Origin of the sequence: Zestomonas carbonaria (genome assembly GCF_904061905.1) — a bacterium.
GTDB classification, from domain to species: domain Bacteria; phylum Pseudomonadota; class Gammaproteobacteria; order Pseudomonadales; family Pseudomonadaceae; genus Aquipseudomonas; species Aquipseudomonas carbonaria.
Map to the genome: position 1 here is coordinate 54,359 of NZ_CAJFCI010000017.1, position 55,247 is coordinate 109,605.

At 65.5% G+C, this 55,247-nt stretch carries 53 protein-coding genes and 1 pseudogene (2 of these 54 running past the window's edge); 34 read left to right on the forward strand and 20 right to left on the reverse strand.

From position 1 onward, the window contains the following. Together PSEWESI4_RS02885 and PSEWESI4_RS02890 are read left to right on the forward strand one after the other, a co-directional pair. Window positions 1-1,252: the 3' portion of an aldehyde dehydrogenase gene (locus PSEWESI4_RS02885; RefSeq protein ID WP_187669671.1), read on the forward strand. Its footprint begins 242 nt before the window's first position; the window shows 1,252 of its 1,494 coding nt (coding positions 243-1,494); its start codon lies beyond the left edge, outside the window; the stop codon is at window positions 1,250-1,252. 100 nt (window positions 1,253-1,352) lie between these two features. Further along, window positions 1,353-2,504, forward strand: coding sequence for an MFS transporter (locus PSEWESI4_RS02890; protein WP_187669672.1), 1,152 nt, complete (start codon window positions 1,353-1,355; stop codon window positions 2,502-2,504). A gap of 26 nt (window positions 2,505-2,530) precedes the next feature. Here PSEWESI4_RS02890 and PSEWESI4_RS02895 read toward each other — a convergent pair whose 3' ends face one another. Both PSEWESI4_RS02895 and PSEWESI4_RS02900 read right to left on the reverse strand, forming a co-directional pair. Next, entirely contained in the window at window positions 2,531-3,862 is a 1,332-nt protein-coding gene (locus PSEWESI4_RS02895; protein WP_187669673.1) for an NAD(P)/FAD-dependent oxidoreductase, read from the reverse strand. 152 nt (window positions 3,863-4,014) lie between these two features. Then, window positions 4,015-4,503: an Lrp/AsnC ligand binding domain-containing protein gene (locus PSEWESI4_RS02900; RefSeq protein ID WP_187669674.1), complete on the reverse strand. Its 489-nt coding sequence runs from the start codon at window positions 4,501-4,503 to the stop codon at window positions 4,015-4,017. A 156-nt stretch (window positions 4,504-4,659) separates the two neighbouring features. Between PSEWESI4_RS02900 and dadA the strand changes: the two genes are divergently transcribed. The 5 genes from dadA (at window position 4,660) to PSEWESI4_RS02925 (ending at window position 8,900) form a co-directional block, all read left to right on the forward strand. Then, complete coding sequence (gene dadA / locus PSEWESI4_RS02905; protein ID WP_187669675.1) at window positions 4,660-5,958, forward strand: D-amino acid dehydrogenase; 1,299 nt, start codon at window positions 4,660-4,662, stop codon at window positions 5,956-5,958. Further along, window positions 5,933-6,286 (forward strand): RidA family protein, encoded by a 354-nt coding sequence (locus tag PSEWESI4_RS02910; RefSeq protein WP_187669676.1) that lies wholly within the window; start codon window positions 5,933-5,935, stop codon window positions 6,284-6,286. The genes dadA and PSEWESI4_RS02910 overlap by 26 nt, the downstream gene beginning before the upstream one ends. Before the next feature lie 168 nt (window positions 6,287-6,454). Further along, window positions 6,455-7,522, forward strand: coding sequence for an alanine racemase (gene alr, locus PSEWESI4_RS02915; RefSeq protein ID WP_187669677.1), 1,068 nt, complete (start codon window positions 6,455-6,457; stop codon window positions 7,520-7,522). A 214-nt stretch (window positions 7,523-7,736) separates the two neighbouring features. Next, on the forward strand, window positions 7,737-8,285 hold the full coding sequence (locus PSEWESI4_RS02920; RefSeq protein WP_187669678.1) for a cupin domain-containing protein: 549 nt from the start codon (window positions 7,737-7,739) through the stop codon (window positions 8,283-8,285). Window positions 8,286-8,477: 192 nt separating this feature from the next. Beyond that, window positions 8,478-8,900, forward strand: coding sequence for a c-type cytochrome (locus PSEWESI4_RS02925; protein WP_328821747.1), 423 nt, complete (start codon window positions 8,478-8,480; stop codon window positions 8,898-8,900). Between the two features lie 151 nt (window positions 8,901-9,051). On the opposite strand, the gene PSEWESI4_RS02930 is transcribed toward PSEWESI4_RS02925, so the two are convergent. Together PSEWESI4_RS02930 and rep are read right to left on the reverse strand one after the other, a co-directional pair. Next, window positions 9,052-9,624, reverse strand: a complete 573-nt coding sequence (locus tag PSEWESI4_RS02930; RefSeq protein WP_187669679.1) for a xanthine phosphoribosyltransferase — start codon at window positions 9,622-9,624, stop codon at window positions 9,052-9,054. A 207-nt stretch (window positions 9,625-9,831) separates the two neighbouring features. Further along, complete coding sequence (gene rep / locus PSEWESI4_RS02935) at window positions 9,832-11,853, reverse strand: DNA helicase Rep (RefSeq protein ID WP_187669680.1); 2,022 nt, start codon at window positions 11,851-11,853, stop codon at window positions 9,832-9,834. Between the two features lie 265 nt (window positions 11,854-12,118). Between rep and PSEWESI4_RS02940 the strand changes: the two genes are divergently transcribed. Next, on the forward strand, window positions 12,119-13,789 hold the full coding sequence (locus tag PSEWESI4_RS02940; RefSeq protein ID WP_187669681.1) for a putative bifunctional diguanylate cyclase/phosphodiesterase: 1,671 nt from the start codon (window positions 12,119-12,121) through the stop codon (window positions 13,787-13,789). Window positions 13,790-13,873: 84 nt separating this feature from the next. Here PSEWESI4_RS02940 and PSEWESI4_RS02945 read toward each other — a convergent pair whose 3' ends face one another. Beyond that, the gene (locus PSEWESI4_RS02945) at window positions 13,874-15,259 is read right to left on the reverse strand and encodes a NorM family multidrug efflux MATE transporter (RefSeq protein WP_187669682.1); all 1,386 of its coding nucleotides are present in this window, start codon (window positions 15,257-15,259) and stop codon (window positions 13,874-13,876) included. A gap of 119 nt (window positions 15,260-15,378) precedes the next feature. On the opposite strand from PSEWESI4_RS02945, the gene PSEWESI4_RS02950 reads away from it, so the two are divergent. The 6 genes from PSEWESI4_RS02950 (at window position 15,379) to PSEWESI4_RS02975 (ending at window position 22,583) form a co-directional block, all read left to right on the forward strand. Then, window positions 15,379-16,296, forward strand: coding sequence for a LysR substrate-binding domain-containing protein (locus PSEWESI4_RS02950; protein ID WP_187669683.1), 918 nt, complete (start codon window positions 15,379-15,381; stop codon window positions 16,294-16,296). A 192-nt stretch (window positions 16,297-16,488) separates the two neighbouring features. Further along, entirely contained in the window at window positions 16,489-20,367 is a 3,879-nt protein-coding gene (locus tag PSEWESI4_RS02955) for an RHS repeat protein (protein ID WP_235978868.1), read from the forward strand. Between the two features lie 11 nt (window positions 20,368-20,378). Continuing rightward, window positions 20,379-21,308, forward strand: coding sequence for an RHS repeat domain-containing protein (locus PSEWESI4_RS02960; protein ID WP_187669685.1), 930 nt, complete (start codon window positions 20,379-20,381; stop codon window positions 21,306-21,308). 3 nt (window positions 21,309-21,311) lie between these two features. Further along, the gene (locus PSEWESI4_RS02965) at window positions 21,312-21,668 is read left to right on the forward strand and encodes an immunity 8 family protein (protein ID WP_187669686.1); all 357 of its coding nucleotides are present in this window, start codon (window positions 21,312-21,314) and stop codon (window positions 21,666-21,668) included. A gap of 212 nt (window positions 21,669-21,880) precedes the next feature. Continuing rightward, the gene (locus PSEWESI4_RS02970; protein WP_187669687.1) at window positions 21,881-22,216 is read left to right on the forward strand and encodes a hypothetical protein; all 336 of its coding nucleotides are present in this window, start codon (window positions 21,881-21,883) and stop codon (window positions 22,214-22,216) included. Window positions 22,217-22,226: 10 nt separating this feature from the next. Beyond that, window positions 22,227-22,583 (forward strand): hypothetical protein, encoded by a 357-nt coding sequence (locus PSEWESI4_RS02975; RefSeq protein WP_187669688.1) that lies wholly within the window; start codon window positions 22,227-22,229, stop codon window positions 22,581-22,583. A gap of 512 nt (window positions 22,584-23,095) precedes the next feature. Here the strand turns inward: PSEWESI4_RS02975 and PSEWESI4_RS02980 are convergent. Next, window positions 23,096-24,078, reverse strand: a pseudogene (locus tag PSEWESI4_RS02980) (IS5 family transposase). A 90-nt stretch (window positions 24,079-24,168) separates the two neighbouring features. Continuing rightward, window positions 24,169-26,136, reverse strand: coding sequence for a BCCT family transporter (locus PSEWESI4_RS02985; RefSeq protein WP_187669689.1), 1,968 nt, complete (start codon window positions 26,134-26,136; stop codon window positions 24,169-24,171). 201 nt (window positions 26,137-26,337) lie between these two features. Between PSEWESI4_RS02985 and PSEWESI4_RS02990 the strand changes: the two genes are divergently transcribed. From PSEWESI4_RS02990 to PSEWESI4_RS03010, 5 genes are all read left to right on the forward strand, one after another. After that, window positions 26,338-27,564: an RNA polymerase sigma factor gene (locus PSEWESI4_RS02990; RefSeq protein WP_187669690.1), complete on the forward strand. Its 1,227-nt coding sequence runs from the start codon at window positions 26,338-26,340 to the stop codon at window positions 27,562-27,564. Window positions 27,565-27,831: 267 nt separating this feature from the next. Next, entirely contained in the window at window positions 27,832-28,176 is a 345-nt protein-coding gene (locus PSEWESI4_RS02995) for a YciI family protein (RefSeq protein ID WP_187669691.1), read from the forward strand. Between the two features lie 10 nt (window positions 28,177-28,186). Continuing rightward, entirely contained in the window at window positions 28,187-28,330 is a 144-nt protein-coding gene (locus PSEWESI4_RS03000) for a hypothetical protein (protein WP_187669692.1), read from the forward strand. Then, a complete protein-coding gene (locus PSEWESI4_RS03005; protein WP_187669693.1) occupies window positions 28,317-29,105 on the forward strand; it encodes a DUF899 domain-containing protein in 789 nt (262 codons plus the stop codon). The genes PSEWESI4_RS03000 and PSEWESI4_RS03005 overlap by 14 nt, the downstream gene beginning before the upstream one ends. 16 nt (window positions 29,106-29,121) lie before the next feature. After that, a complete protein-coding gene (locus tag PSEWESI4_RS03010; RefSeq protein ID WP_187669694.1) occupies window positions 29,122-29,556 on the forward strand; it encodes a YybH family protein in 435 nt (144 codons plus the stop codon). A 210-nt stretch (window positions 29,557-29,766) separates the two neighbouring features. Here the strand turns inward: PSEWESI4_RS03010 and PSEWESI4_RS03015 are convergent, their stop codons facing one another. Both PSEWESI4_RS03015 and PSEWESI4_RS03020 read right to left on the reverse strand, forming a co-directional pair. Then, a complete protein-coding gene (locus PSEWESI4_RS03015; RefSeq protein WP_187669695.1) occupies window positions 29,767-31,266 on the reverse strand; it encodes a YifB family Mg chelatase-like AAA ATPase in 1,500 nt (499 codons plus the stop codon). Window positions 31,267-31,301: 35 nt separating this feature from the next. Continuing rightward, a complete protein-coding gene (locus PSEWESI4_RS03020; RefSeq protein WP_187669696.1) occupies window positions 31,302-31,562 on the reverse strand; it encodes an accessory factor UbiK family protein in 261 nt (86 codons plus the stop codon). Window positions 31,563-31,956: 394 nt separating this feature from the next. Here PSEWESI4_RS03020 and glnK point away from each other — a divergent pair, with 394 nt between their 5' ends. The 4 genes from glnK (at window position 31,957) to sutA (ending at window position 34,637) form a co-directional block, all read left to right on the forward strand. Next, window positions 31,957-32,295 carry a P-II family nitrogen regulator gene (glnK, locus tag PSEWESI4_RS03025; RefSeq protein WP_003457590.1) on the forward strand — a complete coding sequence of 113 codons (339 nt, stop codon included), beginning with the start codon at window positions 31,957-31,959 and terminating at the stop codon, window positions 32,293-32,295. A gap of 36 nt (window positions 32,296-32,331) precedes the next feature. Continuing rightward, window positions 32,332-33,651 (forward strand): ammonium transporter, encoded by a 1,320-nt coding sequence (locus PSEWESI4_RS03030; RefSeq protein ID WP_187669697.1) that lies wholly within the window; start codon window positions 32,332-32,334, stop codon window positions 33,649-33,651. Window positions 33,652-33,811: 160 nt separating this feature from the next. Then, the gene (locus tag PSEWESI4_RS03035) at window positions 33,812-34,237 is read left to right on the forward strand and encodes a secondary thiamine-phosphate synthase enzyme YjbQ (RefSeq protein ID WP_187669698.1); all 426 of its coding nucleotides are present in this window, start codon (window positions 33,812-33,814) and stop codon (window positions 34,235-34,237) included. A 76-nt stretch (window positions 34,238-34,313) separates the two neighbouring features. Next, window positions 34,314-34,637 (forward strand): transcriptional regulator SutA, encoded by a 324-nt coding sequence (sutA, locus tag PSEWESI4_RS03040; RefSeq protein WP_187669699.1) that lies wholly within the window; start codon window positions 34,314-34,316, stop codon window positions 34,635-34,637. Window positions 34,638-34,865: 228 nt separating this feature from the next. Here the strand turns inward: sutA and PSEWESI4_RS03045 are convergent, their stop codons facing one another. The 6 genes from PSEWESI4_RS03045 to lptM all read right to left on the reverse strand — a co-directional run bounded on the left by PSEWESI4_RS03045 (window position 34,866) and on the right by lptM (window position 39,453). Continuing rightward, window positions 34,866-35,564: an HAD family hydrolase gene (locus PSEWESI4_RS03045; RefSeq protein ID WP_187669700.1), complete on the reverse strand. Its 699-nt coding sequence runs from the start codon at window positions 35,562-35,564 to the stop codon at window positions 34,866-34,868. Further along, window positions 35,561-36,466 carry a tyrosine recombinase XerC gene (xerC, locus tag PSEWESI4_RS03050; protein ID WP_187669701.1) on the reverse strand — a complete coding sequence of 302 codons (906 nt, stop codon included), beginning with the start codon at window positions 36,464-36,466 and terminating at the stop codon, window positions 35,561-35,563. Before xerC ends, PSEWESI4_RS03045 begins: the two co-directional genes overlap by 4 nt. A gap of 62 nt (window positions 36,467-36,528) precedes the next feature. Beyond that, complete coding sequence (locus PSEWESI4_RS03055) at window positions 36,529-37,221, reverse strand: DUF484 family protein (RefSeq protein ID WP_187669702.1); 693 nt, start codon at window positions 37,219-37,221, stop codon at window positions 36,529-36,531. Continuing rightward, complete coding sequence (gene dapF / locus PSEWESI4_RS03060; RefSeq protein WP_187669703.1) at window positions 37,218-38,048, reverse strand: diaminopimelate epimerase; 831 nt, start codon at window positions 38,046-38,048, stop codon at window positions 37,218-37,220. Before dapF ends, PSEWESI4_RS03055 begins: the two co-directional genes overlap by 4 nt. Before the next feature lie 4 nt (window positions 38,049-38,052). Then, window positions 38,053-39,300 (reverse strand): diaminopimelate decarboxylase, encoded by a 1,248-nt coding sequence (gene lysA, locus PSEWESI4_RS03065; RefSeq protein ID WP_187669704.1) that lies wholly within the window; start codon window positions 39,298-39,300, stop codon window positions 38,053-38,055. A gap of 12 nt (window positions 39,301-39,312) precedes the next feature. Further along, window positions 39,313-39,453, reverse strand: coding sequence for an LPS translocon maturation chaperone LptM (gene lptM / locus PSEWESI4_RS03070; protein WP_187669705.1), 141 nt, complete (start codon window positions 39,451-39,453; stop codon window positions 39,313-39,315). 396 nt (window positions 39,454-39,849) lie between these two features. On the opposite strand from lptM, the gene PSEWESI4_RS03075 reads away from it, so the two are divergent. From PSEWESI4_RS03075 to rnk, 3 genes are all read left to right on the forward strand, one after another. Next, a complete protein-coding gene (locus PSEWESI4_RS03075; protein ID WP_187669706.1) occupies window positions 39,850-40,887 on the forward strand; it encodes an AraC family transcriptional regulator in 1,038 nt (345 codons plus the stop codon). A gap of 25 nt (window positions 40,888-40,912) precedes the next feature. Then, window positions 40,913-41,245: an iron donor protein CyaY gene (gene cyaY, locus PSEWESI4_RS03080; RefSeq protein ID WP_187669707.1), complete on the forward strand. Its 333-nt coding sequence runs from the start codon at window positions 40,913-40,915 to the stop codon at window positions 41,243-41,245. Window positions 41,246-41,442: 197 nt separating this feature from the next. After that, complete coding sequence (gene rnk, locus PSEWESI4_RS03085) at window positions 41,443-41,850, forward strand: nucleoside diphosphate kinase regulator (protein WP_187669708.1); 408 nt, start codon at window positions 41,443-41,445, stop codon at window positions 41,848-41,850. 80 nt (window positions 41,851-41,930) lie between these two features. Here the strand turns inward: rnk and PSEWESI4_RS03090 are convergent, their stop codons facing one another. The 5 genes from PSEWESI4_RS03090 to argH all read right to left on the reverse strand — a co-directional run bounded on the left by PSEWESI4_RS03090 (window position 41,931) and on the right by argH (window position 47,603). Further along, window positions 41,931-44,783 carry a class I adenylate cyclase gene (locus PSEWESI4_RS03090; protein ID WP_187669709.1) on the reverse strand — a complete coding sequence of 951 codons (2,853 nt, stop codon included), beginning with the start codon at window positions 44,781-44,783 and terminating at the stop codon, window positions 41,931-41,933. 59 nt (window positions 44,784-44,842) lie between these two features. After that, window positions 44,843-45,094: a TIGR02647 family protein gene (locus PSEWESI4_RS03095; RefSeq protein ID WP_187669710.1), complete on the reverse strand. Its 252-nt coding sequence runs from the start codon at window positions 45,092-45,094 to the stop codon at window positions 44,843-44,845. 172 nt (window positions 45,095-45,266) lie between these two features. Next, window positions 45,267-45,545 (reverse strand): hypothetical protein, encoded by a 279-nt coding sequence (locus PSEWESI4_RS03100; RefSeq protein ID WP_187669711.1) that lies wholly within the window; start codon window positions 45,543-45,545, stop codon window positions 45,267-45,269. Between the two features lie 10 nt (window positions 45,546-45,555). Next, on the reverse strand, window positions 45,556-46,041 hold the full coding sequence (locus tag PSEWESI4_RS03105) for a GNAT family N-acetyltransferase (RefSeq protein WP_187669712.1): 486 nt from the start codon (window positions 46,039-46,041) through the stop codon (window positions 45,556-45,558). A 167-nt stretch (window positions 46,042-46,208) separates the two neighbouring features. Further along, the gene (gene argH / locus PSEWESI4_RS03110; RefSeq protein ID WP_187669713.1) at window positions 46,209-47,603 is read right to left on the reverse strand and encodes an argininosuccinate lyase; all 1,395 of its coding nucleotides are present in this window, start codon (window positions 47,601-47,603) and stop codon (window positions 46,209-46,211) included. Window positions 47,604-47,818: 215 nt separating this feature from the next. Here argH and PSEWESI4_RS03115 point away from each other — a divergent pair, with 215 nt between their 5' ends. The 8 genes from PSEWESI4_RS03115 to rsd all read left to right on the forward strand — a co-directional run. After that, the gene (locus PSEWESI4_RS03115) at window positions 47,819-48,907 is read left to right on the forward strand and encodes a sensor histidine kinase (RefSeq protein WP_187669714.1); all 1,089 of its coding nucleotides are present in this window, start codon (window positions 47,819-47,821) and stop codon (window positions 48,905-48,907) included. Further along, on the forward strand, window positions 48,904-49,650 hold the full coding sequence (locus tag PSEWESI4_RS03120) for a LytR/AlgR family response regulator transcription factor (RefSeq protein WP_187669715.1): 747 nt from the start codon (window positions 48,904-48,906) through the stop codon (window positions 49,648-49,650). The genes PSEWESI4_RS03115 and PSEWESI4_RS03120 overlap by 4 nt, the downstream gene beginning before the upstream one ends. A 548-nt stretch (window positions 49,651-50,198) precedes the next feature. Further along, window positions 50,199-51,140 (forward strand): hydroxymethylbilane synthase, encoded by a 942-nt coding sequence (hemC, locus tag PSEWESI4_RS03125; protein ID WP_187669716.1) that lies wholly within the window; start codon window positions 50,199-50,201, stop codon window positions 51,138-51,140. Beyond that, entirely contained in the window at window positions 51,137-51,907 is a 771-nt protein-coding gene (locus PSEWESI4_RS03130) for a uroporphyrinogen-III synthase (protein ID WP_187669717.1), read from the forward strand. Before hemC ends, PSEWESI4_RS03130 begins: the two co-directional genes overlap by 4 nt. A 16-nt stretch (window positions 51,908-51,923) precedes the next feature. Continuing rightward, complete coding sequence (locus PSEWESI4_RS03135) at window positions 51,924-53,051, forward strand: uroporphyrinogen-III C-methyltransferase (protein WP_187669718.1); 1,128 nt, start codon at window positions 51,924-51,926, stop codon at window positions 53,049-53,051. After that, on the forward strand, window positions 53,048-54,304 hold the full coding sequence (locus PSEWESI4_RS03140; protein ID WP_187669719.1) for a heme biosynthesis HemY N-terminal domain-containing protein: 1,257 nt from the start codon (window positions 53,048-53,050) through the stop codon (window positions 54,302-54,304). The genes PSEWESI4_RS03135 and PSEWESI4_RS03140 overlap by 4 nt, the downstream gene beginning before the upstream one ends. Window positions 54,305-54,458: 154 nt before the next feature. Continuing rightward, the gene (locus tag PSEWESI4_RS03145) at window positions 54,459-54,950 is read left to right on the forward strand and encodes a disulfide bond formation protein B (protein ID WP_187669720.1); all 492 of its coding nucleotides are present in this window, start codon (window positions 54,459-54,461) and stop codon (window positions 54,948-54,950) included. A 282-nt stretch (window positions 54,951-55,232) separates the two neighbouring features. Beyond that, window positions 55,233-55,247, forward strand: the beginning of a protein-coding gene (gene rsd / locus PSEWESI4_RS03150; RefSeq protein WP_187669721.1) for a sigma D regulator. The gene runs 459 nt beyond the window's last position; the window shows 15 of its 474 coding nt (coding positions 1-15); the start codon lies at window positions 55,233-55,235; its stop codon lies off the right edge, out of view.

Genomic DNA, 55,247 nt, shown 5'->3' on the forward strand with positions numbered 1-55,247 from the left:
CAAGCGCAAGAAGGTGATGATCCGCTTCGCCGAACTGATCCAGCAGCACGGCGAGGAACTGGCCCTGCTGGAAACCCTGGACATGGGCAAGCCGATCAGCGACGCGCTGGCCATCGACGTCAACAGCGCCGCCAACTCGATCCGCTGGAGCGGCGAGGCGATCGACAAGGTCTATGACGAAGTCGCCGCCACTCCGCACAACGAGCTGGGCCTGGTGACCCGCGAGGCGATCGGCGTGGTCGCCGCCATCGTGCCGTGGAACTTCCCGCTGCTGATGAGCTGCTGGAAGCTCGGTCCGGCGCTGGCTACCGGTAACTCGGTGATCCTCAAGCCGTCGGAAAAATCGCCGCTGACTGCCATCCGCATCGCCCAACTGGCCACCGAGGCCGGCATTCCGAACGGCGTGTTCAACGTCCTGCCGGGCTACGGCCACACCGTCGGCAAGGCGCTGGCGCTGCACATGGACGTCGACTGCCTGGTGTTCACCGGTTCGACCAAGATCGCCAAGCAACTGATGATCTATGCGGGCGAATCGAACATGAAGCGCGTCTGGCTGGAAGCCGGCGGCAAGAGCCCGAACATCGTGTTCGCCGACGCTCCGGACCTGAAGGCCGCCGCCGAGGCCGCGGCCGGCGCCATCGCCTTCAACCAGGGCGAGGTGTGCACCGCCGGTTCGCGCCTGCTGGTGGAGAAGTCGATCAAGGACCAGTTCCTGCCGCTGGTGATCGAGGCGCTGAAGGGCTGGAAGCCGGGCAACCCGCTGGACCCGGCGACCAACGTCGGCGCGCTGGTGGACACCCAGCAGATGAACACCGTGCTGTCCTACATCGAGGCCGGCCACGCCGATGGTGCCAAGCTGGTGGCCGGCGGCAAGCGCACCCTGGAGGAGACCGGCGGCGTGTACGTCGAGCCGACCATCTTCGACGGAGTGAGCAATGCCATGAAGATCGCCCGCGAGGAAATCTTCGGCCCGGTGCTGTCGGTGATCGAGTTCGAGACCGCCGAGGAAGCCGTGCGCATCGCCAACGACACGCCCTACGGCCTGGCCGCGGCGGTGTGGACCAGCAACATCTCCAAGGCGCACCTGACCGCCAAGGCGCTGCGCGCCGGTAGCGTGTGGGTCAACCAGTACGACGGCGGCGACATGACCGCGCCGTTCGGCGGCTTCAAGCAGTCCGGCAACGGCCGCGACAAGTCGCTGCACGCCTTCGACAAGTACACCGAACTGAAGGCGACCTGGATCAAGCTCTGACAGAGCGGCGGCAAGCTTCAAGCGGCAAGCCACAAGCGAGCGGGTTGCGGCTCGGGCTCCGCTTTTAACTTGTCGCTTGTAGCTTGAGGCTTGCCGCTTTATGCGTTGGGGAACCTACTTCGCCGTGTGCGCGGCGGTGATCAGTATCGGCCTGGCCCTCGGGGTAACCATGCCGCTGGTGTCGCTGCGCCTGGAAAGCTGGGGCCATGGCAGTTTCGCCATCGGCGTGATGGCTGCGACCCCGGCAATCGGCGTGCTGCTCGGTGCCCTGGTCGCGGGGCGCTGGGCATCGATCCTGGGCACTACCCGGCTGATGCAGGCCTGCCTGCTGTTCAGCGCGCTGTCGGTGGCGCTGCTCGCCCTGCTGCCGAGCTACTGGCTGTGGCTGGCGCTGCGCCTGGTGATCGGTGTGGCGCTGACCGTGGTGTTCATTCTCGGCGAGAGCTGGATCAACCAGCTCGCCGTGGAGCAGTGGCGCGGCCGGCTGGTGGCCCTGTACGGCACCGGCTACGCGCTCAGCCAACTGTCCGGGCCGCTGGTGCTGGGCCTCATCGGCAGTTCCACCGACCTGGGCTTCTGGGCTGGTACGTGCTTGCTGATTGGCGGTTCGCTGGTGTTGCTCGGCCGCAGCGGCGCGCCGCGCGTCGATGCCCACAGCGCTTCGGGGCGCGGGCTCGTGGCCTTCTGCCGCAACCTGCCGGCGATCGCCTGGGCGGTGACCCTGTTCGCCGCGTTCGAGGCGATGGTGCTGACCCTGCTGCCGATCTACCTGCTGCGCGAGGGCTTCGCCGAGCAACTGGCGCTGACCCTGGTGAGCGTGGTGGTGATCGGCGACGCGGCGCTGCAACTGCCGATCGGCTGGCTCGCCGACCGGGTATCCCGCACTTCATTGTTCCGTGCCTGCGGAGTGGTCCTGCTGCTGTCCAGCCTGGCCATGCCGCTGCTGCTGCACAGCCCGCTGGTATGGCCGCTGCTGGTGCTGTTCGGTGCCAGCGCCGGCGGATTGTTCACCCTGGCGCTGATCCTCATCGGCGAGCGTTACCGCGACGACGAGCTGGTCCGCGCCAATGCCCATGTTGCCCAGTTGTGGGGCGCCGGTTGCCTGATCGGCCCGCTGCTCACCGGGGCCGGCAGCCAGTGGATGAGCAGCCACGCCTTGCCGCTGCTGATGGCGGCCGGGGCGTTCGGTTTCGTCTGTCTGGCCTGGCGGCGCGATGCCTTCAGCGTGCCCCTGGCAAGCGCCAGGCCGTAGGGTGGGCTGAAGCCCACCCTACGGTGTTAGAGCGGGTTGGTGTGGCCGAAGCGTTCCTTGATCCGGTACCAGAGCATGCCCAGGGCGAGCAGCGGCGAGCGCAGGTACTTGCCGCCGGGGAAGGTGATGTGCGGCACCTGGGCGAACAGGTCGAAGCCGCGGCTTTCCTGCCCGGTGATGGCCTCGGCGAGCAGCCGTCCGGCCAGGTGCGTGGCGTTGAGCCCATGGCCGGCGTAGGCCTGGGCGTAGTAGACGTTGGGCTGGTCGTCGAGGCGGCCGATCTGCGGCAGGCGGTTGGCGCCGATGCCGATCATGCCGCCCCATTGGAAGTCGATGCGCACGTCTTCCAGTTGCGGGAACACCTTGAGCATCTTCGGCCGCATGTAGGCGGCGATGTCCTTGGGATCGCGCCCGGAATAGTGGCAGGCGCCGCCGAACAGCAGGCGATGGTCGGCGGACAGCCGGTAGTAGTCGAGCGCCACGCGCTGGTCGCAGAGCGCCATGTTCTGCGGGATCAGGCTGCGCGCGCGGGCCGCGCCGAGCGGTTCGGTGGCGATCACGTAGCTGCCGGCCGGGAGCACCTTGCCGCCCAGTTGGGGGTTGAGGTCATTGAGGTAGGCGTTGCAGGCCAGCACCAGGTGCTTCGCCCGCACCAGGCCTTGGGCGCTGTGCACGCGAACCTCGGGGCCGTAGTCGATGCGCGTCACCGGCGAGTGCTCGAACAGGCGCACGCCCAGCGATTGCGCGGCGGCCGCTTCGCCGAGCACCAGGTTGAGCGGGTGCAGGTGCCCCGAGCCCATGTCGATCATGCCGCCGACGTAGTTGTCGGAGCCGACCACCTGGTGCATTTCCTCGGCCTTGAGCACGCGCAGTTCGTGGCGGTAGCCCAGCTCGCGCAGTTCCTCGCGGTCCTCGAGGAAGCCGGCGAAGTCGCGCGGGGTGTTGGCCAGGTCGCAGTAGCCCCAGGTCAGGTCGCAATCGATGGCGAAGTGCTCGATGCGCCGGCGGACGATTTCCACCGCTTCGAGGCCGAGCAGCTTGAGCTCGCGCACGCCGTCGCTGCCGATCACTCCGCTGAACTGGTCGAGGTCGTGGCCGACGCCGCGGATCAACTGGCCGCCGTTGCGCCCGCTGGCACCCCAGCCGACCTGGTGCGCTTCCAGCAGCGCCACCGAGAAGCCGCGCTCGGCCAGCTCGATGGCGGTGTTCAGCCCGGAGAATCCGCCGCCGACGATACACACGTCGGCCTGCACTTCGCCGGCCAGGGGCGGGAAGTCGAGTTGGCGATTGACGCTGGCGGCGTAGTAGGAGGCGGCGTGTTGCGGGCTGTGCACGGGCTGGCGAACGCGGGCGTTCATGTGCGAAATCCTGATTGTTGTGTTTGGGAAATCGAACGAAGCATAGGCGCACAGGCCGGCGGGCGGCAAGAGGCCACGGAAGAGCTCGCTCTTACACCATTCCTCCCTGCTTTTGCGTTCAGCCTCCAGCGCTCTTGACCGGCTTTATGCCCTTAATCCGGCACCGGCAGGGTCAGCGACTCCTTCACCTCTTCCATGACGATGTAGGACTTCGACTCGCGCACGTGCGGCAGCTTGAGCAGGATGTCGCCGAGCAGCTTGCGGTAGCTGGCCATCTCGTTGATGCGCGCCTTGATCAGGTAGTCGAAGTCGCCGGACACCAGGTGGCACTCCAGCACGTGGGGCAGCTTGAGCACGGCGCGGCGGAATTCCTCGAAGGTATCGCCGGACTTGTAGTCCAGGCTGATCTCGACGAACACCAGCAGGTTGGCCTTGAGGTGTTGCGGGTTGAGGCGCGCCGAGTAGCCCATGATGATGCCTTCGCGCTCCAGGCGGCGGACCCGCTCGGTGCAGGGCGTGGTGGACAGGCCGACGCGCTCGCCCAGCTCGGTGAAGGACAGGCGTCCGTCCTGCTGGAGGATGCGTAAAATATTCCGGTCGATCTTGTCCAGCTCGCGACGGCTCTGGTGCTGGGTACGCATGGTGGATGCCACTCCATGAAAAGGTTTATTGCCGGGAATTCTCCCTAAATATAGCTATCACAATAGTGAAAAGCACTGCCGATCGCTCCATATACTGCGCGCATCTAACGCTCAGGATAACAAACGTCAGCGTAAAGTCGCGGCGAGGAGAGAACGATGCGTGTAATGGTGCTCGGCAGCGGTGTGATCGGTACCGCCAGTGCCTATTATCTGGCCCGTGCCGGCTTCGAAGTGGTGGTGGTCGACCGCCAGGAAGCCCCGGCCATGGAAACCAGCTTCGGCAACGCCGGCCAGGTCTCTCCCGGCTACGCATCGCCCTGGGCCGCTCCCGGCGTGCCGCTGAAAGCCATCAAGTGGCTGCTCCAGCAGCACGCGCCGCTGGCCATCAAGGCCACCGCGAATATCGACCAGTACCTGTGGATGGCGCAGATGCTGCGCAACTGCACCGCCGCCCGCTATGCGGTGAACAAGGAGCGCATGGTGCGCCTGTCCGAGTACAGCCGCGACTGCCTCGACGAACTGCGCGCCGAGACCGGCATCGGCTACGAAGGCCGCCAGCTTGGCACCACCCAACTGTTCCGCACCCAGGCGCAACTGGACGCCGCCGGCAAGGACATCGCCGTGCTCGAGCGTTCCGGGGTCGCCTATGAAGTGCTCGACCGCGAAGGCATCGTGCGTGCCGAGCCGGCCCTCGCCAAGGTCGCCCACAAGCTGGCCGGCGCCCTGCGCCTGCCCAACGACCAGACCGGCGATTGCCAGGTGTTCACCACCAGATTGGCGGAGATGGCGACCAAGCTCGGCGTCGAGTTCCGCTTCGGCCAGAACATCCAGCGCCTCGACTTCGCCGGTGACCGCATCAACGGCGTGTGGATCGACGGCAAGCTGGAAACCGCCGACCGCTACGTGCTGGCCCTCGGCAGCTACAGCCCGCAACTGCTCAAGCCGCTGGGCATCAAGGCCCCGGTCTACCCGCTCAAGGGCTATTCGCTGACCGTGCCGATCACCAACGCCGAGATGGCTCCGACCTCGACCATCCTCGACGAGACCTACAAGGTCGCGATCACCCGCTTCGACAATCGCATCCGCGTGGGCGGCATGGCCGAGATCGCCGGTTTCGACCTGAGCCTCAACCCGAAGCGCCGCGCGACCCTGGAAATGATCACCAACGATCTCTACCCCGAGGGTGGCGACGTGTCCCAGGCCAGCTTCTGGACCGGCCTGCGCCCGGCCACCCCGGACGGCACGCCGATCGTCGGTGCCACGCCGTTCCGCAACCTGTTCCTCAACACCGGCCACGGTACCCTCGGCTGGACCATGGCCTGCGGTTCCGGCCGCTTCCTCGCCGACCTGATGGCGCGCCGCCGTCCGCAGATCAGCGCCGAAGGCCTGGACATCTTCCGTTACGGCAACAGCAAGGAGAGCCCGGCTCATGGCCATCCAGCGCCTGCGCACTGAAACCCGCTACAGTGAGGCGGTGATCCACAACGGCACCGTCTACCTGGCCGGCCAACTGGCCGATGACCTGACCGGCGACATCTGCCAGCAGACCCGCGAGACCCTGGCCAGCATCGACCGCCTGCTGGCCGAGGCCGGCAGCGACAGGTCGCGCATCCTCTCGGCGACCATCTACCTCAAGGACATCGCCGCCGACTACGCCGGCCTCAACGCCGAATGGGACGCCTGGCTGGTCCCCGGCACCGCGCCGGCGCGCGCCTGCGTCGAGGCGAACATGTACGCGCCCGAGGTGCTGGTGGAGATTTCCATCGTCGCCGCGCTGAACTGATCCCTGCTCTACCCGGCGCTTGCCGGGTTTTTTTCGAATGCCCGAACCCCGTCAGTGGGGAGGGAGCGGACCTCTTGCTGGCTCCCCGCGTTCGCGGGGATGACGTCACTCCCGCGCAGGCGGGAGTCCAGAAGAGACCAGCCACCAGAACAACGAAGTGATATCGCCATGCGTCCCGCCCGTGCCCTGATCGATCTCGAAGCCCTGCGTCACAACTACCGTCTGGCCCGCGAAGTGTCCGGGGCCAAGGCCCTGGCGGTGGTCAAGGCCGACGCCTACGGGCATGGCGCCGTGCACTGCGCGGAGGCATTGCAGGGCGAGGCCGACGGTTTCGCCGTGGCCTGCATCGAAGAGGCTCTGCAACTGCGCGAGGCGGGCATCCAGCGGCCGATCCTGTTGCTCGAAGGTTTCTTCGAGGCCAGCGAACTGGAACTGATCGATCGGCACGACCTGTGGTGCGTGGTGCATTCGTTGTGGCAACTCGAAGCCATCGAGCAGGCGCGCCTGGCCCGGCCGCTGACGGTCTGGCTGAAGCTCGACTCCGGCATGCACCGGGTCGGCCTGCATCCCGAGGACTACCAGGCCGCCTACCGTCGCCTGGAGGCCAGCGGCAAGGTCGCGCGCATCGTGCTGATGAGCCACTTCGCCCGCGCCGACGAATTGGACTGCCCGCGCAGCGAGGAACAGCTCGCGGCCTTCCGGCTCGCGAGCCGGGGCCTGAACGCCGAGGTCAGCCTGCGCAACTCGCCAGCCGTGCTCGGCTGGCCGAAGATTCCAAGCGACTGGGTGCGCCCCGGCATCATGCTGTACGGCGCGACGCCGTTCGAGCAGGCCCACCCGCTGGCCAACCGCCTGCAACCGGTGATGACCCTGGAGTCGAAGATCATCTGCGTGCGGGAGCTGCCGGCCGGCGAGCCGGTGGGCTACGGCGCGCGCTTCGTCAGCGAACGGACGACCCGGGTCGGCGTGGTCGCCATGGGCTATGCCGACGGCTACCCGCGCCACGCGCCGACCGGCACCCCGGTGGCCATCGACGGCCAGGCGAGCCGGATCATCGGCCGGGTCTCGATGGACATGCTCACCGTCGATCTCACCGACCTGCCCCAGGCCGGCCTCGGCAGCCGTGTCGAGCTGTGGGGCAAGCAGGTGCTGGCCAGCGACGTGGCGGCCTGCGCCGGGACCATCCCTTACCAGATCTTCTGCAACCTGCGCCGGGTGCCGTTGAGATACGTCTGATTCTTGGCTGTTCGCTACGGTCGATGGCAAGCCCGGGTGATCAGGAAAACGATCAGCTATTCCGGGAACCCCTCTGGATCAATGCTTTTCCGGGCAAGTTGCTTGCCTGGAAGGGCCATCGTGCGACATCGGTCGGTGAAGTGTTGAAAATACTGAACGCTGTTGCCATGATACGCCGACAACCACAACCCGGTTCCCACGGAGGATCCCGCCATTGGACGTCGGTGTTCGACTGCAATCCATTCGCAAGCTCAAAGGCCTTTCCCAGCGTGAACTCGCCAAGCGGGCGGGCGTCACCAACAGCACCATTTCCATGATCGAAAAGAACAGCGTCAGCCCTTCCATCAGTTCGCTGAAGAAGGTGCTGGGCGGCATCCCCATGTCGCTGGTGGAATTCTTCTCCCTCGATCTGGAGCAGGAAAACCAGACCCAGGTGGTCTACCGGGCTTCCGAACTCACCGACATCTGCAGCGGCACGATCACCATGAAACTGGTCGGCAAGGCCCATCCGAGCCGTGCCATCGCCTTCCTCGACGAGACCTATCCGCCCGGCACCGATACCGGCGACGAGATGTACGCCCATGACGGCGAGGAGGCCGGGATGCTGGTCGAGGGGCGGCTGGAGCTGACCGTCGGCAACGAGGTGTTCGTGCTCGAGCCGGGCGACAGCTACTACTTCGAGAGCAGCAAGCCGCACCGTTTCCGCAATCCGTTCGACAAGCCGGCCCGGCTGATCAGCGCGACCACGCCGGCGAATTTCTAGACAGCAGCGGCAAGCCACAAGCCGCAAGCAAAAGCGCGGGTGGACCGCTCTCCTTGTCGCTTGCAGCTTGCGGCTTATAGCTGCCCTCCTGCGACAATCTGGGTTATTCCGGCCGCGCGGGCTTGCCGTTATACTGTCGCCCGCTCGCGAAACCGTGGCCGCGAGCGTGACTAGCCACGATGAGGGTGTACCGTGAATCTAATTAAGAAAATGCTGGTGGCACCGGCTACCGTATTGGCCCTGTGGGCAGTGTCTGCTCAGGCCACGACCGACCAGGCCATCGCCGAGCGCCTCAAGCCGGTGGGCGAGGTTTGCGTGCAGGGCCAGGAGTGCAAGGGTGTCGAGGCCGTGGCGGCTTCCGCCGGCGGCGGCGCGCGCAGCGCCGACGATATCATCGCCAAGCACTGCAACGCCTGCCACAGCGCCGGCCTGCTGGGCGCTCCGAAGATCGGCGACACCGCCGCCTGGAAAGAGCGCGCGGATCACCAGGGCGGCCTGGACGGCATCCTGGCCAAGGCCATCTCCGGCATCAACGCCATGCCGCCGAAAGGTACCTGTGCCGACTGTTCGGATGACGAACTGCTCGAGGCCATCAAGCAGATGTCCGGCCTGTAAGACACGCCGCAACAAGAAAACCGCCCGAGGGCGGTTTTTTTTGTGGGCGATGCATTCATTTCGTAGCCCGTAGGGTGGGTCGGGCGGCGTTCCGCTTCAGCCCACCGAGCCAAGCTCGGCCCGGGTTGGTGGGCTGAAGCCCACCCTACTTCTATTCGAGGAAGCTCACCTGGCCGTTGGCCAGCGACTGCACGCGGGCCAGGGATTCGACCCGGTAGCCCTCGTTCTCCAGCAGGGCGCGGCCTTCCTGGAAGGACTTCTCGATGACGATGCCGATGCCGGCGACAGTCGCCCCGGCCTGCTGGATCAGGTCGATCAGCGCCTTGGCGGCGTGGCCGTTGGCGAGGAAGTCGTCGATCACCAGCACGTGGTCGGCGCTGGTCAGGTGCTTGGCGGAGATCGCGATGGTGCTCTCGGTCTGCTTGGTGAAGGAGAACACCTTGGAGATCAGCAGGTCGTTCTTCAGGGTCAGCGACTGGAACTTGCGGGCGAAGATCACCGGGATGCCCAGCTCCAGGCCGGCCATCACCGCCGGGGCGATGCCGGAGGCCTCGATGGTGACGATCTTGGTGATGCCCTGGCCGCGGAAGCGCTCGGCGAATTCGTGGCCGATCTGCTGCATCAGCAGCGGGTCGATCTGGTGGTTGAGGAAGGCGTCGACCTTCAGCACCTGCTCGGAGAGCACGATGCCCTCGTCGCGAATCTTCTGTTTCAGCGCTTCCACGCTATTACCCTCGTCGTGTCTGTGAAAATCCGGTCTGTGCCGGGGTCGATCTGCTCTTCCGCCGTGGCCCGGGTTGCATCCGGGCTACAACGTACGACTGGATCCCCGCGTTCGCGGGGATGACGGTCCTTCCTTCACCTCGTCACTCCCGCGCATGCGGGAGGCCAGAAAACGCAGGGCAGGACAGTTGCCACTGCGATGATGTCGTCATTCCATCGCCGGCTTTTTCAGCATGGCGCGGATATCCGCCAGGGCAGTATTGCCGCGCGCGGCCTTGACCTCCACCGGCGCGTCGTCCTGGCCTTCCCAGACCAGGTCCTCGGGCGGCAGCTCGTCGAGGAAGCGGCTCGGCGAGCAGTCGATGATCTCGCCGTACTGCTTGCGCTTGGCGGCGAAGGTCATGGTCAGGTTCTTGCGCGCGCGGGTGATGCCGACATATGCCAGGCGGCGCTCCTCCTCGATGGTGTCGGCCTCGATGCTGGAGCGGTGCGGGAGGATGTCCTCCTCCACGCCGATGATGAACACCGAGGGGAATTCCAGGCCCTTGGAGGCGTGCAGGGTCATCATCTGCACGCCCTCGGCGCCTTCCTCTTCCTCCTGCTGGCGCTCCAGCATGTCGCGCAGCACCAGCTTGCCGATGGCGTCCTCGATGGTCATGTCGCCGTCTTCGTCGCGCTCCAGGGTGTTCTTCAGTGCTTCGATGAGGAACCACACGTTGCCCATGCGCGCCTCGGCGACCTTGTCGCTGGAGGCGTTCTGGCGCAGCCAGTTCTCGTAGTCGATGTCCATCACCATGCTGCGCAGCACGGCGATCGGCTCCTGCTCGGCGCACTGCTGGCGGACCTTGTCCATGAAGCGCTTGAAGCGTTGCAGGCGCTCGACGTAGCGGGCATCGAGCTGTTCGCCGAGGCCTATCTCGTCGATCGCCGCGTACATGCTGGTCTGGCGCTCGGTGGCGTAGTTGCCGAGCTTCTCCAGGGTGGCCGAGCCGATTTCGCGGCGCGGTACGTTGATCACCCGCAGGAAGGCGTTGTCGTCGTCCGGGTTGACCAGCAGGCGGAAGTAGCTCATCAGGTCCTTCACCTCCTGGCGGGCGAAGAAGCTGGTGCCGCCGGACAGGCGATAGGGGATCTGGTGGTGCTGCAGTTTCAGCTCCATCAGCTTGGCCTGGTAGTTGCCGCGGTAGAGGATCGCGAAATCGCTGTACGGGCGGTCGGTGCGCAGGTGCTCGGTGAGGATCTCCATGGCCACCCGCTCGCACTCGGCCTCCTCGTTGCGGCAGCGGATCACGCGGATCTCGTCGCCGTGGCCCATCTCGCTCCAGAGCTGCTTCTCGAAGGCGTGCGGGTTGTTGGCGATCAGCACGTTGGCGCATTTGAGGATGCGGCTGGTGGAGCGGTAGTTCTGCTCGAGCATCACCACCTTCAGCGAGGGGTAGTCCTCTTTCAGCAGCATCAGGTTTTCCGGGCGCGCGCCGCGCCAGGCGTAGATCGACTGGTCGTCGTCGCCGACCACGGTGAACTGGTTGCGCATGCCGACCAGCAGCTTGACCAGCAGGTACTGGCTGGCGTTGGTGTCCTGGTATTCGTCGACCAGCAGGTAGCGGATGCGGTTCTGCCATTTTTCCAGGATGTCGGCGTGCTCCTGGAACAGCTTCACCGGCAGCAGGATCAGGTCGTCGAAGTCCACCGCGTTGTACGCCTTGAGCGTGCGCTGGTAGTGCAGGTAGACGATCGCCGCGGTCTGCTCCTTGGGGTTGCGCGCCTTTTCCAGCGCCTCCTCGGGGAGGATCAGGTCGTTCTTCCAACTGCCGATGTAGTTCTTGATCTCGTCGACGCCGTCATCGCCAGCGTATTCCTTCTGCATGATGTCGGTCAGCAGCGCCTTGATGTCGCCGTCGTCGAAGATCGAGAAACCCGGCTTGTAGCCCAGCCGCGCGTATTCCTTGCGGATGATGTTCATGCCCAGGTTGTGGAAGGTCGACACCGTCAGGCCGCGTGCCTCGGCGCCCTTGAGCAGCGTGCCGACGCGCTCCTTCATCTCCCGCGCGGCCTTGTTGGTGAAGGTCATGGCGACAATGTGCTGGGCGCGGATGCCGCAGTTCTGCACCAGGTGGGCGATCTTGCGGGTGATCACGCTGGTCTTGCCGGAACCGGCGCCGGCGAGCACCAGCAGGGGACCGCCGACGTAGTTCACGGCTTCCTGCTGCCGGGGATTGAGTCGGGACATCGTGTCGAATCGCTAGGGAAATGGGCGCGCATTCTAGCAGGCTGGGGCGTCGTTGCCTCGACCGTCCGGGAAACTGCTGATGTGGCGATTTGACACCATTGGCTTAATAGTGCGATCCAGTACGCTTGTTCCGCCGCGCGGGGTTGTCGACCGCCGGACGATCCCGCAGGATGCTCGGGTACCAGCACAGGAGGTGCGAGATAGACGCCGTGAACGGCGCGTCGAGGCGGTCGAATCGCCATTTTCTTGTGTTGGGGGAGGTTACTTGTCCGCGTCCGTAGAACCCTTGCGGATAGTCCTGCTGGCCGATGGGCCGGAGTGGGCGCAATTAGTGCGCGAGCAACTGGCCGCGCTGGGCAATCCTTCTTCGCTGATCACCGCGCCGTCCTGGGAGGCGGCCAGTTCACTGTTCGACGACCTCCAGAACGGCCTGCTGCTGACCACCCCGAAGTACCAGCCGGCGCCGGAGCATTGCCCGCTGCCGGTGGTCCTGCTGCTCGACAGGGAGCCGGCGCAGGCGCCGGTCGGGGCCTGCGACTGGCTGGTGCGCGCCGGCTTCGGCGCCGACATGCTGCGCCGCTGCCTGCGCCACGTGCGCGAGCAGGGCCTGCTGAAAAGCACGTTGCAGCGCCTCGCCGAACAGGACCCGCTGACCCGCATCGCCAACCGCCAGGGCTTCCAGACCCTGCTCGCCGCGCGCCTGGCCGAGTCGGGCGGCCGTGGCCTGGCGCTCGGTCACCTCGATCTCGACAACTTCCGCCACGCCAACGACTCCCTCGGCCACCAGGCCGGTGACCGGCTGATCCTCCAGGTGGTGGCCCGCCTGCAGGCGCAACTGGCCGCCGGCGACCAGTTGGCCCGCCTGGGCAGCGACGAATTCGCCCTGCTCATCGACACCCGGGGCGACCCGCAGCGCGCCGAGCGGCTGGCCGAGCGCCTGACCGAAGCGCTCTCCGAGCCCTATCTGGTGGACGGCGAGAGCCTGCTGCTCGGTTGCAGCCTGGGGATCGCCCATGCCCGCACCGGGGCTGGCGCCGACCCGCTGATGTGGCATGCGCACATCGCCATGCAGCAGGCCAAGGGCGCCCAGGGCTGCACCTTCCACATCTTCGACGAACGCATCAACCGCAGCGCGCGCAGCCTCGCCGACCTGGAGAGCGAGCTGCGCCACGCGCTGCGCCGCGACGAGCTGGAGCTGCACTACCAGCCGCGCCTGAGCCTGGCCAGCGGGCGCATCGTCGGCCTCGAGGCGCTGGTGCGCTGGCGTCACGCCGAACGCGGCCTGCTCGGGCCCGACGAGTTCATCCCGCTGGCCGAACAGAGCGGCCTGATCGTGCCGCTCGGCTACTGGGTGATGGCCCGCGCGCTGCGCGACATGCAGTGGCTGCGTGGGCGCGGCCTGCCGGCCATGCACATGGCGGTCAACCTGTCGTTCCGGCAGTTCCAGGACAGCCAGTTGCTACCAACCCTCGAACGGTTGATCGCCGAGCGCGGCGTGGAGGCGCGCTGGCTGGAGTTCGAACTCACCGAGACCGCCGTGATGCGCCGCCGCGAGCCGGTGCAGCAGACCATGCACAGCCTGGCGCGGCTCGGCGTGCGTTTCTCGCTGGACGACTTCGGCACCGGTTTCTCGTCGTTCGTGCACCTCAACAGCCTGCCGATCACCTTGCTGAAAATCGACAAGAGCTTCGTCGCCGGCATGCGCGAGCGCGCCGAGAACCGCCAACTGGTGCGGGCGATGATCAACCTGGCGCACAACCTCGATCTCGAAGTGGTTGCCGAGGGCGTCGAGGACGGTGAACAACTGGCGCTGCTGCGCCGCTACGGCTGCGACCAGGTCCAGGGCTACCTGATCAGCAAGCCGCTGCCGCTGGCCGAACTGGCGCGCTTCCTGATGCAGGGCGAGCGCCAGGCGTTGCTGACCGACCTGCCGTAGGATGGGTATCGTCGCTGCGCTCCTCGACCCATCCCACGAAGATCGTCCCCTGTAGGGTGGGCTTCTGCCCACCAGAATCCACATCTACGCCAGGCACTCCCGCCCGGCCGGCCGCTCCACGCGCAGCAGCCGCGCGGTCTTCCATTCGAAGCCCAGGGTCAGGCCGGCCGCCGCGCAGGCCAGGCCCAGTGCGAGTCCCCACCACACGCCGCTGGCGCCCCAGCCGAACGGCAGGGCCAGCGCCCAGGCCGCCGGGGCGCCGATGCCCCAGTAGCAGGCGAGGCCGACCAGGAAGGTGGTGCGCGCGTCCTTGAGACCACGGATCGCGCCCATGGCGATGGTCTGCAGGCCGTCGAACAGCTCGAACCAGGCGGCGATCGCCAGCAGTTGCACGGCCAGTTCGATCACCGCGCGGTGCCCTGCGTCGTCGCTGTCGAGGAACAGACCGACCACGGCTTCCGGCGCCAGCCAGAACAGCAGGGCGAAACCCAGCATGCAGGCGGCGCCCAGGGAGATGGCCAGGCGGCCGGTCTGGCGGGCGGCATCGATGCGTCCGGCGCCGAAGTGCTGGCCGATGCGATAGCTGGCCGCGTAGGAAATCCCCACCGGCACCATGAAGGCCACGTAGACGGCCTGGATGGCGATCTGGTGCGCCGCCAGCTCGGTGCTGCCCAGTGCGCCCATGCACAGCGCGGCGACGAAGAACAAGCCGGACTCGACCACGTAGGTGCCGCCGATCGGCAGGCCCAGGCGCAGGTTCTCGCGCAGCGTCGCCATGCCCGGCCGCGATAGCCCGGCAAGCAGCGGCCAGGGCCGGTAGAAGGGCTGCCGGTGGATGTACAGTGCCAGGCACAGCGCCATCAGCGTGGAAACCACGGCGGTGACCAGACCGATACCGGCCAGGCCGATGCGCGGCAGGCCGAACATGCCGTGGATCAGCGCGTAGTTGAGGACGAAGTTGAGCGCCGCGCCGCCCAGGCTGATCGCCAGCACCGGGCCGGGGCGGCCGAGCGCCCCGGTGAAGCCACGCAGGGCCATGAACACCAGGTAGCCGGGCAGGGCGAATACCAGGGTGTGCAGGAAACTCATCGCCCCGGCGATGTTGGCCGGGTCCTGGCCGGTCAGGCGCAGCAGCGGCGCCAGGTTCCAGAGCAGCAGGCCGGCGAGCAGCGCCAGGCCGAGCGCCACCCACAGCCCGGCCTGGGTCATCGCCCGCACCCCGGCGGCGTCCTTGGCGCCGTGACGGATCGCCACCAGGTTGCCCACCGCGGCGACCACCCCGACGCAGAAGATCGACACGAAGTTGTAGCTGGCCGCGCCCAGCGCGCCGGCGGCCAGTTCCGCGGGGCCGAGCAGGCCCATCATCACCGTGTCGGTGAACACCATCAGCACGTGGGCGAGCTGTGCGGCGACCAGCGGGCCGGCCAGGCGCAGCAACGCGGCGAGCTCGCTGCGAAGACTTTCGGACATAATCAGGACTCATCGATGGAACGGCATCTCGCGTGCCGCACGGTTCCAGCCATTTTCCCGGTGGCGTAACATCGCCACAAACCGATTAAAGCCATGCCAGGCATGAGTAAAAGTCATCCATGAGCCGCCTGCCGCCCCTCTATGCCTTGCGCGCCTTCGAGGCCGCCGCGCGCCACCTGTCGTTCACCCGTGCCGCCGAGGAACTGGCCATCACCCAGAGCGCGGTGAGCCGGCACATCCGCACCCTGGAGGCGGACTTCGGCTGCCGGCTGTTCGAGCGCGAGGGCCGTGGCTTGCGCCTGACTGAGTCCGGTCGCCTGCTGCTGCCCGGCCTGCGCGACGGCTTCTCGGCCCTGGAGAGGGCCTGCGCCAGCCTGCGCAGCGAGGAGGGCACGCTGCGTTTGAAGGCGCCCTCGACCCTGACCGTGCGCTGGCTGTTGGCGCGGCTGTCGCGCTTCCGCCTGCTCAATCCGGACATCGAGGTGCAACTGACCAGCGCCTGGATGGACGTCGACACCGTGGACTTCCAGCACGAGCCCTACGATTGCGCGGTGCTGCTCAGCGAAGGGGCGTTCCCCGAGGAATGGGACAGCGCCCTGCTGTTCGACGAGTGGCTGATCCCGGTCTGCGCCCCGGAGGCGGTGTCCGACGGCCCCTGGGACCTGGCCCGGCTACAGGCCGCCGAGCAATTGCACCCGACCCCGGACCGCCGCGACTGGCGGCGCTGGCTACAGGCCATGGGACTCGACGGGCAGGTGGAACTGCGCAGCGGGCAGACCTTCGACATGCTCGAACTCGGCATCGTCGCCGCCGCGCGTGGCTACGGGGTGTCGATCGGCGACCTGCTGATGGTCGCCGAAGACGTTGCCGAAGGCCGCCTCGGCCTGCCCTGGCCAAGCGCGGTGTGGAGCGGCGACAGCTATTATCTGGTGTGGCCGAAGGCGCGCCGTGGCCAGGAACGCTTCCGCCGCCTGCGTGACTACCTGCTGGCCGAGGTGGCGGCGATGTGGTTGCCACAAGTAAAGCGAGTGGAATAGACACTTTTAATTTTTATTTCTTGACGCTTGTTGAGGATTGTTCCATACATTCACCCAGTTTCGTGCCAAGGATGGCGAGCTCCTCTTTCCACTCTCTCTATTTCCTTGGCGCCCCGTCTGTTATGGATTGTTGGGGGTGTCATGCCAATCGCGTACTGGAAGCCTAGCGTTAAGACGCTAGGGGGAATTGCGGTGTCTGTGTTCGTGCTAGGCTCATTGGCTGAGGAGTTCAATGATGCGGCCGTCGGTCTGTATCAGGACCCCGGTTTCAATGTAAGTCGTGACTTTACCAGCAGTGCGCAGGCTGATACGGTCGACCCCTTCTCTGGTGCCTTGAAGATTCTTGTGACCGACCTCCACCTCCCCGGTAATGGGGGGCTTGATATTTCGGTAACCAGAAATTATCAGAGTGTCACCAATAACAAAGGGCCCTACAGTAATGGGCACACCGAAAGGACGCCGTTCGGCACTGGATGGGATATAAATTTCGGCCGGCTATGGGTTTCAAGGACTTATAGCTATTTGCAGCAGTCGAGTAGTAATTCAGGCTGTCTGATTAGCCAGGTTGCCTCGAATCTCAATCCGGTCCTTGAGCTGCCGGATGGTTCTAGGGAAACTTTGGCGAACGGTGATGGTTCTGATCATTCCTTTATCACCAAGGGGCGCTGGATTGGTCGCTGTTTGCCCACTTCGCTTAATAAAGGAAGTGGGGGGCTGGTTGTATACTCGCCCACGGGCTTGAAATATATATTCAATATCAAGGGTACTGTGTCGCCTGACTATCAACTGCTGACATACTTTGTCAGCAGGATTGAGGACGCGGACGGAAATTATCTGGATTTTACCTATAACATTCCTGCAGATAATGTCTATGGTCGCCATCATCTATTGACGCGAATTAAATCCTCAGATGGGCGTCAGGTGGACTTCAATTACAAGGACGAGCAGGGGCCAAGGGCCGTGCTTTCCAGTATCAGTGGTGGTGGCAAGACGGTTAACTACAACTATGTCGATGCGGATTGGGGCGTTGGTCAGAAGCCACACTATCTGGATAGTGTCCGCTATCCGGATGGTGGTCGTTGGGACTATACCTATAACCATCGAACCACTCTAACAGGGGAGGTTCCGGGGCGTTTTTCTATTGCCAGCATGACCTCGCCTGCTGGTCTGAAGACTTCCTACAGCTATGACTATCGGCAGATGGGTACCGATCCGGCCGAGAGACTCAATGTCATAACGCGGCGTGTACAGTCCAATATAACCAGCTCTAGCAGTTCTTCGCATGAGTGGAAATATACCTATACCAAAGGGTATTCGCCGAACAACGACACTACCCTGGAGAATGGCCCCGATAGTTGCGTGAGATATGAACATGTCGGTTCGAACACCATCACGAACGGGGCTTCGGGAGTTGATCGCGGGTTGTGGAAGATCGGCTTGTTGGTGAAGAAGGAGATTTTGGCGAAAAGCTGTGGCACGGTGTTGCGTACCGAGACCTTGACGTGGGGAAGCCAGAATATTTCCGATCAGAACGAGATGCGCCGTTACAATCTCTTGGTGGAGAACTATACCCGGGCTCCTGTGTTGCTGGAAAAGTCAGTTCGGCAGGATGGCTCAACTTACACATCCTCCTATACCTATGATGCCTATGGTCAAGTTACAAAGCTTGTTGAAAAAGGCCAGCGGGAGCGCACCACCAACACAGTCTATACGCGCCCGGGTGGGCGCTGGATGCTAGGGAAGGTATCCAGTCAAAGTATTTCGGGAATCAGCGGGTCCATAAGCAATAGCTACACCAGTTCGGGGCGTCTGTCCCAGGAAAATCGCTACGGTGTCATTACCAAGTATGGCTATTCGGGTAGCGGTGATCTGACCAGTCATACCGATGCCAACAACAAGGTCACGACCTACTCCGACTATTACCGTGGCGTGCCGCGAAGAGTGGTTTATGCAGACGGGGCGATTATCACGCGCACGGTAAACACCCGGGGAACAGTCGCTTCGGAAACGGATCCGCTCGGGCGTACCACGGCCTACACCTATGACAGCATGGACCGGCTGTCCGGCATCACTCCTCCCAAAGGTGCTGCGGCCAAGCAAAGCATTGCGTACAGCCTGGGGTCGTTTGGGGTGAGAGAAACCCTGACCCGCGGTGGCTACACGCGTCTGCGCGAGTACAACCAGCTAGGCCAGTTGATCAAGCAAACAGAGAGTGGCGCCAGCGCAGCCATAGCGGTGGCGGCCAAGTACAACGCCGGCGGCCAGCAAATCTTTGTTTCTCATCCCGGTTATGGCGCTGCGAGCACCGTGGGGGAGAGCTTCAACTACGATGGGCTTGGGCGCCTGACCAAGGTCACCCATGCGGATGGTTCGGCACTTGGCTACGCACATCAGAGTGGGAACAAGGTCGCCATCACCGACGAACGGCAGAATATCACCACACAAAGTTACGCCGCCTACGGGGAGCCTGATCAGCGAGTTCTGACCGGCATCAGCCAGCCCGGCGGCATTCAGACCAATCTGACAGTGGATAATCTGGGGCGTGTAACGGCCATCGCCCAAGGCGGGCTGACCCGCAGCTTCACCTTCGATGGCAGAGGGTTTCTGAGTTCCGAAGCGCATCCCGAAACCGGTAGCACTCTGTATACCCATGATGCCGTTGGCAATGTGCTGACCAAGAAGGTGGGGAGCGCGCCTGCCGACAGCTACAGCTACGATGCTCGCTATCGCCTGCTGAAGGTGACCTATGGTGGTGGAGGCACCTTGACCAAGGGCTATGACCTTGGGGGGCGTTTGCTCAGTCAGAGTTATTCCGGCAGTACCTGGACCTACAGCTATGACGCCCATGACAAGTTGGTCAGCGAAACCCTTGCGCTGAGTTCGCCGGCGCGTAGCTACAGGTTCAGCTATGCCTACAACATGCTCGATGCGCTGACCAGTCTGACCTATCCCAGTGGGCTGGTGGTGGACTACGCGCCTGATGTCTATGGCCGGCCAAGCAAGGCTGGAGTCTTTGCCCGCAGCCTCACCTATCACCCCAGCGGTACATTGCAATCGCTGGTCTATGGCAACAATAGAACGCTGAGCGTCGCCCTGGATGCGAACCGGCTGCGCCCGACGGAGCGCAAGGTGAGCGGGGCGGACGCTCCCATGTACCTGCGCTACGGTTACGACGCCGCCAACAACCTGACCTCCATCAGCGACCTGCAGAGTAGCGCCTACACCCAGACCCTGGGCTACGATGCTCTCAACCGCCTGACCAGCGCCAAGGGCATCTGGGGAACGGCCAGCTATGCCTACAACGTCCGTGGCGACCTCACCAGCCAGAGTATCGCGGGGCGTTCGATCTCCTACGGTTACGATGCCCAGGGGCGGCTCAACCAGCTTACCGGCGGCGTGGCGGCGACCCTGACCTACGACGCCAAGGGTAACGTGCTCAAGGCGCGTGGCGAATATGGTTACGACCTAGCCGGCAATATGAGCTATCTGTGCCTGCAGAGGCGTGCGGATTGTGCCGGGGCCCCCGATCAGCGCTATGTCTACGATGGGCTTGGTCGCCGCACGTTGCAAACCTTCGCCGATGGCGAACAGATCATCTCGCTTTACGGGCACCAAGGGCAATTATTGCGGCAGGACAATTTGCTGGATGCAGGTTTTCAGGAGTTCATCTTCGTCGCGGGTGAGCGCATTGCCGAACGTGAGCAGTGCGAGTCGGTGGACACCGATAAGGACGGCTTGCCCAACTGCTATGAAAGGCGCTTTGGTTTCGACCGCAAGAACCCTGCAGATGGTGCCGCCGATAGCGATGGCGATGGGCTCAGCAATGCTCGCGAGTATGCTCTTGGAACCAATCTCAGGAACAAGGATAGCGACGGCGACGGCATGCCGGATGGTTGGGAAGTCACCCATGGCTTGAATCCCCTGTCTTCGGCTGATGCGGGGCTCGATCCCGATGGCGACGGCGTTCCCAATGCCGTCGAATATGCTACCGGCAAGCTGCCGAAAAAGGCCGACGCGCCGCCGAAGATACGACCGGATCTTTCTCCGGCCATTGATCTGTTGTTGAACTGAAGGGGCGCCTGATGCGAATCATTTCATGGTTGTTCGGGGCCTTTATCTTGGCGCTCGGCACTACGGCAACTGCCGAAACGCTGGTCTACACCACTTACTACCATAACGACCACCTGGGGTCGCCGGTGGCCGCCACCGACGAGCGCGGTGATTTGCTCTGGCGTGCGCACTTCCGGCCTTATGGCGAGCGCCAGGAAAACCCGACGGACGCCGCCTTCGGCAATGTCGGCTATACGGGACATACTCAGGACGCCGATAGCGGCCTGGTCTATATGCAGGCGCGCTATTACGACCCGATTATTGGGCGGTTTATGGCGGTGGATCCAGTTGAGGTGAACCCGGAGAGTACGATTAGTTTTAATCGTTATGCTTATGCAAATAACAATCCCCATGTGTTCGTAGATCCAAACGGTGAGAGTGCTGTTACTGCTTTTGGTGGCCTGCTCCATGAGTCTGGGCAGTTTTTGATGGGTAACGGTTTCGATGGCGCTATGGTGGCGGGAGCGTTAGCCGATGGGTATAACGGAGACGGCTCTGGGTTCGCGGCGGCTGCGTTTGAGGATGCGACGTCGTTTATTCCGGCTGGTGCTGTATCGGGGGGGGTGATAAAGCTTGGTCGGTTGGTTAAGTCGTCTAAGGCTTTAAAAGGTACAGGCAAGGAAGTTGGAATATTGCGTGATGCCGCCAAAGGTAAAGGTAATTTTGGTTTGGGCTCGGGAACGAGGGCTGAAGCTGACAAACTTGGTAAGGCTTGGGTTGGTGATGGTTATAAAGTTGCCAGCGATGGGAAGGCGTTGGTCAGTAAGGATGGCTTGAGGCAATACAGACCGCCTAGCTACAAGCCGAGACAGGATAAAACTCAAGCCAATTTTGAGCAAAGGTTCCCGGGGCAGCAGTCAAGACAATGGCAGTCAAATGGTCATCTGGATATAACGGATTGAGATATGAACGCAGAATTAAAACGACTTCATAGTCCTGATGTCTATGATCTAGAGAGCTTTCAGCCGGAAAATCCGGAGGTATTTGGGTTTCTTCTTCAGGTTATGGTGGGGCCAGAGGGGAAGGAGGGCGAGGAGTCGTTTGATATAGAAGTGTGTACGCCAAGATGGTTAGAAAATACCTATGGCATGGATGAGGTCGTCATTGGGTGCCATCATATTATTGTTCGCAAGTACAACTATCAAAAAATTGTCGATGCTATTAATAAGTTCTTGCGAAAATGCACTGGTGAGAGTTGGAGTGAAATAGCTGGGAAAGTATCTCGGCTAGGCAAGTGGGAATTTGAAGGTTATGCAGAGTAAGGCGAGGGGCGCGATTTATTGCTTTGCTGTAACCTGTCTCTGTCTGCCGCGCTAGGGTTCTCCACGGATTCACTGGCAATCAATGGGCGTGAAGGATAAAGATTTACTTGTTTTTATTGTTGAGAGTGTTGTCTGATAAATTTAGGTCAATATTTTAGTGTTGGAGATGTTGGGCCGATCAGCACTGACGGCTGAAAAAACTAAGGAGAGATATGATGATAAAAAGAGTGAAGTGGATGATGGTCGGTATGCTTCTTACCGCTGGTGTGCAGGCAGCCCCTACCGTAGTCCAAGGGACGCTGACGAATGTCATTATCCAACCTGCGGCATCAGATTCCGCGCAAGCGCAGGCCTATCTTGTCATCAAGCCGGCGGTATCCAACTGCTTCTACGGGATTATGGCCATACCGCACTCTGATTCCAGTTACGGAAAAGCGGTGGTCGCTGCCGCGTTGTCAGCCCAGGCGGGGGGTAAGACAGTCAGTATTACCTATGATCCTGCTGTTGCAGGATGTGCCATTAGTCAGTTTGTCGTCCTCACGCCTTGAGGGGAAACCCATGAAGCCCTGTCATAAAAGATTCTTGGATGGTGCGAAAAAGGTGCTTCTTGTGGGCGCGCTAATGACGCTCGGTTCGCTGGCCAATGCGGTGGAAAAAACGGTAGTTGGACTGATCACCATGATAGCGGTTGGCAATGATGGTGACCCCGCGTCCCCCGTTATTGGAATATCGATAAAGCCTGCACTGCAGGAGTGTTTTTACGGCATTATGGTTGTGCCCAATTCTGGAGCTGGGTATGGAAAGATGATAACCAGTGCCGCCATTGCTGCTCAGGCGGGGAATAATTCAGTGAGTATTACCTATGACAATTCCGATGGCTGTCGGATCAAGCAGTTCGTCGTGCTGACGCCATGACAGCTCTTTTGGGTTGTGCTTCCCGTTGTTTTTTACTCTCGATTTTTTCTGGTCGGCTTGCCTGGTTGTGAATATGGGCGGTTTCAGGTCGTCCTTGATAGGGCTGATTATATTTTTGAAAGAACTAAGTTGATGGCGGTGCCTTTGGAGTCTAATTGTTGGCTGGTCTTTCGCGTGGTGCTACGTTGTATTTTGCCAATATAAGGGGCTCGAGGGCGGCTGCTTAATTTTCGTCCGGTAATTATTTTTTTCATGCCACGATCAAACCATTTTGATTTATGGCGTCAGCCAATGCTTATCGCGGCTCTCCGGTCTGCCTGCCTCTCGGTAGTAGGAGGGCAATGTTCGTAGGCTCGATCTGTCCTAAGGATGGTCTGAAATAGTCCGTGTTTTTGGCTGATTTCAACGCTCGCTGATTTTTGAAAACCGCCAGTCGATCCAGAGCTCTCAGATCATCCGCTTCCTCTGTGTTGTTAGCCGCCGCGATGATCTCACAGCCGCCATTTCCCTCATCACAGACGCACCTCGCCTGCTGTGCTCAGCAAATGCCGGCGTACCATCCACAGGTTCGACAGGGCAAACAGCGTCACCAGTTGTGCGGTGTTCTTCACCAGGCCTCGGAAACGCACCTTGGTATAGCCAAACTGCCGCTTGGTCACCCGAAATGGGTGTTCGACCTTGGCACGTACCTGGGCTTTGGCCTTCTCGATCTTGCGCTTGGCTTTGTAAAACGCACTGCGCTTACCCAACTTCTTGTAGGTGCTGCGGCGAGCCGCCACCTGCCAGATAACCTTCCGGCCTTCATGCTCCGGACGCTTTTCGGCACCGGTATAACCGGCATCAGTACAAACCACGTTCTCATCCCCATGCAGCAACTTGTCAACGTGGGTGACGTCTGCCACGTTGGCCGCCGTACCCACCACGCTGTGTACCAGACCAGATTTGTCATCCACGCCGATATGCGCCTTCATGCCGAAGTAGTTCTGGTTGCCTTTCTTGGTCTGGTGCATTTCCGGGTCGCTCTTGCCGTCCTGGTTCTTGGTCGAACTGGGCGCATGGATCAGTGTGGCGTCAACGATGGTGCCCTGGCGTAGCGACAGGCCACGATCGCCTAGGTAACCGTTGATCACGCCCAAGATGCCGGCTGCCAGTTCATGTTTTTCCAGCAAGCGACGGAAGTTAAGGATTGTGGTTTCGTCGGGAATGTGCTCCAGACTCAACCCAGCAAACTGGCGCAGGATGGTCGTCTCATACAGCGCTTCCTCCATCGCCGGATCGCTGTAGCCGAATCAGTTCTGCATCAGGTGGATGCGCAGCATGGCCATCAGTGGGTACGCCGGACGACCACCTTCACCCTTGGGATAGTGTGGCTCGATCAGAGCGATCAAGCCCTTCCACGGCACCACCTGATCCATCTCGATCAGGAACAACTCTCCTTACGGGTCTGTTTGCGTTTTCCGGCGTACTCGGCGTTGGCGAAGGTCATCTGCTTCATCGGGATACTCTGGAAACGGGATCGACGTATTTCACCAGATTTGGGAAGTCTTCTTCAGAGTTTCCTTAGGGTGGGGAGTAGTTTTCCCCATCACCTCACCACATGCAAAAAGTGCATGTGCTTCTCGTACTGGTCGAGGATGTCGCCGATCACCTCGTCGCGGCTCCAGCCCATCACGTCGTAGTCCTGGCCGCCCTCGCGCAGGTAGACCTCGGCGCGGAAGTACTTGCGTTCCTCGTTGCCATCGTCGCCGGTGTCGCGCAGGGCGAAGCTCGGTTGCGCGAAGGCGCGCGGGCGTACTTCGTAGAGGAAGTCGATCTCCGCGCCGTGGGCCACTTCCAGGCGCGTGCGGCCGTCGTCGCCGCCTGCCACGCGAGCGTCCAGGCCCTGCTTGCGCAATTCCTCGGCCACCGCCTGGCAGGCCGGCTCCACCACTTCGGCGATGAACCGGGTGACGTGGGCGCGGCGCGGGAACATCGCCATGTTGCGCAGCCGGCGCTGCCAGCCGCCGTGATGACGTGATGCGGGGCGGGAGATGTTCAGCGACTGGTAGCGGATGCCGCGTTTGGTGGCGTCCAGGCGCAGGGCCTTGAACAGTCCCCAGATCGCCGCGAGCAGGACGATGGAGAATGGCAGGGCGCTGGCGATAGTGGCGGTCTGCAGGGCCTTGAGACCATCGGCCAGCAGCAGGGCGATGGCCACCACGCCCATCAGGATCGACCAGAACAGCCGCTGCCACAGCGGCGTGTGGTCGCGCCCGCCGGAGGCCAGCATGTCCACCACCAGGGCGCCGGAGTCGGCCGAGGTGACGAAGAAGATCACCACCATCAGCACCGCCAGGGTGGACATCACCGTCGGCAGCGGCAACTGCTCGAGGAAGGCGAACAGCGCCAGCGAGCTGTCGGCGTTCACCGTCTCGGCCAGGCTGGTCAGGCCCTCGTTGAGCACCATGTGGATGGCGGTGTCGCCGAACACCGTCATCCACAGCAGGGTGAAGCCGGCCGGCACGAACAGCACGCCGCAGACGAACTCGCGGATCGTCCGGCCACGCGAGATACGTGCGATGAACAACCCGACGAAGGGCGACCAGGACAGCCACCAGCCCCAGTACAGCAGGGTCCAGCCGCCGATCCAGTCGGTCGGTTCGTAGGCGTACAGGTTGAAGGTCTTGCTGACGATCTCCGACAGGTAGCCGCCGGTGTTCTGCACGAAGGTCTTGAGCAGGAACACGGTCGGCCCCAGGGCCAGCACGAACAGCAGCAGAAGCACCGCCAGCACCATGTTCAGCTCGGAGAGGATGCGAATGCCCCGGTTCAGGCCGCTGGCCACCGACAGCGTGGCCAGCGCGCAGGTGCCGGCGATCAGACCGATCTGCACCGGCACGCTGATCGGTACGTCGAACAGGTGGTGCAGGCCGCTGTTGATCTGCAACACCCCGTAGCCCAGCGAAGTGGCGACGCCGAACACCGTGCCAATGATCGCGAAGATATCCACCGCATGGCCGAGCGGCCCGTGGATGCGCTCGCCGATCAGCGGGTAGAGCGCCGAGCGCAGGGTCAGCGGCAGGCCGTGGCGGAAGCTGAAGAACGCCAGGATCAGCGCGACGATGGCGTAGATCGCCCAGGCGTGCAGGCCCCAGTGGAAGAAGGTCAGCTTCATCGCCTCGCGCGCGGCCTGCACGGTATTGGCGTCGCCTTCCGGCGGCGAGCTGTAGTGCATCAGCGGCTCGGCGACGCCGAAGAACATCAGGCCGATGCCCATGCCGGCGCAGAACAGCATGGCGAACCAGGTGAGGTTGCGGTATTCGGGCTGGCTGTGATCGGGCCCGAGCTTGAGGTCGCCATAGCGGCTGATGGCGAGGAACACCACGCTGATCAGGATCAGCGCAACGGCGAGTACGTAGAACCAACTGGCGTTGGTGAAGATCCACCCCTGGAGGTGGCCGAAGGTCTGTTGCGCCTGCTGCTGGAACAGCATGCAGAACAGCACGATGGCGACGATGAGGACGGCGGAGCCGAAGAAAACCGGTGGGTTGAGTGAAGACTGCTTGGCCTCCATTGAGCTAGCTCTCCTTGTGATCGGATGGCCGCCAAGGGCGGAGAAGCCAAGCATGCTAACAAATTTTGATAGCTTTTTCGAATCGATGGTTTTCGCGCGATAGTTTTTGTGGTTTTCCCGTTTGTCGAATGGCGCTCTCCCCGAACGATCATTGCCTAACATGGACGGACGCCAACGGCCGTTAGAGCCGAGGGGATTTCGATGAACGCTCACCTTGAGCTGGAAGCTCTCTATCGCAACGAATCGCGCCGCGTACTGGCCACCCTGATCCGCCTGCTGGGGGATTTCGACCTGGCCGAGGAGGCCCTGCACGAGGCCTTCCGCGCCGCCATGGAGCAGTGGCCGCGCGACGGCGTGCCAGCCAATCCGCGTGCCTGGCTGGTTTCCGCCGGACGCTTCAAGGCCATCGACGGGCTGCGCCGCCAGGCGCGCTTCCAGGGGCTGGACGAGGCGCCGGAACCGGCCGTCGCCGAGGACGAGGAGGCCTTCGACCAGCAGCACCTGGAAGACGACCGCCTGCGCCTGATCTTCACCTGCTGCCACCCGGCGCTGGCCGCCGATGCCCAGGTGGCGCTGACCTTGCGCGAGGTCTGCGACCTGACCACCGAGGAAATCGCCCGCGCCTTCCTGACCGCGCCGGGCACCGTGGCGCAGCGCATCGTGCGCGCCAAGGCGAAGATCCGCGAGGCGCGCATCCCCTACGAGGTGCCCGGTCGCAATGAGCTGGCCGAGCGGCTGGAGGCGGTGCTGCGGGTGGTCTACCTGGTGTTCAACGAGGGCTACTTCGCCAGTTCCGGCGAGGCGCTGACCCGCAGCCAGCTATCCGAGGAAGCGATTCGGCTCGGCCGCCTGCTGGTCGAGCTGCTGCCCGAGCCGGAAGCGCAAGGGCTGCTGGCGCTGATGCTGTTGCACGAGTCGCGCCGGCCGGCGCGGCTGTCGGCCAGCGGCGAACCGGTGCTGCTCGAGGACCAGGACCGCGACCTGTGGGACCGTGCGCTGATCGCCGAGGGCGAGGCGCTGGTGCTCGACGCCCTGCGCTCGCGGCGTTTCGGCCCGTACAGCCTGCAGGCGGCGATCGCCGCGGTGCACGCCGAGGCGCCGAGCATGGCGGCCACCGACTGGACGCAGATCGTCGGCCTCTACGACGCCCTGCTGCGGCACGCGCCTTCGCCGGTGGTCGAACTCAACCGAACGGTGGCGCTGGCCATGCGCGACGGCCCGGAAGCCGGCCTGGCGCAGCTCGATGCGCTGCTGTCCCGGGGCGAGCTGGACGACTACCACCTGGCCCACGCCGCGCGTGCCGACCTGTGCCGACGCCTGGGCCGCACCGAGGACGCGCGCGCCGCCTATCGCCGTGCCTTGCAGCTCAGCCAGCAGGCACCGGACCGGGCCTTCCTCGAACGTCGCCTGGCGGAGCTGGACCTGTAGTCCCCGCGTTCGCGGGAGCCCAATAAGTAGGATGGGTGAAGCGCCTGGCACTGCCGTATCGACCTCGCACGGGGAGTCGGCGCCGTAACCCATCACGCCATCCGATGGGTTACGCGGCGCGCCAGATCCGCGTGGGTGGGGAAGATCGTTGTCCCACGCCGCTCACCCATCCTACGTGGGGGCTCCCGAAAAAATTTTCGCGTCCTTGTCGATTCGCCGTCTCCCCGCTCGACTACCGGGTAAGCAAGCCCAACGAGGAGAACCGCCATGAAATACCTGCTACTGGTCTACAGCGACGAAAACATCCTCCACGACTCGCCCGACAGTCCGCGCGACCCCGAATGCAACGACTACTGCGAATCGGTGCGCGCCAGTGGCCGGCTGATCGCCGCCGAGGCCCTGGAGCCGGTGCGCAGCGCCACCACGGTGCGCATGCGCGGCGGCAAGCAGTCGATCACCGATGGCCCGTTCGCCGAGACCAAGGAGCAGTTGGCCGGCTTCTACCTGGTCGACGCCCGCGACCTCAACGAGGCGCTGCAACTCGCCGCGAAGATTCCGGCGGCGCGGGTCGGCAGCGTCGAAGTGCGGCCGGTGCGCCAACTGCAACTGTGAGGGCCTGGACATGTGCCCCTTCTGCCTGGCCGCGCTGACCCTCGGCGGCAGCGGTCTGCTGGCCGCCGGCGGGCTTGGTGCCTGCCTGCTCGGACGCCGCCGCCGCGCGGCCAACCCACCCGCCCATGGGAGTACGAAGCATGAACAGCAATGACTACCCGCAAATCGCCAGCCGCGAAGAATGGTTGAAGGTGCGCCTGGCCCTGCTGGCCGAGGAAAAGGCCCTCACCCGCGAGCGCGACCGCCTGAACCGGGCGCGCCGCCAGTTGCCGATGGTTGCCGTCGAACAGGACTACCGTTTCACCGGCCCCGAAGGCGAGGTCGGCCTGGCCGATCTGTTCGCCGGCAAGCGGCAACTGATCGTCTACCACTTCATGTTCCACCGCGACCGGGGCGAAGGCTGCCCGGGTTGCTCCTTCGTGGTCGATAACATCGGCCACCAGGCCCACCTGACCGCCCGCGACACCCGCCTGGTGCTGGTCTCCCGCGCGCCGCTGGAAGAGCTGGAAGCCTTCAAGCGGCGCATGGGCTGGACGTTGCCCTGGTACTCGTCGTTCGGCTCGCCGTTCAACTACGACTTCCACGTCACCCTCGATGAGGGTGTGGCGCCAATCGAATACAACTACCGCGACAAGGCCGAGCTCGCCCGTCTCGGCCTGAACTACCAACTGGAAGGCGAGCAGCCGGGCCTCAGCGTGTTCCTGCGCGACGGCGACCGGGTGTTCCACAGCTATTCCACCTATAGCCGCGGCCTGGACATCCTCTGCACCACCTACAACTACCTCGACCTCACCCCCTTAGGGCGCGGCGAGGGATGGGACGGCATGCCCGACCTGGGTGGGGGGCTGGACTGGACCCGGCTGCACGACCGCTACGAGGAAAACCCGGCCGCCGCGCACGACTGCTGCGCCTCGGCCAAGGCCCGCTGAGAAGAGAGGATTCGCCATGAACACCACTACCGACCGCAGCCAGGTACAGGCCCTGCTCGACACCTGGGTCAAAGGCTTCACGACCAAGGACGTCGCCACCGTGGTCTCCACCTACGCCGAGGACATCGTCGCCTTCGATGCCATCAAGCAATTGCAGTTCAAGGGACGGGAGGCCTACAGGGTGCACTGGGAAGACTGCATGAAGATGTGCCCCGGCCTGCCGACCTACGAGAACCGCGAACTGCAACTCCATGTCGCCGGCGACCTGGCCCTGGCCTACTACCTCTGCCATTGCGGCGGCACCGACGAGCAAGGCAACGCCCAGGGCTGCTGGATGCGCGTGACCCAGGGCTTCCGCAAGCTGGACGGCCGCTGGGCGATCATCCACGAGCATTTCTCCTTCCCCATCGACATGGAAAGCGGCAAGGCGATCTCCGACGCCCAGCCCTGAGCCCATGGCCCGGATGCAATTCGGGAAAGATGCGCCACGATTCCCCGGATTGCATCCGGGATACATCAAGAGCCGAGGGAGGTAGGGTGGGCTTCAGCCCACCGAATACCGGCAATCCCGAACTGGCGGGCTGAGACGCCGTAGGGTGGATCACGCTTCACCGATCCACCGAATGGCCATGGTGGATGTGAAGAGCGACATCCACCCTACTTATCCACCCGCTGAGCTGGGCCGATATTGCAGGGCTTCGGCCAGGTGCGCGCGGGTGATGGCTTCCTGCTCGTCGAGGTCGGCAAGGGTGCGCGCCACCTTGAGCAGGCGGTGGGCGGCGCGCAGCGACAGGTTGAGGCGCTCGCAGGCCTGTTCCAGCCAGCCTTGATCCTCCGCTTTCAGGGCGCAGTGCCGGCGCAGGCCTGGCAGGTCCAGCACGGCGTTGGTACAGCCCTGGCGCCGCATCTGGCGCTGGCGCGCGGCGGCCACCTGGGCGGCGACGCTGGCGCTGTCCTGGCCGGGTTCGGCGGCGGCGTGCAGGGACGTGCTTTCCCGCGCCACGGTGAGGTGCAGGTCGATGCGGTCGAGCAGCGGCCCGGACAGCTTGGCGCGGTAGCGCTGCACCTGCTCCGGGGTGCAGCGGCAGCGCCCACCGGGGTCGTGCAGGTAGCCGCAAGGGCAGGGATTCATCGCCGCCACCAGTTGGAAGCGGGCCGGGAAACGCACCCGGTCGCGCGCCCGGGCGATGACGATATGGCCGGTCTCCAGCGGCTCGCGCAGCACCTCCAGCACCTTGCGATCGAACTCCGGCAGCTCGTCCAGGAACAGCACGCCCTGGTGCGCCAGGGTGATCTCGCCGGGCTGCGGTCGACTGCCGCCGCCGACCAGCGCCGGCCCGGAAGCCGAATGATGGGGCGTGCGAAAGGGCCGTTGCGGCCAGGCATCCAGCGGCGTATGGCTGGCCACCGAATGAATGGCGGCGACCTCCAGGGCCTCGGCTTCGTCCAGCGGTGGCAGCAGGCCGGGCAGGCGGCTGGCCAGCAGCGTCTTGCCGGTACCCGGAGGACCGCTGAAAAGCAGGTTGTGATTGCCGGCCGCCGCTACCAGCAGAGCGCGCTTGGCGGCCAACTGGCCCTGCACCTCGGCGAGGTCGGGATAGGGCGGGCTCCGGCGCAGCAGGCCCTGGGCCTGGTAGGGAGCCAGCGGTGCGCTGCCGTTGAAGTGCCCGGCCAGCTCCAGCAGATGGTCGGCGGCCAGCACCTTGAGGCCGGAGGCCAGGCTGGCTTCCTCGGCGTTGGCCCTCGGCACCACCAGCGCACGTCCCGCCGCGCGGGCGGCCAGAGCCGCCGGCAGCACGCCCTGTACCGGACGCAGGGCGCCGGACAGGGCCAACTCGCCCAGGCATTCCACCGCATCCAGCGCCTCGGCCGGCAGTTGGCTGCTGGCGGCGAGGATGCCCAGGGCGATGGCCAGGTCGAAGCGGCCGCCATCCTTGGGCAGGTCGGCGGGGGCCAGGTTGAGGGTGATGCGACGGGCCGGGAAGTCGAAGCCGGAGTTGAGGATCGCGCTGCGCACGCGGTCCTTGCTTTCCTTGACGCTGGTTTCCGGCAGGCCGACCAGTGCCAGGGATGGCAGGCCGTTGGCCAGGTGGGCTTCGACGCTGACGGCCGGCGCCTCGACGCCGACCAGCGCGCGGCTGTGGATGATGGCCAGGGACATGATCGCTCCTTGATCGAGTGTCCCGCCGGCAGGATCTACTCGGCGGGCGGGTTCTGCTTGGTTTCCAGTTCGGCGACCCGTGCCTCCAGCGCTTCCAGGCGTGCCCGGGTGCGCGCCAGTACGGTCATCTGGCTGTCGAATTCGTCGCGACTGACCAGGTCGAGCTTGCTGAAGGCGCTCTGCATCAGTGCCTTGAACTGGCTTTCCAGCTCCGCGCGGGGCAGCGGGGTGTCGCCGCCGAACAGGCGGGCGGCTTGGCTTGCGAGGGCGTCGAGCAGGGCTTTGGGTGGCAGCATGGTGGTGGTTCCGGTTGAGACCGGCGGAGTGTACCACGCCATCCGGTGGCTCATTTCTGCACGCTTTTTGAGCAATACTTGGCTTGGTGATGCACCAATGTTGTGCGCCATCTGCGGATGCACGCCCGTTCCAGGCCGCCTTCATGCCGGTAACTGGCTGAAAAATCGCTGTTAAGCGGATATGGCAAGGTTTCTGCTTGGACGCCTGTGACGCATGCACTGATGCAGTTCGGTGCAGGGTGAAACGGGGGAGTTGTTTCACCGGAAGCGGTTGGTTGCTGTCGTGGGTGGCCGAGCCAGGGCGCCCGATGCGTTACAAAGCCAGACACTGCGCATAGACTTGAACCGGGTTCGTTTTTCCTGGGGCGAGTCCACCTAAACGGGAGAGAGTTTCATGAAGCTAGTCACTGCCATCATCAAGCCGTTCAAGCTCGACGACGTGCGTGAGTCGTTGTCCGAGATCGGCGTGCAGGGCATCACCGTCACCGAGGTCAAAGGCTTCGGTCGGCAGAAAGGCCATACGGAGCTGTATCGCGGTGCTGAATACGTCGTCGACTTCCTGCCCAAGGTGAAGATCGACGTGGCCATTGCCGACGACCAGTTGGATCGCGTGATCGAGGCCATCACGAAGGCGGCCAATACCGGCAAGATCGGTGACGGCAAGATCTTCGTGGTCAATCTGGAACAGGCTATCCGCATCCGTACCGGCGAAACCGGCACAGACGCCATCTAAGCCGCCGAACCCAACACGCCCCAGGAGAAAAAGAACATGACTCTGCGTAAATTCGCAGGGCTAGGAGCCCTGTTGTCTCTCGTCACCCCCGGTCTGGCCATGGCCGAGGAAGTGGCAACCCTGAACTCCGGCGACACCGCGTGGATGCTCACATCCACCGCGCTGGTACTGTTCATGACCATCCCCGGCCTGGCGCTGTTCTACGGCGGCATGGTGCGGTCCAAGAACATCCTCTCGGTGATGATGCAATGCTTCGCCATCACCGGCCTGATGAGCATCCTGTGGTTCGTCTACGGCTATAGCCTGGCCTTCGACACCACCGGCATGGAGCAGGGCGTCGTCAACTTCAACTCCTTCGTTGGCAGCCTGAACAACGCCTTCCTCTCCAACCTGACCAAGGACAGCCTGGTCGGCGCCTTCCCGGAAAGCGTGTTCGTCACCTTCCAGATGACCTTCGCGATCATCACCCCGGCCCTGATCGTCGGCGCCTTCGCCGAGCGCATGAAGTTCTCCGCCATGCTGGTCTTCATGGCCCTGTGGTTCACCATCGTCTATGCGCCGATGGCCCACATGGTCTGGGGCGGCGACGGTGCCCTGCTGTGGGACGAGGGCGTGATCGACTTCGCCGGCGGCACCGTGGTGCACATCAACGCCGGTATCGCCGGCCTGGTGGCCTGCCTGGTGCTGGGCAAGCGCAAGGGCTACCCGACCACGCCGATGGCGCCGCACAACCTCGGCTACACCCTGATGGGCGCCGCCATGCTGTGGGTCGGCTGGTTCGGCTTCAACGCCGGCTCCGCCGCCGCCGCTGACGACACCGCCGGCATGGCCATGCTGGTGACCCAGATCGCCACCGCCGCCGCCGCCCTGTCCTGGATGTTCGCCGAGTGGATCACCCACGGCAAACCGAGCGCCCTGGGCATCGCCTCCGGCGTGGTCGCCGGCCTGGTCGCCATCACCCCGGCAGCCGGCGCCGTCGGCCCGGTGGGCGCCCTGGTGATCGGTATCGCCGCCGGTGTGATCTGCTACTTCTGCGCCACCAGCCTGAAGCGCAAGCTGGGCTACGACGACTCCCTCGACGTGTTCGGCGTGCACTGCATCGGCGGTATCGTCGGCGCGATCCTGGTGGGTGCCTTCGGTGCCCCGGCCCTGGGCGGTTTCGGCGAGATCGAGAGCATCGCCAGCCAACTGTGGATCCAGACCGAAAGCGTGCTGTTCACCATCGTCTACACCACTATCCTGACCTACATCATCCTCAAGGTCGTGGACCTGGTGATCGGCCTGCGGGTCAGCGAAGAGGAAGAGACCGTCGGTCTCGACCTGGCTCAGCACAACGAGCGAGGCTACAACCTGTAAGCCTTCCACGCTCCATCGAAACGCCCGGCAATGCCGGGCGTTTTGCTGTGTGCGGTACGTCCGTACACGGTCCGCAACACTTGGATCGAAGGCTCTGAAACGCCACTCTTTGCTTTTCCTGGCAGCACGCTAGAATGCGCGCCAATTGGAGGAGGTCGGTATGTGGCAGCAGCGCCTGATCCGCTTGCAACCGCGTCCGCGCGGGTTCCACCTGGTCACCGGGGAAATCCTCGCCGCGTTGCCGGAACTGCGTGGCTGTCGTGTCGGTCTGTTGCACCTGTGGCTGCGCCACACGTCGGCTTCGCTGACCGTCAACGAGAATGCCGACCCGGCGGTGCGCCGCGACTTCGAGCGTTTCTTCGCGCGTCTGGCGCCCGAGGGCGAGCGCGGCTACGAACATGACGACGAAGGACCGGACGACCTGCCGGCGCATTTCAAGGCCAGCCTGCTCGGCTGTCAGTTGAGCCTGCCGGTGAGCGACGGGTGCCTGGCGCTGGGGACCTGGCAGGGAATCTACCTCGGCGAACACCGCGAGCACGGCGGCGTCCGCCAGGTTCTCGCCACCTTGAATGGCGAGGCCGTTTGAATTTTTCCGGCGACGTTCTATAGCGTACGTAGCTGGGCTATAACTAACCTGCTTTTCGCAAGTCATGAGGTTGAACATGAGCGATGAAGATCTGGAACAAGACGAGTTGGAAGGCGTCGAGGACGACGGCGAAGAGCTGGCGGCGGCCGATGACGGAGACGTAGAAGCCGACGACGGCGACGATGGCGAGGTCGCGGCCAAGCCCGGCAAGAAGGCCAAGGCGGCCGTCGAGCCGGAAGAGCTGCCCAGCATCGAGGCCAAGCAGAAGGAACGCGAGGCGCTGGAACGCGCCATGCAGGAGTTCCTTTCGCGCGGCGGCAAGGTTCAGGAGATCGAGCCCAACGTGGTCGCCGATCCGCCCAAGAAGCCGGACAGCAAGTACGGCAGCCGGCCCATCTGAGCCCGCACGACCCCGAATTGAAAAGCCCGCCTGACCAGGCGGGCTTTTTCGTGGGCGTTGCGTGTGGAGGTATCCGTTTTTCGTTTCTGGGCTCCCGCGTTCGCGGGAGTGACGGTCGAGCATCGGAGTTTTCTCTACGTCATTCACGCAAACGCGGGAGTCCAGTAAACATCGTAGGAGCGGGCCATGCCCGCGATTTCGCGGCCATGGGCCGCTCCTATGGAGGGGTCAGGCTCCCCAGCGCTTCAGCAGCGCCGGCAGCTCGCCCAGGCTGCGGATTTCCGAGTCCGGGCTGTCTTCGCCGTCCCAGGACTGGCCGCTGGGGTTGAACCAGATGGCGCGCAGGCCGGCGTCGAGGGCGCCGCGGATGTCGTCGCCGGGATGGTCGCCGACATGCACCGCCTGCTCGGCCGTCACGCCGACCTTTTTCAGCGCTTCCCGGAACGGCTTGGGATCGGGCTTGCCGACGCCCAGCTCCTCGGCGCACAGGGCGAACTGGAAGTAGTCGGCCAGGCCCAGGCGGCGCACGTCGGCGTTGCCGTTGGTGATCACCCCGAGGTGATAGCGGCCGGCGAGGGCTTCCAGGGTCGGCACGGTTTCCGGGAAGAAGGTGATCCGGTGGCGGGCGCGCAGCATCGCCTGGAAGGCGCCTTCGGCCAGCGCCACGGCCTCCTCGCGGCTGTAGCCGACGCCTTCCAGGGCGTGGAACAGGGTGCGCCGGCGCAGTTCGCTGAGGCGGTGGCGCAGGCCGGGTTCGTTTTCGACCAGCCGGCTGCGGATGGTCCACAGGTGCTCCACCGGCTGCGCCGCCAGGCGCGGGGTGTGCAGCGCCAGCCAGTCGCGCATCGCCGCCTCGGCGCCGAGGATCACCGGGCGGTTGTCCCACAGTGTGTCGTCGAGGTCGAAGGTGATCAGGCGAATGCTCATTCGGTCGCTCCACCGCGCCGCTTGGCCCGTGGGTGGGCGTTGTCGTAGACCTTGGCCAGGTGCTGGAAGTCCAGGTGGGTGTAGACCTGGGTGGTGGCGATGTCGGCATGGCCGAGCAGTTCCTGCACCGCGCGCAGGTCCTGGGAGGATTCCAGCATGTGGCTGGCGAAGCTGTGCCGCAGCATGTGCGGGTGCAGGTGCTGGCCCAGCTCGCGAACGCCGGCCTGGCGCACGCGCAGTTGAATGGCGCGCGGGCCGAGGCGCCGGCCCTGCTGGCTGACGAACACCGCGCCGTCGGCCGGGCGGCTCAGCGCGCGCAATGGCAGCCAGTGCTCCAGCGCCGCGCGGGCCTTGCTGCCCACCGGCAGGACGCGGGTCTTGTTGCCCTTGCCGTGCACTTCGACCAGGCCGGCGGCGAGGTCGAGCTGTTCGAGGTTCAGGCCGACCAGTTCGGAGAGGCGCAGCCCGGAGGAATAGAACAGCTCGAGCAGGGCCTGGTCGCGGCGGGCGATGAAGTCATCCTCGACGGCGCCGTCGAGCAGTTGCGCGGTGCGGTCGGCGTCCAGCGCGCGCGGCAGGCGCCGCTCGCCCTTGGGCGGGCGCAGGCCGCTGGCCGGGTCGTGCCGGCAGATGCCTTCGCGGTTCAGGTAGCGATACAGGCCGCGCACCGCCGAGAGCAGGCGGGCCAGCGAACGACTGGACTGGCCCAGGGCGTGCAGGCGGGCGACGAAGCTGCGCAGAGTGCGCGTGTCGAGCGCGGCCCAGTCGGCGATGCCGGCCTTTTCGGCGAGGGCGAGGACCTTGTGCAGGTCGCGCCGGTAGCCGTCGAGGGTGTGCGCCGACACCTGGCGCTCGCTGCGCAAGTGTTCGAGGTAGGTGTCCAGATCAGCTACAAGCTTCAAGCTTCAAGCTCCAAGTAAAGGCGTTCATGCCCGGCTGGCTCTTGCAGCTTGAAGCTTGCCGCCTACCTGACCGAGCGCAGGGGCGCGGCGAAGCGTGGCAGGACGCGGGCCAGGACCTCGGCGATGTAGCCGAGGAACAGGGTGCCGAGCGAGCTCTTGTAGTGTTGCGGGTCGGGGCTGCCGATCGCCAGCACGCCGTGCAGGCCCTGGTGGGACAGGGCGACCATCGCGGCCGAGCCGACCTGCGGCGCCTCTTCGCCGAACAGGAACTCCAGCTCGGGGGCGCGCAGCACGCCGCAGACCGTCTTGTTACCGCCGAGCAGGCCGCCGATGGCCTGGTGGGCCTCGGCGTTGCTGACCCAGCGGCCGACTTCCAGCGGCGTCTCGTTGAACAGGATCAGGCTGACGTGCGGCACCTGGAAGGCATGGCGCAGGCTGTCTTCCACGGAACCGACCACTTCCTCCAGGCTCGCCGCGTCGAGCAGGTCGAGCACCAGGCGGCGGGTCTTGTCGAACAGCCGGTCGTTGTCGCGGGCCACGTCCATCAACTGCGACAGGCGATGGCGCATCTCGATGTTGCGTTCGCGCAGCAGCTTGACCTGGCGCTCGACCAGCGACACGGCTTCGCCCGGCAGGTGCGGGATGCGCAGCTCGGGAATCAGCTCCTCGTGGTCGACGAAGAACTCCGGGTGCTGGCGCAGGTAGGCGGCCACCTGCTCGGCGTCCAGGGGGGCGGGCTGCTGTTGATCGGTCATAGACGAACCTGTCCTTCGTACACGCGAACGGCGGGTCCGGTCATCATAACCGGGTGGCCCGGACCTGCCCACTCGATGGCCAGCTTGCCGCCGGGGAGTTCCAGTTGCAGCGGCGAGTCCATCCAGCCCTGGCGAATCGCCGCCACCGCCGCCGCGCAGGCACCGGTGCCGCAGGCCTGGGTCTCGCCGGCGCCGCGTTCCCAGACGCGTAGCCTGGCGTTCCGGCGGTCGATCACCTGCAGGAAGCCGACGTTGACCCGCTGCGGGAAGCGCGGGTGATGCTCCAATTGCGGGCCCAGTTCGTGCACCGGAGCGGTCTGGACGTCGTCGACGCGCAGCACCGCGTGGGGGTTGCCCATCGACAGCGCGGCCAGTTCGACGGTCTGCCCGTTGACCTCGACCGGGTAGCTGAGCGCCTCGCCGTCGGCCTGGAAGGGGACCTGCTGCGGCGCCAGGCGCGGCGGGCCCATGTCCACGATGACCTGGCCATCCGGGCGCACGTTGAGCTCGATGATGCCGCCCTTGGTCTCGACGCGGATCTTCTTCTTCAGCGTCAGGCGCTTGTCGAGCACGAAGCGGGCGAAGCAGCGCGCGCCGTTGCCGCATTGCTCCACTTCCGAACCGTCGGAGTTGAAGATGCGGTAGCGGAAGTCGACGTCCGGGTTGGTCGGCGCCTCGACCAGCAGCAACTGGTCGAAGCCGATGCCGGTGTGGCGGTCGCCCCACTGCTTGGCGTGCTTGGGCTGGATGTGCGCGTGCTGGCTGATCAGGTCGATGACCATGAAGTCGTTGCCGAGGCCGTGCATCTTGGTAAAACGCAGCAGCATGACATCACTCCGGCAACAGGCTTTCGCCGGCGAACAACTCGGGCAGCGTCTCGCGGCGGCGCACTTCGAAGGCCTGCCCGCCGTCCACCAGCACCTCGGCGGCGCGGCCGCGGGTGTTGTAGTTGGAGCTCATCACGAAGCCGTAGGCGCCGGCCGAACGCACGGCCAGCAGGTCGCCCTCGTCCAGCGCCAGGTCGCGCTGCTTGGCGAGGAAGTCGCCGGTCTCGCAGATCGGGCCGACGATGTCGTAGCTGCGGGCCTCGCCGTCGCGCGGCCGCACCGGCACCACGTCCATCCAGGCCTGGTAGAGGGCCGGGCGGATCAGGTCGTTCATCGCCGCGTCGACGATGGCGAAGTCCTTGTGGGCGGTGTGCTTGAGGTATTCCACGCGGGTCAGCAGCACGCCGGCGTTGGCGACGATGGAGCGGCCCGGCTCGAACACCAGGGCCAGGTCGCGGCCGGCGATGCGCTCGCGCACCGCCTGGATGTAGTCGCCGGCCAGCGGCGGCTCCTCGTCCTTGTAGCGCACGCCGAGGCCGCCGCCGAGGTCGAGGTGGCGGATGCGGATGCCGCGCGCGGCCAGGCGGTCGACCAGCGCCAGCAGGCGTTCGAGGGCGTCGAGGAACGGCGGCAGGCTGGTGAGCTGCGAGCCGATGTGGCAGTCGACGCCGACCACCTCCAGGTTCGGCAGCCCGGCGGCGCGGGCGTAGACCGCCTCGGCTTCGTCGATGTCGATGCCGAACTTGTTTTCCTTGAGGCCGGTGGAGATGTACGGGTGGGTGCCGGCGTCCACGTCCGGGTTGACGCGCAGCGACACCGGCGCCTTGACGCCCAGGTCGGCGGCGACTTCCTGCAGGCGCTCCAGCTCGACGGTGGATTCGACGTTGAAGCAGTGCACGCCGACTTCCAGGGCGCGGCGCATGTCGTCACGGGTCTTGCCGACGCCGGAGAAGACGATCTTGCCCGGCTCGCCACCGGCGGCCAGGACGCGTTCCAGTTCGCCGCGCGAGACGATGTCGAAGCCCGCGCCGAGGCGTGCCAGGGCATTCAGCACGCCGAGGTTGGAGTTGGCCTTGACCGCGAAGCAGACCAGGTGCGGCAGGCCGGCCAGGGCTTCGGCATAGGCGCGGTACTGTGCCTCGATATGGGCACGGGAATAGACGTAGGTCGGGGTGCCGAAGCGCGCGGCGATCGCGGACAGCGCCACGCCCTCCGCGTACAGTTCGCCGTCGCGGTATTCGAAGGCCTCCATCAGATGCCTCCTTTAGAATTCGTAGACGTCTTTTTCGTGCTGTTTGGCGGCCTTTTCATCGTCCGGGTGGTACAGCGGGCCTTTCTGGCCGCAACCGGCGAGCGCACCGCAGAGCACGGCGAGGGCGAGCAGGGGAAGCAGCAGGCGCTTCATGGTGGAATCCTTGTAAAAGCGTGAATTGCGCCGGAGTATACCGACCCCCCGCTTCATTGCCTATGCGCGGACCGTCCGCCCGGCGGCTCGAAGCCAGGTGTGGCGCGGGGTGGATGACAGCGGCGGACGAAACCCTCTCCCTCCGGGAAAGGGCAGGGAGAGGGGCGGAGTCCGCCATGGGCGAAGAAGTCTTGTGCAAGACGAACCCGGCCCCTCACCCCAACCTTCTCCCGGAGGGAGAGGGAGCATATGTCGCCGGCCTGTTCCATTCATTGGGCTCCCGCGTTCGCGGGAGTGACATGGGGATGGGCCACGCTCGGTCTTTCTTCCGTCATCCCCGCGAACGCGGGGACCCAGTAACCTGGCCACCCATGGGTCCACACCGAAGGAGAATCGATGGACAGTTCGCCGCCGCTCGCCAGCTCAGTCTCGGTGGCTTACCTGCAAGGGCTGGTGGACCACTTGCAGCGCCACGGCATCGAGCCGGCGGCGCTGCTCGCCGAGGTGCAACTGACGCCGGCGATCCTCGCCCAGCGCGACCAGCGCATCGCCGCGTCCGCCTATCTCAAGCTGCTCGGCCTGGGCGTCGAGCTGACGGGCGACGACTGCCTCGGCCTGCATCTCGGCGAATCGGTGCGCCCCGGCTACTACGGGGTGCTCGGCTACCTGGTGATGAGCTGCGCGACCCTCGCCGATGCGCTGCACCGCCAGGCCCGCTATGCCGCGCTGGTCGGCAACCTCGGCCTGGTCGGCCTGGACGACGAGCCGCCGCGCCCCGGCCTGGAGCCGCAGGTGGCGCTCGGCTGGCAGCCGCTGCTGATGCAACAGCGGCGCCAGGCCAGCGAGGAGACGCTGGCCGCCTGGCTCAGCTTCGGGCGCTGGATCAGCGGCCTGGACGTGGCGCCCACCGAGGTGCGCTTCCAGCACGCGGCGCCGGCCGACACCGCCGAGCACGCGCGGATCTTCCGCTGCCCGGTGCTGTTCGGCCAGGCCGACAACGTCCTGGTGTTCCCCAAACGTATGCTCGCCACCCCGCTCGGCCAGGCCGACGCCCAGGTGCGCGGCACCCTCGACGCCTATGCCGACCGCCTGCTCGGCGAGCTGCACGGCGGCAGCGTGCTCGACCGCGCGCGCCTGGAACTGGCCGGCCAGCTCGGCGAACGGGTGCCTGACCTGGAGTCCCTGGCCGAACGCCTGCAACTCAGTCCGCGTACCTTGCAGCGGCGCCTGCGCGAGGCCGGGTTATCCTTCAGTCAGTTGCTGGACGAGACGCGCCAGCAACTGGTGCTGCATTATCTGCGCGACCCGACGCTGGAGCTGGCCGACATCGCCTTCTTCGTCGGCTTCAGCGAATCCGGTTCGCTGGTCCGTGCCTTCCGCCGCTGGACGGGACAGAGCCCGAGCGAGTACCGTCGCCGGCTGCCCGCCGGGTGAGTCTTTTGTTTCGAGGAGCTTTCCGATGAGTTTGACCGAATCCCGTTTCCACGACCTGGTCGATGCCGCCCAGCAGGCCGTGGAGGACATCTTCGATGACAGCGACCTGGACCTCGATCTGGAGAACTCCGGTGGCGTGCTGACCGTGCGTTTCGCCAACGGCAGCCAGGTTATCCTCAGCCGCCAGGCGCCGATCCGCCAGTTGTGGCTGGCGGCGCGCTCCGGCGGCTTCCACTTCGACTACGACGAAGAGAGCGGGCGCTGGGTGTGCGATACCAGCGGCGAAGTCCTCGGCGAGATGCTGGCACGGGTGACCCTCGAACAGGCCGGCGAGGAGCTGGAGTTCGACGAACTGTAGAACGGCGTGGCCCGGGTGAGACCCGGGGAGGCACGCGGACGCCGTTCACGCGAAGGCCGTAATCCGCGGGTGCGACCGGCCGGTATTGCTTATTGCCGCCACTGTGGTACGTTCGGCTGACAGCTCAGCACACAAACCCCGTCTTCGGTCGGGGTTTTTGCTTTTTTATGCCTTATTCAAGGAGTCAGGCCTTCATCATGAACAGCACCCCGTCGATCACCATCACCCGCCTCGACCTGCAACGCCTGGAGCGTCTGCTCGACAGCCTGGAGGAGTTCGGCCCCGGTGCCGAGGCGCTCGAGCAGGAGCTGGCGCGCGCCCAGGTGGTCGGTCTGGATGAGGTGCCGGCCGGCGTGGTGACGATGAATTCGCGGGTGCACTGCCGCGACGACAACACCGGCAAGGAGTACCACCTGACCCTGGTCTACCCGGAAGACGCCGGCGGCGAGGGCAAGGTGTCGATCCTCGCCCCGGTGGGCAGCGCGCTGCTGGGCCTTTCGGTCGGCCAGCACATCGACTGGCCGGCGCCGGGCGGCAAGACCCTCAAGCTGACCCTGCTGGCGGTCGAGTACCAGCCGGAAGCAGCGGGCGAATACCAGCGCTGATCTCCTACATTGCGCAGGAGCGGCCCATGGCCGCGAATCGCAGGCATGGCCAGCTCCTGCATATGATGCTCTCCATCCGCTCAATCGTCCTGCAACGCCTGGTTCAGCGCCGTTTCCAGGCGTGCCTTGTAGCGCAGGTAATGGATGCTCTGTAGCTGGCCCTTGCCGAGCACGCGGGACAGGTCGAGGTCGGTGATATAGCAGGGGTAGCGCTCGCCGCCGCTGCGCTGGGCGAGGATGTGCCGGGCTACCGCGCGGTACAGCCCGGCGCCGTATTCCAGTTCGGAGAATTCCCGGTGGTTGCAGTACAGGGTGGCCTGCATGCGACCGCCGGTGGTCGGCTCGAGGATCGCCTGGACGTCGTAGAACGGATGGCTGACCGCTGTCTCCGGCGCTTCGCGGGGTTCCAGGCGCTGGGCGCGCAGCGGCGCCGGCGGGACGATCCGGTAGTAGCGGATTTCCAGGGCGGCCACGTCGGGCGGGGCGTCCAGGGCCAGGCTGGCGTTGCGCCGATAGAGCAGCGATTGCAGGAAGCGGTGCAGCGGCGTGAGCAGGCTCTGTTCGTCGTGGAACGGCAGTCGCTGGCGCCACAGGGCGTTGTGCTCGTCGAGCACGCTGAGCTCGGCCTGGTCGCCGTGCAGGCGGTAGAACACTTGCAGGCAGTCCGGCTGGCCCTGCGGCAGGATCAGCGCCAACTCGTTGCCTTCCAGGGCGTGGCGGTCCAGGTGCAGCGGGGCGAAGGCGGTGCGCGCCTTGCCCAGGTAGTCGAGCAGCGCGGGCAGGTCGGCCAGCGTGGTGTGGCTCACCTGTCCGGGATGCAGGTCGAACACGTGGTACTGCTGGCGTAGCTGGACCAGGTGGCGGCCGGGGGTGGCCGAGCCATAGTGCCCAAGCACTTCGCGGAACAGCGTCTCGACCCGCTCGGCGATGGCCGGCGCGCGGTTGCGGCAGAAGCAGCGCACCCGCAGGTTCGGCTGCGGCCCGCCGGGCGGCAGGGCGTTGAGGTAGTCGCGCAGGCAGTCGAGTGGCGCGTTGGGGCCGTCGTAGCGGCTGACCACCAGCTCATTCCAACTGTTCAGGCTGATCTGGTCGAGGCTCTGCACCAGGTTCTCGCGTACCCCGGAATAGCCCAGCGAGTCGGTGCGTCCGCTGGTCAGGTGGACGTTGAGCTGGCTGTGCTGCTTGAGCGGGTCGATGCCGATGTTGAGCAGCAACAGCACTTCGCGCGGTATGGCGGCCTTCAGCAGGGCGCTTTCCGGGACCGGCTCCAGCGGCAGCGGGAAGGCCTGGCGCAGGCTGTCCAGCAGATTGCCCAGCTCGAATTCGGTCAGGTCGCTGTTCCCGGGGTGCAGGGTTAGCTTGGTGCTGGCGTCGATCACCCCGTTGCGGTGGCTCCAGGCGAGCAGTTCGCCGAGGGTGCGGCTGCGCTTGAGTGGCGAGAAGTCCGGCCACTCGCGGGCGCCGAGGCTGCCGGGGAACATCGCCCACAGGCTCTCCCAGGGGCTGTCCACGCCCGGGCAGTGGACCAGGGTGAGGTTGTCCTCGGCGAGGTCCGGGGCGATGCCCGGGTTGATGAGCTCGATCTTGCCCGCCTTGCGGTCGAAGGCCGCGTACAGGCGCCGGCCGAGCACGCCGAGATCGTGGCTGCTCATCGGGCTGATGGCTTGCAGGCGGCGGGCGAACTGGGTGAGGAAGTGGTAGCTGTGGGTCAGCTCGTTGACCAGCATGCGTCGTTCGCCGACGACCTGGCGCACCTTCCACTGGCTGCGACTGTCGAGCTGGGTGAGCTGGCGCGACGTCCAGCGCCAGTCGCCGGTCAACCGTTCGAGAAGCAGGCGCTGCCAGCTCTTGGCGCGGTTGCGCGGCGGGCGGCTGAGTTTCTTGCCGACCTTCAGGTACAGGCTGCGGCGGACCAGCTCCAGGCGCTCCGTCTCGCCGCGCGCGCCGAGGTATTCCTCCAGGCGGCGGTAGACCATCACGTAGGGGTCGAGCTCGTCGAGGTCCAGGCGGTTGGCGAAGACCGCCTGCTTGAAGCGCAGCGCCAGGCAGTTCACCTGCGGGTGTTCGCTGGCGTAGACCTCGCTGAGCAGCAGCTTGAGCACCGACTTGTAGGGCGAATCGATGCCCTTGAACAACTGCCACATGCCGGCGCCGATGAACTCGCCCGGCGGGATATGGGCCAGGTGGCCGAGGTCGAGCACGTCCTGGGCGCGGATGAAGCGCCTGGACAGCAGCTTTTCGCAGTACTCGGCGTAGCGGCCTTCCTCGTAGACCGGCACCAGCCACCACAGCGGCGTGCGCCCTCCGAGCCAGATCGCCGTGCGGTAGAACTCGTCGAGCAGCAGGTAGTGCTGGGTGGTGCCGCAATCGTCGGAAGTCAGTCGCGCCTCGCGGGCGCCAGCGGTGAAGCGCTGCGGGTCGACGAGGAAACAGTGCACCTCGGCGCCCTGGGTCGCCGCCCAGGCTTCCAGCGCGTCGCACTTGCGGCGCAGCTCGGCGATCGCGGTGGTGGACAGTTGCGGGTCATGGCAGACCCACAGGTCCATGTCGCTGATCTCGGCCTGCGCCACGGTGCCCAGGCTGCCCATCAGGAACAGGCCCTGGATCGGCCGGGCCGGCCGCTCCCCACGCTGCGGCTTGTAGGTGAACGAGCGGGTCAGCCGCTGGGCTTCGGCGAGCAGCGCCTCGTCCGGCTCGAAGCCGCACACCCCGGCCGGGGTGGCGGCCGAGACGTAGCCGGGCAGCAGCGGATGGTTGACGTGGAACAGCAGCGGCAGCAGGCGCAGGACCAGTTGCTGGCGGGTCGACAGCGCCTGCTGGGCGCGCAGCAGGCGCCCCTGGTTGACCTTGAGGAAGCGCGCGCGCAACTGCGCCAGGACCTTGCGGTCGATGCCGTCATCGATGTCGGGGCGGATTTCCTCGGCGCGCGTCATGGAGTGTCGATCGGGAAGGGAGCATGGGTCAGTGCCCCCTGTATCGGCACGGACGCGACTTAGCTTGAGTGCTCGGGCTCGGAGACGAGGATGGTCAGCAGCGCTTGTGCGTGTTCGGCGGCGTCCAGCCCCAGGCTGGTCAGGTAGCCGCCGTCGGCCTGGGTGATCAGCCCCTTGTGGTACAGGCGGGTCACCGCGCCCTGGGCCTTGGGATTGGCGTTGTTGTGGACCTTGAGGCCTTCCTGGTGGTTGTCCAGGTTGTACAACGCGAGAATTTCCAGCTCGGCGATCAACTCGGGGGTGAAGGTCATGGGGCGTTCCTGTTTTCTTGTCGTCTGTCGGGGCAGTGTAGCCGGGGTGGCACCGGCGCGGGTGGAACGTCGGTCGGGTTCGGAGAGTAGGGTGGGCTTCAGCCCACCATTGGCAACTCAACCGCTTGATTGGGAGGGCTGAAGCGGAACGCCGCCCGGCCCGCCCTACAGGTCAATCATCTTCGCCCGGCAGGTCGGGCAGGGCGCGCAGCATCCGTTCGTAGCCGTCCATGTCGAACGGCCGGTCGTCGCGGAGCATGGCATCGATCTCATGGGCCAGCACCAGGGCCATCAGGTGCAGGATTTCCTCGCGCTCGTAGCCGACCAGGGTCAGCTTGTTGAGGGTGGCCTGCACCGCCGCTGGCTCTCCGGCTTCCAACTGGTTCTCGATGGCCTGGACCAGGGTGGTTTCGGCGAAGGCTTCGTCGTCGCTGTCGTCGTGATCGGTCATGCGGGGCTCCTCAATCCTCGCCGGCGGCGAAGGCGCTCAGCGCGTCGCCGGCCAGCCGGTAGGTGGTCCATTCGTCCTGCGGGCGGGCGCCGAACGATTCGTAGAACTCGATGGCCGGGGTGTTCCAGTCCAGCACCGCCCATTCGAAGCGGCCGCAGCCGCGCTCCACGGCGATGCGCGCCAAGTGCCGCAGCAGTGCCTTGCCGGCGCCGAGGCCGCGTGCCTCGGGGCTGACGTAGAGGTCTTCCAGGTACAGGCCGTGCTTGCCCAGCCAGGTCGAGTAGTTGAAGAAGTACACCGCGTAGCCGATCGGCGCGCCATCGCGCTCGCAGATCAGCGCTTGGGTGGTGGAGCCTTCGCCGAACAGGCTGTCGCGGATGCCGGCCACGTCGGTCTTCACCTCGTGCTCGGCCTTTTCGTAGATCGCCAGGTCGGTGATGAAGCGCAGGATCAGCGCGGCGTCTTCGGCGGTGGCGGGGCGGATGTGCAGGGGCATGGGAGGTCCTGGTGGATGATGATGGTCTGTCCCTCACCCCAGCCCTCTCCCGGAGGGAGAGGGAGCATGTCCGTGCGTTCGTTCGGCTTCGAAGTCATGCGCGGCGCCGAGCGGTCCCCTCTCCCCCTGGGAGAGGGCTAGGGTGCGGGGCGGAGTATCCGGCTATCTCAGCGCCCGGCCAGCAACGCCTTGCCCCGTGCAACAGCCGCCCGCACCTGGGCCGGAGCGGTGCCGCCGATATGGTCGCGGGCGTTGACCGAGCCTTCCAGGGTCAGCACGGCGAACACGTCGTCGTCGATCTGGTCGCTGAACTTGCGCAGTTCGTCCAGGCTCATCTCGGCCAGGTCCTTGCCGCTGTCCACGCCATACTTCACCGCGTGGCCGACGATCTCGTGGCAGTCGCGGAACGGCAGGCCCTTGCGCACCAGGTAGTCGGCCAGGTCCGTCGCGGTGGAGAAGCCGCGGCGGGCCGCCTCGCGCATGATCTCGCGCCTGGGCTTGATCGCCGGGACCATGTCGGCGAAGGCGCGCAGGCTGTCGCGCAGGGTGTCGGCGGCGTCGAACAGCGGTTCCTTGTCTTCCTGGTTGTCCTTGTTGTAGGCCAGCGGCTGGCCCTTCATCAGGGTCAGCAGGCCGGTCAGCGCACCGAACACCCGGCCGGACTTGCCGCGCACCAGCTCCGGCACGTCGGGGTTCTTCTTCTGCGGCATGATCGAGCTGCCGGTGCAGAAGCGGTCGGGCAGGTCGATGAACTGGAACTGCGCCGACGTCCACAGCACCAGCTCCTCGGAGAAGCGCGACAGGTGCATCATCGCCAGCGAGGCGGCGGCGCAGAATTCGATGGCGAAGTCGCGATCCGACACGCCGTCCAGCGAGTTGCCGCCGACCTGCTCGAAGCCGAGCAGCTTGCAGGTGATCTCGCGCTGGATCGGGTAGGTGGTGCCGGCCAGCGCGGCGCTGCCCAGGGGCATGCGGTTGACCCGCTTGCGGCAATCGACCAGGCGCTCGTAGTCGCGGCTGAGCATCTCGAACCAGGCCAGCAGGTGGTGGCCGAAGGTCACCGGCTGGGCGGTCTGCAAGTGGGTGAAGCCGGGCATGATGGTGTCCGCTTCCGCCTCGGCGAGGCCGAGCAGGCCCTGTTGCAGGCGGGTGATCTCGGCGAGGATCAGGTCGATCTCGTCGCGCAGCCAGAGGCGGATGTCGGTGGCCACCTGGTCGTTGCGCGAGCGGCCGGTGTGCAGCTTCTTGCCGGTGACGCCGATACGGTCGGTGAGGCGTGCCTCGATGTTCATGTGCACGTCTTCCAGATCGACGCGCCAGTCGAAGGTGCCGGCCTCGATCTCGGCCTGGATCTGCTTCAGCCCATCGACGATGCTGTCGCGCTCGGCCTCGGTCAGCACGCCGACCTGGGCGAGCATGCTGGCGTGGGCGATGGAGCCCATGATGTCATGGCGGTACAGGCGCTTGTCGAAATCGACGGAGGCGGTGAAGCGGGCGACGAAGGCGTCGACGGGTTCGCTGAAGCGGCCGCCCCAGGACTGGTTGGTTTTTTCGCTGCTCATGGGATTCGCTCGGCTGACGGGCAGGCCGCGGACGGCGGCCGGCATTGAACTGTGCCGCATGATAGCAGGCTCGGTGGCCGGGGCGGCGCGACGCTTTGTCCGGGACCAATGTCGCGGGTTGTGCGCAAATTCTGGCGCGGCTTTTCGGTTCGGTGCTTTTATTGCAGCTATTGCAACAGACGTGGCCATTTGCCGGCCTTCTTGACGGATAACCGATGCATATCGACTGGTTCAAGCTCAACGACACAAGCGTGGTCGCCCCTGCCGACGACTTCTTCCTGCCCGAGCTGTGCGCCGCCGAGGCATTGCTGGTGCTGGTGCTGCTGGCCGAGTTGCTGGTCCTCGCGCTGGTGCTTTCCGAGCCGATGGTGGGCGGCTTCAACTGGGTGCGTCTGGCGCTGACCTCGCTGTTCGTGCAGTGGATCGTGCTGCTCTCGGCCGGCGTGCTGTGCCGCCTGCGGCCCTTGCTGTCGCGCCTGCGCGCGGCCTGGGCGGGGCTGATCTGCAGCCTGGTGGTGGTGGCGCTGACCATGGCCTGCACCGCGGTCGCCGACTACTACGAGCTCGGCGGGCCCATGTCCGGTGGCGGCGAACTGAGCCTGTACCTGCGCCATGCGCTGATCAGCCTGATCATGTCGGCGCTGCTGTTGCGCTACTTCTACCTGCAGAGCCAGTGGCGGCGCCAGCAGCAGGCCGAGCTGCGGGCGCGCCTCGAATCGTTGCAGGCGCGCATCAAGCCGCACTTCCTGTTCAACAGCCTGAACAGCATCGCCAGCCTGGTGACGGTCGATCCGGGCAAGGCCGAACAGGCGGTGCTCGACCTTTCCGACCTGTTCCGCGCCAGCCTGGCCAAGCCGGGCAGCCTGGTGACCTGGGGCGAGGAACTGGAACTGAGTCGCCGCTACCTGTCCATCGAACAGTACCGCCTCGGCGACCGCCTGCAACTGGAGTGGCAGGTGGATGGCGTGCCGGCCGACCTGCCGATCCCCCAACTGACCCTCCAGCCGCTGCTGGAAAACGCCCTGATCCACGGCGTGCAGCCGCGCATCGAAGGCGGCCTGGTGCGGGTCGAGGCGGACTACCGCGACGGCGTGTTCCACCTCTGCGTCAGCAACCCCTACGACGGCGACGAGCCCCAGCGCCCCTCGCGCGGAACCCAGCAGGGCCTGGTGAATATCGATGGCCGGCTTGCGGCACTTTTCGGGCCTCGCGCGAGTCTGAGCGTGGATCGCCGTGACGGCCGCCACTACACCTGTCTACGCTATCCTTGTGCGAGACTCACGCAGGAAGCCAGAGCAATATGAATGTCCTGATCGCTGATGACGAACCCCTTGCCCGCGAGCGCCTTACCCGCATGGTCGGCGAACTCGATGGCTACCGTGTCCTGGAGCCCGGCGCCAGCAATGGCGAAGAGGCCCTGACGCTGATCGACAGTCTGAAACCGGATGTGGTGCTGCTGGACATCCGTATGCCCGGCCTCGATGGTCTGCAGGTGGCCGCCAAGCTGTGCGAGCGCGAGGCGCCGCCGGCGGTGATCTTCTGTACCGCCCATGACGAATTCGCCCTGGACGCCTTCAAGGTCAGCGCGGTCGGCTACCTGGTCAAGCCGGTGCGCGCGGAGAACCTCGCCGAGGCGCTGAAGAACGCCGAGCGTCCCAACCGCGTGCAACTGGCGGCACTGACCCGGCCGGCCGCACAGTCCGGCACCGGCCCGCGCAGCCATATCAGCGCGCGTACCCGCAAAGGCATCGAACTGGTCCCGCTGGACCAGGTGATCTACTTCATCGCCGACCACAAGTACGTCACCCTGCGCCACGAAGGCGGCGAGGTCTTGCTCGACGAACCACTGAAGGCCCTGGAAGACGAGTTCGGCGACCGTTTCGTGCGCATCCACCGCAACGCCCTGGTCGCCCGCGAACGCATCGAACGCCTGCAACGCACCCCGCTCGGCCATTTCCAGCTCTACCTCCGGGGCCTGGGCGGCGACGCCCTGACCGTCAGCCGCCGGCACGTCGCCGGGGTGCGCAAGTTGATGAATGTGCTCTAGCTGAAAGGACGATAAAAGCGCTGGAGGCTGGAAGGCTGGACGAAAAGGCGGTCCGGCTTTTGTAGGGTGCGCCGCGCGCACCGTTTACCCTGGCGCCAGCAGGGTGTTTCGCTGGAGGCGCAGGTGTCGGCCCCGGATCGGTGCGCACGGCGCACCCTACGTGTTTGTTGGATTCCCGCGTTAGCGGTGGCCCAATAAACAGCCACGTAGCCCGGATTGCATCCGGGCTACTCGTCTGCTTTTGTAGGAGCCAGCTTGCTGGCGATGCTTTGGCGTTGCTGGGGATCGCGCGCATGGCGCGCTCCTACAGCTCGGCATCGAGGTTGCGTTCGTAGGGTCGGCGGGGACGCCCAGTTCCATGGCCGCGAAAAGGTTTGACGGATAGGGAAGTGGCCAGAACGCTGTCCAGCCTCCAGCCTCCAGCCTCCAGCCTCCAGCCTCCAGCCTCCAGCCTCCAGCCTCCAGCCTCCAGCCTCCAGCCTCCAGCCTCCAGCCTCCAGCCTCCAGCCCTGTTATCATTCCGGCATTCCTGGTTTTCGAGTGCCGTCATGTCTTCCCGTGAAATCCGCATTGCCACCCGCAAGAGTGCCCTGGCCCTGTGGCAGGCCGAGTACGTCAAGGCTCGTCTGGAACAGGCCCATCCCGGGCTGGTCGTCAGCCTGGTGCCGATGGTCAGCCGTGGTGACAAGCTGCTCGACGCGCCGCTGGCGAAGATCGGTGGCAAGGGGTTGTTCGTCAAGGAGCTGGAAACCGCGCTGCTGGAGAACGAGGCGGACATCGCCGTGCATTCGATGAAGGACGTGCCGATGGACTTCCCCGAGGGGCTCGGCCTGTACTGCATCTGCGAGCGCGAGGACCCGCGCGACGCCTTCGTCTCCAATACCTTCGCCAGCCTCGACGCGCTGCCGGCCGGCAGCGTGGTCGGCACTTCCAGCCTGCGCCGCCAGGCGCAACTGCTGGCGCGCCGGCCGGACCTGAAAATCCAGTTCCTGCGCGGCAACGTCAACACCCGCCTGGCCAAGCTGGACGCCGGCGACTACGACGCCATCATCCTCGCCGCCGCCGGGCTGATCCGCCTCGGTTTCGAGTCGCGCGTCCGCTCCTTCATCAGCGTCGAAGACAGCCTGCCGGCCGGTGGCCAGGGTGCGGTGGGCATCGAGTGCCGCAGCGCCGATGCGGAAATCCACGCCTTGCTGGCGCCGCTGCACCACCGCGACACCGCGCTGCGGGTCACCGCCGAGCGTGCGTTGAACAAGCGTCTCAACGGCGGCTGCCAGGTACCGATCGCCTGCTACGCCGAGCTGGAAAACGGCCGGTTGTGGCTGCGCGGCCTGGTCGGCCAGCCGGACGGCGGCCAGTTGCTGCGCGCCGAAGCCAGCGCCTCGGAGAGCCAGGCCGAGGCGCTTGGCGTACAGGTCGCCGAGGACCTGCTGAGGCAGGGCGCCGAGGACATCCTCAAGGCGGTGTACGGCGAGGCCGGCCACCCGTGACGGACTGGCGCCTGCTGCTGACCCGCCCGGCCGAGGAGTGCGCGGCGCTGGCCGCGACCCTGGCCGAGCAGGGCGTGTACGCCAGCAGCCTGCCGCTCCTGGACATCCAGCCGCTGGAAGAGACCCCCGAGCAGCGCGCCGTCATCCTCGATCTGGACCGCTACCAGGCGGTCATCGTGGTCAGCAAGCCGGCCGCGCGCCTGGGCCTCGACCTGCTCGACCGCTACTGGCCGCAGCCGCCGGCGCGGCAGGCCTGGTTCAGCGTCGGCGCGGCCACCGGCCAGTTGCTCGACGACTACGGGCTCGACGTGGGCTGGCCGGAGAATGGCGACGACAGCGAGGCGCTGCTCGAGCTGCCGCGCCTGCACGAAGCGCTGGCGGTGCCGGCGCCGCGCGTGCTGATCCTGCGTGGCGAGGGTGGCCGGGAATTCCTCGCCGAACGCCTGCGCGGCCAAGGCGTGGCGGTCGATTATCTGGAACTCTATCGCCGTGTCCTGCCGGAGTACCCGGAAGGCGAACTGGCGCGGCGGGTATCCTCCGAACGCCTGAACGGCCTGGTGATCAGCAGCGGACAGGGCTTCGAGCATCTGCGGCAATTGGCCGCCGGTTCCTGGTCCGAGCTGTCCCGGCTACCCTTGTTCGTACCCAGCCCGAGGGTCGCCGAGCTTGCCCGTGCGGCTGGGGCGCGGATTGTTGTGGATTGTCGCGGCGCCAGTGCCGCGGCCTTGCTGGCGGCCTTGCGGGCCTATCCCGCGACCGCCTTCTGACGCAAAGGACGGATACGTGAGCGAAGAAGCATCCTTTCCCCAAGACGACAAGCAAGCCCTGCCGGCCGCTCCGGCTACCACCCCTGTCCGCCGTGGCAACGGCCTCGCCGTGCTGGCCCTGCTGGTTGCCGTGGCCGGTGCCTGCGCCGCCGGCTGGGGGCTCTGGCAGGTGCGCCAGCTCGAGGCGCGCGACCAGCAGCAGCTCGGCTTGCTGAACGAAACACGTGGCGAGGCACAGACGCTCGTCCAGCGCGAGCGGGCGCTGGACGCCCGGTTGAAGCAGTTGCCCACGGCCGACGAACTGGAAGAACGCCGCCGCCTGCTGGCCCAACTGCAAGGCGACCAGCAACTGCTCGCCAAGCGCCTGGAAGGCGTGCTCGGCGCCAGCCGCCAGGACTGGCGCCTGGCCGAGGCCGAGCACCTGCTGCGCCTGGCCAGCCTGCGTCTGTCGGCGTTGCAGGACATCAACAGCGCCACGGTGCTGGTGCAGGGCGCCGACGATATTCTCCGCGACCAGGACGACCCGGCCACCTTCGCCGCCCGCGAGCAACTGGCCAAGGCGCTGGTCACCCTGCGCAGCTTGTCCGAGGTGGACCGTACCGGTCTGTTCCTCCAGCTCGGCGCGCTGCGTGCCCAGTCCGCCCAGCTCAACAGCCTGGCGCCGGCCTTCGTCGGACAGGGCGACGGACACTTCAGCCTGACCGCCGATGGCGACGGCAGCAGCCGCTGGGCGCAATGGTGGGAGGCGTTGTCGCGCTACATCCGCATCGATTTCGACGCCGACCAGAACATCCGTCCGCTGCTCGCTGGGCAGAGCCTGACCCAGGTGCGCCTGGCCCTGACCCTGGCCCTGGAGCAGGCGCAGTGGGCCGCGCTGAACGGCCAGCAGGCGGTCTACCAGCAGGCCCTCGGCCAGGCGCGCGACGTGCTGGAATCCGCCTTCAACGACGACAACCCGGATCGCCAGGCCCTGCTGGCGCGCATCGCTGAACTGATCGACCGCCCGGTGGCGGTCGAGCCACCGGACCTGGGGCCCTCGCTGAGCGCCGTGCAGGCCTATATCGGCCGCCGCCAGGCCGCGCGCAACCAGGCCGTGCCGCCGGAGCAGCCGGAGAACGCAGCGGAGGAGGGCGCCCAGCCATGACGGTCCGGACCCGCGTGCGTGTGCTGCTGATCATCCTGGCCATCGCCGCCGTCATCGGCGGGCTGGTCTGGGCCTTCTCCGAACATGCCGGCTACGTGCTGATCGCCTTCAAGGGCTTTCGCTACGAATCGAGCCTGTGGGCCTTCCTCGCCGTGCTCGCGGTGCTCTGGCTGGTGATCTACCTGGTCCGGCTGGTGCTGCGCCTGGTGTTCGTCTCCGGCGGGGTGGTCAACCCCTGGTCGCGGCGCAACCGCCGCCGGCGCGCGCAACTGGCTTCCGAACAGGGCCTGCTGGACCTCGCCGAAGGTCACTGGGCCCGTGCCCTGCGGCATCTCAAGCGTGCCGCGGAAAACGATACGCAGCCGCTGCTCTACTACCTCGGTGCTGCCCGTGCGGCGCAGAAGCTCGGCGAATACGACGAAAGCGACGCCCTGCTCGAGCGCGCCCTGGAGCGCCAGCCGCAGGCCGAACTGGCCATCGCCCTGGCGCATGCCGAACTGCAGCGCGATCGCGGCCAACTGACCCAGGCGCTGTCGACCTTGCAGGTGATGCGCGACCGCTATCCGAACCATCACCAGGTGCTGCGCCAACTGCAGTTCGTCCTGCAGGAGCGTGGCGATTGGTCGGTGCTGCTGGGAATGCTGCCCGAGCTGCGCAAGAGCAAGGCGTTGCCCGAAGACGAATTGCTGGACCTCGAGCGCCGGGCCTGGAATGCGCGCCTCGCCGAGGCTGGCAGCGAAGGGCTGAATGGCGGCGAGGCCGCGTTGCAGCCGCTGTCGCAGGCCTGGCAGCAACTGCCGTCGGGGCTGCGCCACGACGCCGGGGTGGTCGCCGCCTACGCCGAGCAACTGCGCCGGCTGGGCGCCCAGGAAGAGGCCGAGCAAGTGCTGCGCAAGGCGCTCAAACAGCAGTACGACAGCCGCCTAGTCACGCTCTACGGATTGGTGCGCGGCAGCGATCCGACGCGCCAGTTGCAGACCGCCGAAGGCTGGCTGCAGGATCATCCGCAGGACGCCGAACTGCTCCTCGCCCTGGGCCGGTTGAGCCTGCAGAATCAGTTGTGGGGCAAGGCTCGCGAATACTTCGAGAGCAGCCTGAGCTTCGCGCGCAGCCCGCAGGCCTGCGCCGAACTGGCGCGCCTGCTGGCACAACTGGGCGAGACCTCGCGCAGCAACCAGTTGTTCCAGGAAGGCCTGGGTCTGCTCGACCAGCAGTTGCCCAGCCTGCCGCAACCGGAGCCGGTGCGCGCCTGATCGCCGGCCCATGGCGCCCTCCACGCGTGGCGGAGGAGGGCGGCCGGGCCGGCCATGTGGCATTTTCGCGCAGCCCGTGGCGGCGCCGGTGTCTTGTAAGCGCCAAGTGCTTTCCTCTACCGTAAGCACCTTTTCTTGCCTCTTCGGAGTTCTCATGTCGCTGGCCAGCACACGTTCCCTGTTCCTGCTCGGCTTCCTCGGCTGCCTGGTATTGATGGGCGCCGCGTTCTACCTCGAACACGTGGTGGGTCTGCAACCCTGCCCGCTGTGCATCGTCCAGCGCGTCTGCGTGATCGCCTTCGGCCTGGTCTGCCTGGTGGCCGCCATACACGCCCCGGGTTGGACCGGCCAGCGGATCTATGCGCTATTGGGCCTGCTCAGCGCCGGCGCCGGCGCCGCCACCGCGGGGCGCCAGGTGTGGCTGCAGAGCGTGCCGGCCGACCAGTTGCCGTCCTGCCTGCCGAGCCTCGAATACATGATGGATGCGCTGCCGTTCCAGGACATCGTGCGCCTCGTGCTGCACGGCACCGCGGACTGCGCCGAAGTGAGCTGGACGCTGTTCGGCCTGAGCATCCCGGAGTGGAGCCTGTTGGCGTTCGCCGCGATGATCCTGTTCTCGCTGCTCCAGTTGCTGCGTCGCGCCTGACGCCGTCCAGGCCCTGTCCCGCAGGTTTTCCGGCGGCGCTGTCAATTTGCCGGCGATTGGCTGCGGGGCAGGCGGCACGCGGGATTCGGGTCAAACGTGCGTATGAAGTTTTTTTTATTGACGCCTTGAAGCGGATGCCCGGCGGGCATACTCTGGCCAGCACGCCCCGCCTGAAAAGTCGCAGTTCTGGCGGAGCCTTCCCATGACTTCGGCACCGATTGACAGAAAAGCGTCTCGGAGCGGACGTAGAACACTACTATCGACAAGGGAAGAGAGGTCATCATGCTTGAGAGTTGT

Excerpts from the sequence above, each read along its gene's own strand:
- alr (WP_187669677.1), top strand. The coding sequence starts at position 6,455 with ATGCGTCCCGCCCGTGCCCTGATCGATCTCGAAGCCCTGCGTCACAAC.
- PSEWESI4_RS03075 (WP_187669706.1), top strand. The coding sequence starts at position 39,850 with ATGGACAGTTCGCCGCCGCTCGCCAGCTCAGTCTCGGTGGCTTACCTG.
- PSEWESI4_RS03010 (WP_187669694.1), top strand. The coding sequence starts at position 29,122 with ATGAACACCACTACCGACCGCAGCCAGGTACAGGCCCTGCTCGACACC.
- PSEWESI4_RS02960 (WP_187669685.1), top strand. The coding sequence starts at position 20,379 with ATGCGAATCATTTCATGGTTGTTCGGGGCCTTTATCTTGGCGCTCGGC.
- PSEWESI4_RS03140 (WP_187669719.1), top strand. The coding sequence starts at position 53,048 with ATGACGGTCCGGACCCGCGTGCGTGTGCTGCTGATCATCCTGGCCATC.
- hemC (WP_187669716.1), top strand. The coding sequence starts at position 50,199 with ATGTCTTCCCGTGAAATCCGCATTGCCACCCGCAAGAGTGCCCTGGCC.
- rnk (WP_187669708.1), top strand. The coding sequence starts at position 41,443 with ATGAACAGCACCCCGTCGATCACCATCACCCGCCTCGACCTGCAACGC.
- cyaY (WP_187669707.1), top strand. The coding sequence starts at position 40,913 with ATGAGTTTGACCGAATCCCGTTTCCACGACCTGGTCGATGCCGCCCAG.
- PSEWESI4_RS03030 (WP_187669697.1), top strand. The coding sequence starts at position 32,332 with ATGACTCTGCGTAAATTCGCAGGGCTAGGAGCCCTGTTGTCTCTCGTC.
- PSEWESI4_RS02995 (WP_187669691.1), top strand. The coding sequence starts at position 27,832 with ATGAAATACCTGCTACTGGTCTACAGCGACGAAAACATCCTCCACGAC.
- PSEWESI4_RS03005 (WP_187669693.1), top strand. The coding sequence starts at position 28,317 with ATGAACAGCAATGACTACCCGCAAATCGCCAGCCGCGAAGAATGGTTG.
- PSEWESI4_RS03020 (WP_187669696.1), bottom strand. The coding sequence starts at position 31,562 with ATGCTGCCACCCAAAGCCCTGCTCGACGCCCTCGCAAGCCAAGCCGCC.
- PSEWESI4_RS03000 (WP_187669692.1), top strand. The coding sequence starts at position 28,187 with ATGTGCCCCTTCTGCCTGGCCGCGCTGACCCTCGGCGGCAGCGGTCTG.
- PSEWESI4_RS02900 (WP_187669674.1), bottom strand. The coding sequence starts at position 4,503 with ATGCGTACCCAGCACCAGAGCCGTCGCGAGCTGGACAAGATCGACCGG.
- PSEWESI4_RS02975 (WP_187669688.1), top strand. The coding sequence starts at position 22,227 with ATGAAGCCCTGTCATAAAAGATTCTTGGATGGTGCGAAAAAGGTGCTT.
- dadA (WP_187669675.1), top strand. The coding sequence starts at position 4,660 with ATGCGTGTAATGGTGCTCGGCAGCGGTGTGATCGGTACCGCCAGTGCC.
- PSEWESI4_RS02985 (WP_187669689.1), bottom strand. The coding sequence starts at position 26,136 with ATGGAGGCCAAGCAGTCTTCACTCAACCCACCGGTTTTCTTCGGCTCC.
- dapF (WP_187669703.1), bottom strand. The coding sequence starts at position 38,048 with ATGCTGCTGCGTTTTACCAAGATGCACGGCCTCGGCAACGACTTCATG.
- PSEWESI4_RS02990 (WP_187669690.1), top strand. The coding sequence starts at position 26,338 with ATGAACGCTCACCTTGAGCTGGAAGCTCTCTATCGCAACGAATCGCGC.
- rep (WP_187669680.1), bottom strand. The coding sequence starts at position 11,853 with ATGTCCCGACTCAATCCCCGGCAGCAGGAAGCCGTGAACTACGTCGGC.
- PSEWESI4_RS02965 (WP_187669686.1), top strand. The coding sequence starts at position 21,312 with ATGAACGCAGAATTAAAACGACTTCATAGTCCTGATGTCTATGATCTA.
- PSEWESI4_RS03105 (WP_187669712.1), bottom strand. The coding sequence starts at position 46,041 with ATGCCCCTGCACATCCGCCCCGCCACCGCCGAAGACGCCGCGCTGATC.
- PSEWESI4_RS03115 (WP_187669714.1), top strand. The coding sequence starts at position 47,819 with ATGCATATCGACTGGTTCAAGCTCAACGACACAAGCGTGGTCGCCCCT.
- PSEWESI4_RS02950 (WP_187669683.1), top strand. The coding sequence starts at position 15,379 with ATGAGCCGCCTGCCGCCCCTCTATGCCTTGCGCGCCTTCGAGGCCGCC.
- PSEWESI4_RS03095 (WP_187669710.1), bottom strand. The coding sequence starts at position 45,094 with ATGACCTTCACCCCCGAGTTGATCGCCGAGCTGGAAATTCTCGCGTTG.
- PSEWESI4_RS02945 (WP_187669682.1), bottom strand. The coding sequence starts at position 15,259 with ATGTCCGAAAGTCTTCGCAGCGAGCTCGCCGCGTTGCTGCGCCTGGCC.
- glnK (WP_003457590.1), top strand. The coding sequence starts at position 31,957 with ATGAAGCTAGTCACTGCCATCATCAAGCCGTTCAAGCTCGACGACGTG.
- PSEWESI4_RS03035 (WP_187669698.1), top strand. The coding sequence starts at position 33,812 with ATGTGGCAGCAGCGCCTGATCCGCTTGCAACCGCGTCCGCGCGGGTTC.
- PSEWESI4_RS02910 (WP_187669676.1), top strand. The coding sequence starts at position 5,933 with ATGGCCATCCAGCGCCTGCGCACTGAAACCCGCTACAGTGAGGCGGTG.
- lysA (WP_187669704.1), bottom strand. The coding sequence starts at position 39,300 with ATGGAGGCCTTCGAATACCGCGACGGCGAACTGTACGCGGAGGGCGTG.
- PSEWESI4_RS02895 (WP_187669673.1), bottom strand. The coding sequence starts at position 3,862 with ATGAACGCCCGCGTTCGCCAGCCCGTGCACAGCCCGCAACACGCCGCC.
- PSEWESI4_RS03145 (WP_187669720.1), top strand. The coding sequence starts at position 54,459 with ATGTCGCTGGCCAGCACACGTTCCCTGTTCCTGCTCGGCTTCCTCGGC.
- argH (WP_187669713.1), bottom strand. The coding sequence starts at position 47,603 with ATGAGCAGCGAAAAAACCAACCAGTCCTGGGGCGGCCGCTTCAGCGAA.
- PSEWESI4_RS03100 (WP_187669711.1), bottom strand. The coding sequence starts at position 45,545 with ATGACCGATCACGACGACAGCGACGACGAAGCCTTCGCCGAAACCACC.
- PSEWESI4_RS02970 (WP_187669687.1), top strand. The coding sequence starts at position 21,881 with ATGATGATAAAAAGAGTGAAGTGGATGATGGTCGGTATGCTTCTTACC.
- lptM (WP_187669705.1), bottom strand. The coding sequence starts at position 39,453 with ATGAAGCGCCTGCTGCTTCCCCTGCTCGCCCTCGCCGTGCTCTGCGGT.
- sutA (WP_187669699.1), top strand. The coding sequence starts at position 34,314 with ATGAGCGATGAAGATCTGGAACAAGACGAGTTGGAAGGCGTCGAGGAC.
- PSEWESI4_RS03015 (WP_187669695.1), bottom strand. The coding sequence starts at position 31,266 with ATGTCCCTGGCCATCATCCACAGCCGCGCGCTGGTCGGCGTCGAGGCG.
- PSEWESI4_RS03120 (WP_187669715.1), top strand. The coding sequence starts at position 48,904 with ATGAATGTCCTGATCGCTGATGACGAACCCCTTGCCCGCGAGCGCCTT.
- PSEWESI4_RS03045 (WP_187669700.1), bottom strand. The coding sequence starts at position 35,564 with ATGAGCATTCGCCTGATCACCTTCGACCTCGACGACACACTGTGGGAC.
- PSEWESI4_RS03090 (WP_187669709.1), bottom strand. The coding sequence starts at position 44,783 with ATGACGCGCGCCGAGGAAATCCGCCCCGACATCGATGACGGCATCGAC.
- PSEWESI4_RS02890 (WP_187669672.1), top strand. The coding sequence starts at position 1,353 with ATGCGTTGGGGAACCTACTTCGCCGTGTGCGCGGCGGTGATCAGTATC.
- PSEWESI4_RS03055 (WP_187669702.1), bottom strand. The coding sequence starts at position 37,221 with ATGACCGATCAACAGCAGCCCGCCCCCCTGGACGCCGAGCAGGTGGCC.